The following is a 54758-nucleotide window of genomic DNA, read 5'->3' as shown; positions in this document are numbered from 1 at the left end:
TTCGGCGCGAGCCAGCTCCGCGATCCGATGTGCAGCATCGATGCTGCACGCGTGCGCGAGATAGAGGACGAGCTGCAGCGCCACCGCGAGGACGACACGGATCTGCACCGCGAGATTCATCGACTGCACGCTCAACGGCACACCGAATGTCAGCGCGCCGAGGAAAAGGGCTATGAGCGTGGTATGCGTGACGCTACCCAGCTGAAAGGGAGTGCATCGCCTGCTGCGCGCATTCCGAGCCGCGTTACGGAATGGCACGACCTAAAGGCTGACGCGTATGTTTTCGAGGAAGTCATCACCGGGCGCAAGGCAGCGGAAATTCGTTTCGATGATCGCGGATACCAGGTCGGCCACGTCCTGCACCTGCGAGAGACGCGACACACCGGCGCGGAAATGAAGGCCGGCGCACCACTCGAATACACCGGCCGCGAGGCAATCCGCGTGATTTCGCACATCCAGCGCGGCTACGGCCTGGGTGACGGCTGGGTATGCCTGTCGTTCGACGCCGCAATGAGCACCACGCCACCAGCAGCGGAAGATAGGAGAGCAGCATGACGTTTGTTGAACTGCAAGCCTATAGAGGCTACGGCACGCCGGTGCAGATCGTATGCGAGCGCATTCTGCTGATGCACCAGATTGACTACAACGGCAACTACGGCGTTGAAATCACGCTGGATACCGGCAGCACAGTTCGGGTCGAGGGATTCCTCAGTGACGTACGCAAGAAGATCGACGCCGCCATGAGCGCTAGCAAGGAGGGTGCGTGATGGTTGAAGGCAATAACACGAAGGCTTACCCGAGCGACATCGCAATCGAGTGCACGCGCACCCGCGCTTGCCGGTGGAAAGGCATGACATCCGACCTCCATGAGGTTCCCCACAAGACCATCAAGGGCGCGATGCAGAAGATCTGCCCTAAATGTGGCTGCTCCACGTATTACCGGCGGGAGGCCATCGACGTCGCTATGGCAACAGGCGGAAACGTTAAGGCCAAGTAAGCGAAACCGCCGCGAGGCGGTCTGCCAGGCGTGGTGGCCTGGCACTGATGAGTAGCCAAGAGGATGAACCATGGGTGATGTAACGATATCGATTCACGCCCTCGTGTGGGGTGCCATTGCGGTCGCGCTCGCCTCGGCGTACTGCGGCCTCCTAGTGTCCGCCCTCTGCAGGGGCTGGGCGGAAGAAAGCAAGCGCATCGAAGAACAAGAGGAGGGTTAAACAATGCGGGAACTGATGATAGCGGCCTCGTTGCTTGCATCCATGCTGGTGATCGCCGGCGTGGCGTACATCGGCCAGAAGCGTTTTGACGAGCGCAGCGATCGCGAAGAAAAGTAGCTGTTGCAGAACGAAATGCTAGAGACGTTGTCCATTCGCTAGCCACTCCAACACGCACCCACCGCCATGCTCGATCGCGCCATTCTCGCCAAGATCCACGTCGCCAAAAAACAATTGGCGATGGAGGAAGATGTGTATCGCGCGATGCTGCAGTCGGTAGCTGGCGTTAAGTCATCCAAAGACCTGACAGTCGCACAGGCCGAGAAGGTGCTGGCGCATCTGCAAAAATGCGGATTCAAGCCGCTGGCACCCAAGGCGCGCCGTGCGCCTCCCGAACGCGCCGCCCTGGTGCGCAAGCTCGGTGCTCAGTTGAAGGCCGCCGGCCGCGACTGGGCCTACCTAGAGCGTGCAGCCGAGGGACGCACCAGCATGGTCCGCAGAATCTGCGGCGTCGATTCGATTTCCTTCTGCAATCCGGCCATGCTGGGCAAGCTGATTGCAGCCTTGAGCTACGACGCGAACCGCCACGGGAGATAGGGATGGATCTGTCCGAAGTCAGTAACCTGCTGCCTACTCTCGTGCAGGAGATCGTGCGAAAGATCGGCGTGACGGCGGCGCTCAAGCTCGTCGATAGGCTTGGCGGATCGACCTTCCCGGTACCGATGCGCAAGAATGCGGCCGGCGAGGCACGCTTTCAGATCCTGGTCGAGTCTGTCGGCGAAGCCGCTGCGATGCAGCTTGTCGAAATGCTGGGTGGTCAGGAAGCCTATATTCCGCTCTGCTCGATAGCGCTGCGCGAACTGCGCGATCGCCAGATCCGCGCCGACTTCGACGGCATCACGCGCGAACACAGCGCCTTGCATGCCGTGGCCACGTTGGCGGTGCGTTACCGCATGTCGGACCGCCAGGTCTGGCGCATCCTGAATCAGACCGATCGGGATGGACCGCCGAAGGAAACTCAGGCTACACTGTTCTGATAGTCGCAAACGATCGTTAAGCCCCGCCGCGTGCGGGGCTTCGTCTTTTCTGCCTCCTGACATGGATTGAGGTACTCGCTTCGCGAGCGCACCAGCAGACTGGCACCTACATCAAGAGTCACATGTAGGGGCAAACGTGCAACCACGCGGCATCCGCAATAACAATCCGGGTAACATCCGCTGGGGCGATGGCTGGCAGGGCTTAATCGCGCCCAACATGCGCACCGACAAGGACTTCTGCCAGTTCACCGAACCTTGCTTCGGCATTCGTGCTATCTGCAAGATCCTGCTGAACTACGGCAGCAAGGCCGGCCGGCCTGGCGTCGGCGACAAGGGCATCGACACCGTCCGCGAGATCATCTCCCGCTGGGCTCCCGAGAGCGAGAATGACACTGCGGCCTACATTGCCAGTGTCGCGCGCGCGGTGGACGCTCACCCCGATGCACACATCGATGTCACCAACCCGCGCACCATGCGCGGCCTGGTGGTGGCCATCATCCAGCACGAGAACGGCCAGCAGCCCTACAGCCCAGCCCTGATCGACAACGCCATGCGGATGGCCGGCATCGTATGAAGCGCCTGGCTGAACTCATCACCGACGCGAACACGGGCCGGCTGTCGCACACCAAGCTGTGGCCGAACGTGGCCAACCTCGTGGCTACCATCCTGTTCCTGCGTGCTGGCTGGCTTAACCAGCTCACCACCGACGTGTGGTGGGCTTACCTGGGATGCGTTGGCGGTTATACCGCCATCATGCGCTTCGCCCAGGTCGCCCGCGAAAGGAAGGCCAATGATCCAGCTTAACCGCCTGGAAGCACTCGCCCTGGCGGTGCTGGCACTGCTAGCCGGAGCCGCGCTTGGCGCTACCGGCGGCCTCTGGTACGGCGCGAGCCGCGCCACCGCCATCGGTGATGCCCACCTGGCGCAGCTGCGCCAGCAGACTGCTGAGGCGTCGGCTAAAGCCGTTAAGGACGCCGCCGATCGCCTGGCCACCGAAACCGCACGCGGCGATCGCCTCAGTGCCCGGCTATCCGAAGCCGAGGGCCAGATCGACACGCTTTCCCAGCAACTCCATACGAGGGTCGACCGTGTCACATCCGTCTATCGCGAAGCGCCTGGCGCTGCGCTCAAGCCTCTTCCTCAGTGCGTCTTTACTCGCGGCTGGCTGCGGGACTACAACGCCGCCATCGGTGCTCAAGTGCCCGCCGTCTCCCAAGCCGCCGGCGCACCTGCTCAAACGCCCGCCGCCGGTTTCGCCTCTGCTGGAGAAGACGAGCTCGTCGCTGCGGGGATCGATCCGCGGTCAATCCTGACCCATCACATCGATTACGGCGCGCGAGCCCGCAAGCTGGAAGAGCAGATTAACAGCCTGATCGACTACTACGAGGGCAAGGATGTTAAGTAATCGCGCCCTCGATCAGGCGGCCGCCCTCGAACAGGCCGATCGCGATAACGCCATCAGCGACGTGCGCGCGCGGCTCGGTACCGGCCCTTCGGCGGAGGTCTGCCAGGACGCTGCCTGCGGCGAGCCGATCCCCGAGGCGCGCCGCCTGGCGGTGCCGGGCTGCCGCTTCTGTATCGACTGCCAGGTCCGCCTGGAACAACACTTCGCTCCCCGGAGAACTTGATGAACGACAAGGAACAGACGCAGACCCTCGGCCGCATCGAAGGCAAGCTGGACATGATGCTGGTCAACCAGGCGCGACAGGACACCAAGCTGGAAGAAATGGATGGCCGCCTGCGCGCCGTCGAGGTCAAGGCGGCCACCACCGGCGCCGTGGCCGGCGCGCTGGCATCGGTCTTCACGTCGGTGGGTGTGGCTGTCGCCAAAGTTAAGCTGGGGCTGTAAGAGGCAATGGCCCACGACAAGGCAACTCGCGACAAGGTGCGCGGCGCGTACGTATTCGATCGACTCACCCTGGAGGTGGCGGCGATGAAGGCGGGCGTGTCTTACGGTACCGCCCGCCGGTGGAAATCGGATGCGCGCGTGGCCGGCGACGATTGGGACAAGGCCCAGGCCGCCCAGCTCATGGCCGGCGGCACCATCGAAGACATCGCCCGCCAGATGCTGGCCGGGCTGGTGACGCAGTACCAGGCATCCATGGATGCCATCACCACCGACGCGGAGATCAAGCCGGCCGCGAAGGTGCAAATGCTGTCCAGTCTCGCCGACGCGTACAACAAGACCATCTCGGCCAGCAAACGGATCCTGCCCGAGACGTCCGAGCTGGCCACTGCCATGGACGTGCTGCAGCGCCTGGCATCGTTCGTTAAGGACCGGCACCCGCAGCACATCAAAGCCTTCGCGGAGATCCTGGAGCCCTTCGGCGCCGAACTGAGCAAAGCGTATGGCTGAGATCCTGACCGATCGCGAATTCAAAAGGGAGCTTTCGGAACTGTCCGCAAAGCTCCTTCGTGATATTGAGGCCCACCAGTCCGGCCTGGACGCCAGTCCGGAAGCGATCGCCGCGCGGCGCCGCCGCGTGCTGAAGGATGGCGACTTCCAGTTCTTCGCCTACACCTACTTCCCGCACCACATCCGCGGCACGCCGTCGAGCTTCCAGGGGCACTTCTGCCAACGCTTCCCCCAGCTACTTGAGCAGCCCCGCGGCGCGCTCGAATGGTGGGTGGCGCCCCGCGGCGAAGCCAAGTCGTCGCTGGCCACCAAGATCGGCCCGGCCTGGTGCGTCGTGCGCGGGTTGTTGCAGCGTCCTGAGGTGCAGAAGGAAATCGGCTGGGAAGGCGCGCTGCCGCCCTTCATCGACTATGTCATCCTGCTGGGCGCCGAAACGAAGCTGCCGGCCAAGCTGATCGAGGTGGTTAAGACCGAGCTCACGGCGAACGCCATGCTGCTGTTGGACTTCCCGGACGCCTGCGGCAGCACCAGCCTCTGGCGAATCGGCGAAGCGGTCTTCAGCACAAACGTTAAGCTGGAGTCGTTCGGCGCCGACCAGGCCATCCGCGGCACCTTTCACGGCGCCAGCCGGCCCAAGCTGCTGATGGGCGATGACCTCATCACCGATGCCGAGGCCAAGAGCCCCACGGAGCGCCAGAACCGCTGGAACTGGCTGACCAAGGCGATCGACTACCTCGGTCCGCCGGACGGCAGCGTTAAGTATGCCGGCGTTGGTACTGTCCTGGACAAGGACGATCCGATATCGCGCGCCAAGAAGACCATCGGCCACGTGGTCCACCATTTCCGCGCGATCGAGCAGATGCCGGCCAATATGGACCTGTGGGCGCAGTGCGAGGAGCTCATGCGCAACCAAGACCGTGTGGTGGTCGAGGAGGCATCGAAGGCCGGCAACGTCATCCCGGAGGAAGAACTCCCCTCGTACCGCTTCTACATAGAGCACCGCGCCGAGATGGATGCCGGCGCGAGGATTTCCTGGCCGTCGGTCCGCTCCCTGTTCTGGCTGATGCGTCAGCGCGCGAAGGCGCTGAGGGCGTTTAACACAGAGCTCCAGGGCGATCCCCGCACCGACGAGGACAAGGTCTTCGGCAACATCACCTTCTGGGTGCAGCGCCTGCAGCATTGGATCATGTTCGGCGCCTGCGACCCATCCATGGGAGCCAATGAGAAGTCCGACCCATCCTCGCTCCTGGTCGGCGGCTTTGATACATGGAACAGCAAACTGCACGTGGTGCATGCCGAGATCAAGCGTCGCGTGCCGTCCAAGCTCGAGGCCGACCTGGTTGGCATGCAACGGGAGTTCAAGTGCCGCGCGATCGGCTTCGAGAACAACAATGCCTACGAGCATTCGCGCCAGACGTTTATCAAGGCCGGCATGGCTGCCGGTGTGCCGCTGCCCCTGGTCGGCGTTACCGCGACGGTGCCAGCCGAGGTACGCATCGACTCCCTCGAGCCGTTCATCACCGACCGGCTGGCCGCCAGCATCTTGCTGCATCCTGATCTACGCCAGTTGCTCGACGAACTCGACACCTGGCCGGAGAAGCAGTCCCACCACCACTATGACGGCCTGACCGGGCTGCAGATCCTGTGGATGATCGCGTCGACGCGCGCCCACGGGCTATACGAATACACCTCTGTGCCAAAGCATGCGCAAGACGACGGGCGCGCGGATGACGATGGCATGATTTCGGGCGCCGGCGGCGCCTGGTAGGAACCACCATGGCAAAGATCGTTGACCAGTTCGGACGTCCCATCGAGCAGGCAGTCCTGTCCGAATCCCAGTCCGCGCGCCTGCAGGCCCTGCATCATGACTACGCCGGCCACCCCTCGCGCGGCCTTACGCCGGCCCGTCTGGCACGCATCCTGGAGCTGGCGGAGATCGGCGACCTGATCGCTCAGTCCGACCTGTTCCAGGACATGGAAGAGAAGGACGGGCATATTTTCGCCGAGATGAGCAAGCGCAAGCGCGCGCTGCTGACACTCGACTGGTCCATCAACCCGCCAGCGGGCGCGTCGGCACAGGAAAAACGCCAGGCGCAGCTGATCGACCAGTGGTTCCGGGATTTGCCGGACTTCGAAGACGTCCTGCTCGACCTCCTGGATGCAGTCGGCCACGGGTTCTCCGCGCTCGAAATCAGCTGGGATCGCGTGGACGGTGTCTGGCTGCCAGCCAAACTCGAACACCGCCCCCAACGCTGGTTTATGACGCCATTCGGGGAGCCGGACGAGCTGCGCCTGCGCGGCTACCAGGCCCGCGGCGAGGAGCTCTGGCCGTTCGGCTGGGCAGTGCACCGCCACAAGGCCAAATCCGGCTACGTGGCGCGGGGCGGGCTGCACCGCGTGCTGGCCTGGCCGTACCTGTTCAAGAACTTCTCGGTGCGGGATCTGGCCGAGTTCCTGGAGATCTATGGCCTGCCGCTGCGGGTGGGCACCTATGGCACCGGCGCCAGCAAGGACGAAAAGCTGGCGCTACTGCGTGCCGTCTCGGAGATCGGCCACAACGCCGCGGGGATCATCCCGGAAGGAATGGCCATCGACTTCAAGGAAGCCGCCAAGGGTACAGAGGAGCCTTTCGAAGCGATGATCGGCTGGTGCGAGCGCACCCAGTCCAAGGTAATCCTCGGCGGCACCCTGACCAGCCAGGCCGACGGGAAGTCATCGACCAACGCCCTGGGCAATGTGCACAACGAGGTCCGGCACGACTTGATGGTCTCGGATGCACGCCAGCTCGCGGGCACCATCAAGCGCGACATCATCTACGCCATCTGTGCGCTGAACTTCGACCAGGTCGACCGCCGGCGCATGCCGGAGTTCGTCTTCGACACGCGGGCGCCGGAAGACATGAAGCTCTACGCCGACGCGCTGCCCAAGCTGGTCGGCCTGGGCGTTAAGGTGCCGCGCGCCTGGGCGCACGAGAAGCTCGCCATACCGGAGCCCAAGGAAGGTGAGGACGTGCTGCAGATCGCCCGGCCGGAAATGATCGTGCCGCCTGAGATGCGGGCGAAGGAAGTGCCGGCCAGGACAGCCGCGACGACTTACCGTGCTGTGCTGACCAACGATCAGGGCGAGATCGTCTACCCGGACCAGCACACCCTGGATCTCGCCGCCGGCAACCTGCCAGCGGAGGCGTTAAGTGCCGAGATGGCCAAGCTGCTCGCACCAGCCATTCAGGCCGTCCAAGCCGGGGAGAACCCCGACCAGGCGATCGAGGCGCTGGTGGCCGCGTACCCAAATCTCGATGAGGCGGCGGTGGCCGAGCTGCTGGCGCGAGCCATCTTCGTGGCCGACGTGTGGGGGCGTCTGAATGGCAACGCCTGACCTGGCGTACGCCATCGGCCTCCAGCCCGAACAGGCCATCGAGTACTTCCAGAGCAAGGGCTACGCCATCGGCTTCAAATGGGAGGACGTCTGGCAGGAATCCCATGCGCGCGCATTCACCGCCGCCGGTGTGATGAAGGTCGACGTGCTCCAGGACATTCGCGGCGCCCTGGACAAGGCGTTAAGCGACGGCAAGACCTTCGCCGAGTTCAAGAAGGACCTGATGCCCACCCTGGAGCGCAAGGGCTGGCTGGGCAAGGGCTACCTGGTCGACGAGCAGACTGGCGAGATTCAGGGCAAGCGCCTGACGCCGCGGCGGCTGGACACCATCTTCCGCACCAACATGCAGTCGGCCTATATGGCCGGCCGGTTCGCAACCCAGCTTGAAAACGTCGACGAGCGCCCGTACTGGGAATACGTGGCAGTGATGGACAATCGAACGCGCCCGGCGCACCGCGTGCTTAACGGGCGGGTCTACCGCTACGATGATCCGTTCTGGAAGACCTTCTACCCGCCCAATGGCTACCGGTGCCGTTGCCGGGTCCGCACGCGCAGCCGCGGCGACGTGGATCGCCTCGACCTGGCGCCATCCTCCAGCGAGGGCCAGCTCACCGAGGTCGACCAGGTCATCAATCGGGGCGGAGAGACCCGGCCCACGGTCGCCTACAAGGATCCGATCACCGGCAAGAACTTCATGGCCGATCCTGGCTTTGGCTTTAACGCCGGCCAGGCATGGGCCGCGCCACTCACGCCGCCCCCGCGTGCCGACCTGGTCCGCAGCATCCCCCACGGCGCCCCCACGCCGGTGGCGCCGCCGGCTCCCACGCCGATTGGCGCCGATCGTCTGCTCGCCCCCGGCCAGCCGGCAGAGCGCTACAGCGCGGCATTCCTGGAACGCTTCGGCGTGACGCCTGGCGCATCGACCGCATTCGAGGATGTCACCGGTGCCAGGCTGGCCATCTCCGACGCGCTCTTTACGCCAGCGCCGCCAGAATGGAATTGGGGCCAGCGCTATGCCGGCCTGCTGGCCGATGCCGTGCGCGCGCCTGATGAGGTCTGGCTATCCTGGGAGCAGGTCGACGGCGCCTGGCGGCTCACGCGCCGCTACGTTAAGACGTACCTGGCCGACAGCGGCGAATGGATCGCGGCCGGTTTCGAGTACAGCAAGGACGGATGGAGCTACCGTGTGGCCAATGCACGCGCGCCGTCCGACGATGATCGGCTGCGCGCGGTCGACGTCATGCGCGGTACATTCCTCCAATATAGGAAGCAGCAGCCATGATCGAGATCTCCATCGATTTCAAGAACGTCGACCAGGCGCTGGGGCGTCTGGCTGGATTCTCGCGCAGCAAGCGTCCGCTGATGCGGTCAATCGCCGGCATCATGGCCGACGCCGTCGAGGAGAACTTCGCCCAGGAGGGGCGCCCCAAGTGGCTTGGCCTGGCGCCAGCCACGCGCAAGCACCGCGGGGACGGGAAGATCCTGCAGGACAAGGGCCGGTTGGCCGCCTCCATCGTCTCACGGGCCGACGGCGAGTCGGCGGCCGTCGGCACGAATGTTCGCTATGCGGCTATCCACCAGTTCGGCGGGGAGATTACCCGTGCTGCGCATTCCGGCTGGGTGCGGCTGCGTACCGATGCACGGGGCAACCTGATCCGCCAGGGTGCAGAAGGCCGAGCTGCCCGCTTGGCGGTATTCGCCAAGGACTCGCACAAGCGTGCCCGGACGGTCCGGTACACCTCAAGCGAAAGCAAGACCAAGATCCCCGCGCGTCCGTTCCTTGCGCTCACGCAGGTAGACGCCGACAATATCGAGCGTACAGTCTCCGAATACCTGGCCAACCTCCTGGGATAACCCCATCCGGAAAACGCGCCCGTGGCGCCTCTGAGGGCCTCTGGACCACCGTCGGTACACCCTAGGGGGCGTCACTAGCGTTAAGGGCATGTTAAAACCGCTCCCAGCGGCATCCGCGCCCGTCACGCTCCCGCGCAACACCCAATCCCTCCGGGTGACACGCTTCCACCTCACCCCATGACCGTCCCGTCGCCATCATGGCGACATGACGACCCGTGCCCTTATCGCCCGCCTCTCTGTCGAGATCTCGACCGGCTCCAGCGCTATCCAGCTGATGCCGGCCGGGGCCTTCCGCGCCCGTGATGGACGCCCGAAGGAGTGCGACGCCTGGCATATCGATGCGGCCACGGCAGCCAGCATTGTTGCCCAGGTCAACGCACGGGAGACGCCGTATGTAATCGACTACGAGCACCAGACCCTGACGGCCGCAACCAGTGGCCAGCCGGCGCCGGCGGCCGGCTGGTTCCACAAGGTCGAGTGGCGGGACGGCGAAGGCCTGTTCGCCATCGATGTCGAGTGGACCGACAAGGCCGGCGCCATGATCGCCGCCAAGGAATACCGCTTCATCAGCCCGGTCTTCAGCTACGACCCCAAGACCGGCGAGGTGGGCCAGCTGCTGCATGCAGCCCTCACGAACAACCCCGCGCTCGATGGCATGGACGAAGTGACCGTCGCGGCCGCCTCGCGCCTGCTCGCCGATTTAACCGCCCAGACGGGGGCACTGCCCGTCGTATCTTCCCCGGAGTCCAACATGGATGAACTGCTCGAGCAGCTGCGATGGCTGCTTAATATGCCCGTCGGCGCGACTGCCGACGACATCAAGGTGCAGCTGAAGAAGCTGATCGACCAGCTTTCGCCCAATGAGGGCACCGCAGCCGCCGCCGTCAACCTAGTGGAGCTGCTCTTGCAGCGCGACCAGCAAATCGTTGCGCTCAGCGCTAACCAGGTCGATCCGGCGTTGTTCGTGCCGATCGTCGTGGTCGACGGCCTGCGCGCCGATATCGCCGCGCTGACCGAGCAGCTGGCCACTCACAACATCCAGGCCGAGGTGGTCACCATCGACGGCCTGGTCACCGCCGCGCTGTCGGATGGCCGGCTGCATCCGACCATGGAAGGCTGGGCTCGCGATCTCGGCAAGTCGAACCTCGCCGCCCTCAAGTCCTATGTCGACAAGGCCAAGCCGATCGCCGCCCTGCGCGGAACGCAGACCGGCGGTGCCGCGCCGGCCGCCGGGAGGGCTGGCGCCCAAGATCACGAGGCGGCCAGCGAAATGGAGCTCGCCATCTGTGCCTCGCTGGGCGTCGATCCCGCCGCCTACGCCAAGGTGAACAATCCCAAGGCTTAAGCCTTCGAGCAGCCTTAACCGTCTGGAGACCCACATGCCTGCGCTCACCGCCGATCGCAACACCACCTTCCGCGCCGGGATCGATTTCGAGTTCCCCGTCGCGGCCAACACCAAGATCTACGCCGGTTCGATCGTGGCGATCGACACCGCCACCAGCACCGCCACCAAGGGCGCGACGGCCACCACGCTGAAGACCGTGGGCATTGCCCAGGCAATCGCCGATAACACCGGCGGCGCCGCCGGCGACATCCGTGTCCGCGTCCGCCGCGGCCTCTGGCACGTCGCAAACTCGGCCGCGGCCGACCAGATCACGCTGGCCGACGTCGGCGAGGATTGCTACCTGGTCGACGACCAAACCGTGGCCAAAACCAGCGGCACCAACACGCGCTCGCTGGCCGGCAAGATCCGCGACGTCGACGCCACCGGCGTCTGGGTCGAGTTTTAACCCCAGCGTTTAACCATCCACTTCCGGAGATATCAATGAAACGCACCCGACTCCAATGGGTATTCGCCGTCGCCGCGACGGTGATGGTCGGCCTGGCGGTCTGCCTGGCCCGCACGGCCGGCGTCGACGTCCAGCACGCCGATTTGATGCCGCTGGCGCAGCTGCCACTGGGGCACGTTGACGACCGCATGCTCGGCTTCGCCGCGGCCGGCATCGTCATCAACCGCGCCAGCCTGAACGCACTGTTCCAGGGCTACAAGGTGCTCTTCCAGCAGGCCTTCGACGGCGTGCCGGCGGACTGGGACAAGATCGCGATGCGCGTGCCATCGCAGACCTCCAAGGAAGTCTATCCGTGGCTCGGTCAGACCACGCGCTTCCGAGAATGGATCGGCGATCGCGTGCTGCAGAACCTGATGCTGCACGACTTCACCATCAAGAACAAGCCGTGGGAAAACACCGTCACCATCGATCGCGACGAGATTGAAGACGACTCGTACAACGTGTACGGCCCGATGATCTCCCAGCTCGGCCTGGACGCGAAACAGCACCCCGACGAGCTGGTGTTCGCCCAGCTGGCCTCCGGCTTCGCGCAGGCAGCATACGACGGTCAGTACTTCTTCGATACCGATCACCCGGTCCTGCAGGCGGACGGCACCACGGGCTCCGTGTCGAACTTCCAAGGCGGTGCCGGTACCGCCTGGTATCTGCTGGACGTCTCGAAGATGGTCAAGCCGATCATCTACCAGGTGCGCAAGGACTACAAGTTCGTCGCCATGGACCAGGAGACTGACGAACAGGTCTTCACCAGCAAGAAGTTCCGCTACGGCGTCGACGCGCGCTCCAACGTCGGCTTCGGCCTCTGGCAGCTGGCCTATGCGTCCAAGCAGGATCTGACCGCCGACAACTACGGCGCCGCCCGCGCAGCCCTGATGTCGATGAAGGGCGACAACGGCCGCCCGCTGGGCGTGCGCCCCTCGCTTCTGGTCGTGCCGCCCTCGCTGGAAGGCAAGGCGCTGCAGGTCCTGCAGGCGGAAAAGAACGCCGCCGGCGCGACCAACATCTACTACAACACGGCCAAGCTGCTCACCACGCCCTGGCTGAGCTGACGGGACACCTCCCGCCCCGGCACTGCCGCGCGACGCCGTAAGCGCGGAGGAGGAAAGTCCGGAACCCTCGGCAGCAGTGCGGGGTTCCGGCGGGTTTAAACCGCTCTGATGGAGAGCCATGATGGCCACCAAGAAAGTGAAAGTGCTTCGCGTCGTCAGCCGGAAGGACAAGTTTCGCCGCGCTGGACACGAATTCGGCTCCGAGCCGAAAAATATCCCGCTGGACACGCTTCATCAAGACCATGTTGCCGCGATCAAGGGCGACCCGAATCTGGTCGTCGTTGAGGCAGAGGTGGTGATCAACGAAAACGGCCACGTGGTCGAGGCACCGCAGGAGGTACTGGTCGACGCTGAACAGCGCCTGCGAGAGTGGGCCACCGAGCTGAACGAGCTGGCCAACTCGCTGACTGTCCGGGAAGACCAGGTCAAGGTCCGCGAAGAAGCTGTGGTCGCCGCCGAGGCAGCCCTGGTCGAGCGCGAGGCCGGTCTGGCCGCGCGTGAGGCCCAGGCTAGCCAAGCTGCAGCAAAGACCACCACCGCCAAGAAGTAAGCCATGGCCTACGCAACGCAGAACGACATGGCGGCCCGGTTCGGCGAGGATGAGCTCGTCGAGCTGACCGATCGCGATCGCACCGGCGCCGTCGATGCAGCCGTCCTGGCGGGCGCGCTGGACGATGCCAGCGCCGAGATCGACAGCTACCTGGCTGGCCGCTATGCCGTTCCGCTCGCGCAGGCCCCGCGCTTCCTGTCTGGTCTCTGCTGCGATATCGCCCGCTACAGGCTCTGCGGCAGCGGCACACGCCTAACCGAAGTCATCAACGAGCGGTACCGCAACGCTACCCGCTTCCTGGAGAAGGTCAGTTCCGGCGCAGTCTCGATCGGCCCGGTCGGGGACACCGGCACGGTGCCGGCCGCCGACAACCCGGTGATCTTCAACAGCGGCGGTAAGGCCTTCGCCCGCGGTCGGGGCGCGCTGTGAGCACGCCGATCATCACCGCCGTCGAGCTGGCCATGGTGGCGAGGCTCCGCCTCGGCCTCGGCAGGATGGTTAAGTCCGTCGAAACGTACGGCGGCGAGCTCGACGACGACTCCGACGAGGTGATCCGCCGCTTCCCTGCGGCCTGGGTCACCTTCGGCGGTGTGCGTGAGAGCCAGCCGGCGGCCACTAGCCGCGAAAAGTGGAAGGCCGAAGCCCTGTTCGCGGTGATGGTGGGTGCGCGCAGCGTGCGCAACGAGCAGGCCGCGCGGCACGGCGGCCCGGCCCTGCATGAGGTCGGCAGCAACACGCTGATCTACGCCGTGCGCCGGCTGCTGTCCCAGCAGGATCTCGGCTTGCCCGTGCGCCACCTGGCGCCGGGGCGGATCCGTACCCTGCGGCACGTGCTGCTCAATCGGGAAGCGTTTTCCTGCTACGCGCTGGAGTTCCATACGGCCTGGGTCGAGGATGTCCTGCCGAACGGGATGTTCCCGCTGCCGGTCGACGACGGCAATCCGGACGACGTCTTTGGCCGCTACGACGCGCAGCTGGGCACGCCAGATCCGGACTGGCTGCGCACTGGCCTCAATTACTACCTGCAGCCTGACGACGGCAAGGCCGACGCGCAGGACGTCATCACCAACGGGAGCAACCCATGAAAGTTAAGGCCGCGCCCGGCTTGTCGGTTCCGAAGGAACACAGCCCGCGGGAATACATCACCGAGGATCAGGACGTCCCGGTCGAGCGCACCGCCTATTACATGCGGCGCCTGGCGGAAGGCGACCTGATCGAAGTCAACGATACCCCTGCCCGTAAGCGGGTCAGCAATGGAGATGCCTGATGCCCAGCCCAAACATCAGTTTCGATTCGATCCCGTCTTCCATCCGCAAGCCCGGGAAGTACTTCGAGTTCAACACCAAGCTCGCAGTGCGCACGCTGCCGGGCAACCTGCTGAAGGTGCTCTTCGTGGCCCAGCGGCTGGCCGGAGCCGCGCAGGCGGCTCTCGCGCCGGCCGACGTATTCTCGGATGAACAAGCGGCGCTGCTATTCGGCCGCGGCTCGATTGCCCACCTGATGGCGCGGGCGGCAATCAAGGCCAACCCGTACCTGCAGCTCACCGTGATCGGTATCGATGACGCTGGCGCCGGCGTGGCGGCTAACGGCACGGTAACGCTGACCGGTCCAGCCACCGCACCTGGTGCACTGTCCCTGCTGATCGCTGGCGTGTCCGTCGATATCGCTGTATCCACGGCGGACACCGAAACGGCTCTGGCCGCCAAGCTGGCCGCCCAGATTGCCAACCAGCCCGACCTGCCGGTAACGGCCTCGGCCGCCCTCGGCGTCGTCACGCTGACCGCCAAGAACAAGGGCGACCACGGCAATGCCATCAAGTTGAAGGCGACGAGCAAGGCGACTGGCGTTTCGGCGGTCGCCACGGCCATGACTGGCGGTCTGAACGACCCCGACATCGCGCCCGCACTTGCCGCGGTGTTCGCTGCTGGTCACAACATCATCGGCTGCCCGTTTCCCACACAAACGGCACTGACCGCTTTGCGCACCCACCTTGATGCCGTGTCCGGCCCAATGGAGCAGCGCGGTGCACGCGGCATCGCCGGCTTCTCCGGCACCCTGGCCGCTGGCACCACGCTGACCGCATCGATCAATGCCGGCCGAATCTCGGTAGGCTGGCACCGCAACTCGGCGAAGCTGCCTGCCGAGATCGCCGCGGCCTATGCGGCCGTCACCGCCAGCGAAGAAGATCCGGCTCGTCCGCTTAACACCCTCGCTCTGACCGGCCTGGATGTCACCGACCTGGTCGACCGTCCGTCCCGAACCGAGCAGGAGAACGTCCTGCACAACGGCCTGACGCCATTCGAGATCGGTCCGGGCGACGTGGTGCAGATCGTGCGCGCGATCACCACCTACACAAAAGACGCACAGGGCATCGACGATGTGTCGCTCCTGGACGTGACGACGATCGCCACGCTGGACTATGTCCGCAAGGCCTGCCGCGAGCGGATCGCATTGCGCTTCCCGCGGGATAAGCTGTCCTCGCGCACCCCCGGCAAGGTCCGGTCGGAGCTGCTCGACGTCCTGGTCAAGCTCGAGGAGCTGGAGATCGTCGAGAACGTGGAAGCCAACAAGGACGCCCTGATCGTGGAGCGCGACAGCCAGGACAGCAACCGGCTCAACGCCAAGATCCCGAGCGACGTGGTCAACGGCCTGCATGTGTTCGCCGGCCGCATCGACCTGATCCTGTGATTTAACACACCCCGGAGGCCAACATGGCATTGGAAGAATTCGCCGGCGCCATCGTCCTGGAATGGGATGGCGAAGAGATTGAGGTCGTGGAGTACAGCGTCACCTCGCGCACCGGCACGAAGCCCGTCAAGACGATGAATCGCGATCGCCGCGTCAAGGGCTTCGCCCGCGGCATCGAGGAGCATGAGATCTCGGCGACGGTCGTGATTCCCCTGTCCGGGGACAAGGACTGGCTGTCGATGGCTGGCGCCAAGCTGACCATCTATCCCGCGAGCCCGGGGGGCAAGCGCGAGAGCTACCTGGATTGCTACACCACCGAAGTCTCGGACAAGTACTCCGTCGAGAACGAGGCGCGTCGTGACATCCGCATCTTCGCCGCACGCAAGGTGAACGAATGAAGACCACCGGCTCCCTCCTGTATGGCGTCGAGTTTGGCGGCGAGGTTCACTACGACTTCGCGCTGCGCTTGCCGACGGTGGCGGACAACATCGCCGCCGTTGAGGAAACGGAAGGGCCCGCTTCGGGGCTGCGTATCGAGGTCTATATGTACTCGCGCGCCCTGGAGTCCCTGGGCACCATTCCGCGCGAGGCCATCACGTATGAGCTGCTTGCGGAGCAGATGATGCCGGAAGATCTGGACATCCTCGGCGCCCACGTGGCAGAGGTTAAAAAAAAGCGGCTGCGGCCGAGGAGCGGCTCCGCCCCTTCCGGCTCGCCATCGTCGCCCTCGGCCGAATCGGGATCCCAGAGTCCACCGTCCGCAACATGACGGAAGCCGAGTTCGAGGGGTACATGGCCGCACTGCTGCGGCCATCCTCGTCTCGGGGCGGCCGGACAACTCAGGAGGCCAGCAAGCGCGTCGTCAGCCAGCGTAAGCGCAAACCAAGGAACGCGTGATGTCAGACCTTAACGTTGCCCTTCGTCTCACGACCCGCGACCAGATGTCGCGGCCGGCCACGCAGGCGCTGCAGGGAGTCCGCAGCGAGGGCCAGCGACTATTTCAAGCGCGGGAGTCCCTGGGTATTCGTTCCGAACAGCGCATCCAGCGTGAGATCCGCCAGACCGAGCTGGCCTACCAGCGCCTGGCAGCCTCCGGCACTGCCTCGGCACGCGAGCAAGCGCGCGCGTTCGATGCGATGCGCGCCAAGGTCGCTGAGCTGCGCCGTGAGATGGGCCAGGTATCAGCCCTGCAACGCGGCATGAGCATGGCAGGCGGAGCGGTGCGCCGTATGCAGACCGCGGCTGGGATCGGTATGGGCGTGGCCGCTGGCGCCTACGTGCTCAGCCGTCCTGCTGGTGCGCAGATGAGCTATGACCGGCGTCTGGCGATGATGTCGAACACCGCCTATGCGGACCGCGGCGTCGAGGGGCGTATCGCCGGCATGCGTACGCTGGAGGAGGCGGTTAAGTCTGCGGTCCGCTTCGGTGGAGGCTCCAAGGACCAGGCAGCGGAGACGCTCGACCAGCTGATCGCTTCAGGCGCTTTCAGCGTCGACTCCTCCGTGCGCATGCTACCGACACTGCAAAAGTTCGCTACCGGATCGGGCGCCGATCCCACCCAGCTTAGTCAGATCGCCCTGCGCGCAATGCAGACGTTCAAGATCAAAGAGGCTGACCTGCCCAAGATCCTGGACATGGCACTCGTTGCCGGCCAGGAAGGCGGCTTCGAGCTCAAGGACATGGCGAAGTGGCTGCCTCAGCAGATGGCGGCCGCGCGCAACTCCGGGCTCTCTGGAGTGGGCGGCTTCGCGAAACTGCTGGCAGCCAACCAAGCCGCCGTCATCACGGCAGGGACGAAAGATGAAGCCGGAAACAACCTGGTCAACCTCCTGGGGAAGATCAACAGCGCCGACACGGCAAAGGACGCGCAGAAGCTGGGCATCAACCTGTCGGGAAACCTGGCGCGCGCCCGCTCGCTTGGTGTCGACTCCCTGGACGCATTCGTCAACCTGGTCGACAACGTCGTCGGCAAGGACAAGCAGTATGCGGCGCTGAAAGCGAAGATCGGCACCGAGAAGGGTGAGCAGAAGAAGGCCACCATGGAGAGCATGACCGACATTCTGCAGGGCTCGGCAATCGGCAAGCTGATCCAGGACCGCCAGGCGATGATGGCGCTGGTTGCGCTGATGGGCAACCGTGCCTACGTTAAAGACGTCCAGACGAAGGCGATGGGTGCGGAGGGCGCCAATGAAAAGAACTTCTCCGTCATCGCCCAGACTCCATCGTTCAAGGTCGAGCAGGCCAAGAACGAGGCGGACTTCGCGCAGAACAGTGCTTTCGCAGGGTTCAACCGTGTCATCGGCGACACCGCCGAGAAGCTCACGGCATACGCTCGGGAATACCCCGGCCTGACCGCTGCGCTCGCCGGCGCCACGACCGGCCTTGTTGCCTTGACTGCAGCCACCGCAGGGGCAGGTTTGGGCTCCGTACTGACCGGCGGTGCCGGCGGTGCGGCAGGTGGCGCTGCGCGGGGCGCCGCCGGTACGGCATTGCGCGCTGTCGGCCGCTATGCGGTGTTGCCCGCCGCTGCCGGTGCGGCCGGCTACGCCTTCGGCACGTGGGTGAATGGTGGCATCAACAACCTGGTCGAGCGTTCGACGGGCGAAAGAGGTGCCACGCTCGGCAGCAAGATCTACGACTGGACGCATCCATCCGACCCGCCCGCGGGGGGGGCAACGCCACTGCTAGACAAGCTCGATCGGCAGACCGCAGCTATTGAAGCGCTGTCCAAGGCGCCGCAGCCTATCACGATGCCCGTCACAGTGATGCTCGATGGCGCCGTGATCGCCGAGTACACCAACAACCTTAACGCGCGCGAATCACGGAGGCACTGATGGGCTGGAAGGATGAACTACTGGAGGCCTCGTTTCGGAGCGTTAGGTTCGACTGCGTACGCACCGACGACAATGCAGATGTCGACCTGGCCAGGAACGCCTACCCCTATGTCGACGGCGAAGACATCGAGGACCTGGGGCAAGGCGCCAGGCAGATTCGCGTAGGTGCTGTCTTCTTCGGCGATGACTACAAAGCTCGTCTCGAGGCGCTGCTCGCCGCGCTGGCCGTTCGCGGTGCGGGAGAGCTGGTTCACCCTGTCTTTGGTAGCATCAAGAACGCTCAGGTGGCCACCTGGTCGGTGGGCCACGATGCTGAATCGCCGGACTCCTGCACGGTCGATATCCAGTTTTTCGAAGCCACCCCGGGCAATCCCTTCTTCGTCCAGCAGCTGCCAAACCAGAAGGCTGATGCAGCCGTGCTGGCTACCGAGTCGGCGAGCAGCCAGGGCACCGAACTGTTCGCCAAGGCCATGGATGGCCTGCGCACCATGAAGGGCCAGTATGGCCGCCTCAACGCGCTGCGGTCCATGATGAATGGCACCCTCGGGCCGCTCTACAACCTCGTGACCGGCTTTACGCGTACGACGCTGGATGTGTTGAACTTCCCCCGCGCGTTCACTTCCGACCTGATCGGCCTGCTGCGCGGCATGGGGGATCTGCGTTCGTTTGATACCAGCGTGCTGTTCTCCGACTGGAAGGGCTTGACGGGCCAGTATCATGACGTGGTGCAGTTGCCTGGGCAGGCCGGCTCTGGTCAATCGGACGGCCGAACGTCCGCCGTGGCGACGCCCTCCGACGTCGCCTTGGTGACCGGCGTTGTGCAGCTCGTCGTGGCGACTGAGCTGGCCGCGATCGCCGTCGACATCCTTGCCTCAGAGACTCAGACGCCGACGCTGTCACAGGCAGAGATCGAGCAGGTCGCCGACGACACCCGACAGGCGATCGCAGACGCCATCCAGAGCTACCGCGATCAGTACGCGCCCGACGCGGCGAGTTCCTCGACCGTCGATGCGGCGGGTGTCTACCATACGCAATACACGTTGGAAGTCGCCAGGCCGGTCATTGAGCAGCTCAAGGACATCGCGCTCGCGGTGCAGGCGGTGGCGCTTGAAGCCATGGAGGTGCGGCCTCCCGTCGAGCTGCGCACGGTCGAGCTGGGCGGAAACTTGGCACTGATAGCGCACCGATGGTACGGCGATCACGCAAGGTCCGCCGAACTCATGCGCCTTAACCCTGCCTTGCGCAATCCGAATTTCGTGGCTCGCGGGGAGGTGCTTCGTGCCTACGCCAGCTAAGGATCGTGTCAGCCTCCTGATCGGCGGACACGTGCATAGCGACTGGACGCGCTACCGTGTCGACTCCGATCTGCTCACGCCAGCCGACGCCTGGCAGGTAGATCTGGCCGCGCCGCGCATCGACCTGCCGACTAACGTCAAGGCTGGCGCACTTGCCGAAGTGCGCGTCGGTTCCGACATCGTCATGACGGGACGAATCGACGAGCTCGACCACCAGGTCGGAAAGACCCAGCACACGCTGACGCTGACGGGCCGTGATGGTGCGGCTGTCCTGGTCGATTGCTCGGCGCCTATCTTTTCGTCGAAGCAGATCTCGCTGGCAGAGGTCGTGGCGAACGTCGTTAAGCCCCTGGGCGTGACGCGCGTACGCATTGATGCCGTGCGGACCGCCACCTACGATAAGGTCCACGTCGACCCGTGCGACACGGCTTGGGATGTGCTCACAAACGCGGCCGAGGGTAGCGGCCTATGGCCCTGGTTCGAGCCGGATGGCACGCTGGTGATCGGCGGGCCGGACTACACGGCACCACCGGTGGCAAGTTTGATTCTGCGGCGCGACGGAAAGGGGAACAACGTCGTCTCGTTGGGTCGCAGTGAATCCATTGCCGAGCGCTATTCCGAAGTCACAGTCCTTGCGCAGGCGCACGGAACGATCCTGGAGAATGGCAAGAACGCGATGCGCGCGACGGTCCAGGACACTGGCGTCAACCTATACCGCCCGAAGATCATCGTCGACCACGATGCACCCACGCTGGCCTCGGTCCAGGCACGCGCACGGAAGGTGATATCCGATTCCCGGTTGCGCGGCATGGCACTGACGGCGGTCGTCAAGGGTCACAGGACATCCGACGGGGCTTTATGGAAGCCGGGCCAGCGTATCCACGTCTTGTCGGAGCCGCATGGATTGAATGGGGTGTACTTCCTCATGGGGCGGCGCTTCGAAGGGGGGCGCGGCCAAGTAAAGGGCCCAACGACAACCCTGACGCTGAAGGAAGACGGCGTCTGGGTGCTTGATGCCCACCCGCATACCAAGCGCAAGCGTCACCGCAAGACCATCGGACCGGGCGAGATCCTGCCGGACAACGTACTGCTAGGGGCGTCATGATCGAACAGATTGACAGGCGAATCGCCCGCGCGATGGCCGGCGTGCGCCAGGCATTCCGCGCGGTTATCACTCGTGTAGGGAGCAGCAGCAACGTCCAGCTGGGCCAGCTCGACGCGCTTTCCGGCGAGCCAGTGCAGGATGTCGAGTTCTTCCAGCACTACGGATACACGTCGAATCCGCCGCGCGGAACGATGGCCATCGTAGTGCCGGTGGGCGGCAAGACGAGCCATGGCATCGTGATCGCCACCGAGCACGGCAGCTATCGTCTGAAGGCCTTGGCCGAAGGCGAGGTGGCTCTATACTCCGACGAGGGGGATGCGGTCCACCTCAAGCGCGGGCGTGTCATTGAAGTCACCACGAAGGTATTTCGTGTCATCGCGGAAGAGAAGGTCGAGTTTGTCACGCCGCTTGTCGAGGCCAGCGAGGCGGTCACGGCACAAGGCCTTCTCAGCGGCAATGGCGGGATGGCGATCAAGGGCGGCGAGGGTGACGCCACCGCTAGGATTGAAGGTAAGCTCATTGCGACTGTAGACGTGATCGCGGACGGAAAGAGCGTAGCGCACCACCGCCATCCGGAGACTGGCGGCACCACCGACGAGCCTGTCTGAGGTAGCATTACAGCTCGGGTCGCCGTTCTGGTCGACCCAGTCTCCCCTGACATCCTTCCACCTCATGTAGCCGCATCCATGCCCCGAGAATCGGGGCATGGATGCTCTCCTTGACCCCTCTACCGGCGACTATACCGGTGAACGCACAGAGACGCTGGCCAACGCGGTCTATCTGCGCCTGGCCACGCCGCTTGGTTCGTACTGGGGCAATCCGACGCTCGGTTCTCGCCTTCACGAGCTCGCCCGCGAGAAAGACCTCTCCCGCGTTGCGGTGCTGGCAAAGCAGTACTCCGAGCAAGCTCTCGCGCCCATTATTCAGGACGGTCGCGCCCGATCGATTGAGGTCAGCACCGAACGCGCTGGTACTGGCCGGCTAAACCTGCTGATCGAGGTCGTCGACGCGACCGGTCGTCTGCAGCGCTTCTCCCACCCCGTTAAGGTTGCCTGATGCCAGTCGCTATCAAGACACTCGCGCAGGTTCGGGATGAGATCCTGCGCGATATCAAGAACCTGTTGCCTGAGGCGGATACCACGGTCGACAGCGACTACTGGATCCGTGCCACCTCTGTCGCAAGCGCGGTCGAGGGCTTGTATGAGTATCAGGCCTGGCAGACTCGACAAATCTTCCCGGATACGGCGGATACTGAGTTCCTAAGGCGCCACGCAGCACTGCGCCGGATGTACCCAAAGCCCGCCGTTCCGGCACAAGGTACGGTTCGCCTTGCTGGAGTCGCCGGGTCCAACGCCGACGCCGGCCAGCAGATCGTCGTAGGTGATCAACGCTACCAGACTACGGCGCCAGGCACGATTGGCGGGGACGGAACTGCCATCGTCACCGCCGTCGCGCTCTCAACGGGAGCGGCGGGAAATCTGGCCGACAACGCACCCGGCCAGCTCGCCGCCGCCCCTCCAGGGGTCGCCAGCCAGGTCACGATGATCTCGATCCGCGGCGGCCTGGATGAGGAGACGGATGCGCAGCTGCTCTCTCGACTGCTGGACCGACTCCGCCATCCCCCCGCCGGTGGCAACCTGGCTGACTACCGTGCCTGGGCACTGGAAATCCCTGGTATCACGGACGCCTATGTTTTCCCGCACCGGGGAGCCGTCGGCCGTGTTGACGTGGCTGTAATCAGTGGCAACACGCCGGCGAATGATGCCGAGATTGCCGCGGCCCAGCTCAATATCGACAAGCAGCGCCCAGCAGGATGCCGCGGCTCGACTGTGTTCGCGCCGACCCTCAAGCTGATCAACTATCACATCGGTGTCAATCTCTCCGGGATCGATGGCGATTCCTTGCTGGCCGCTTTGTATCGGGATCTCGGTGCGTACTACGACACACTCGTGCCAGGCGCAACGGTGGTTAAGTCTAAGGCCGACGGCATCATTTCTAACAGTAGTGGCGTGGTCGATTCCGTCGTCGACGTACCCTCGGCCAACGTGATTGCGACGGTCGACGCTACCGTCGTCGAGTGGGCCCGCCTGGGCACGATCACTCTCTATACGCTCCCATGACGCACGCCGAACTTCTGGCTCTGTTGTTGCCGCCGGTCAGCTATCGATATACGCCAGTAGGAACACCGCTCGCTGCCGGTCTAGTTGCCGAGGGCAACGCCCTGGACAAGACCATGGCGGATGGTCTTACCACGCTCGACGGGGTGACGCCGTTCGGGCGCGCCGATTTGCTGGCTGACTGGGAGCGAGTGTATGGGCTGGCCGAAGCAGCTCGACAGCGCACTATCCAGGAGCGCTTGGCGGTGCTCCTCCAGCGGATCAACGAGCTAGGAGGTCTATCTAGAGAGTACTTCATCTTCGTCGCGTTGAACCTCGGATACAGCATCTCGATCACTGAGTTCTCGCCCTTCAAGGTGGGCTCTCCGGTAGGCCAACCACTGTACGGCGACGATTGGGCCTTTGTGTGGCGAGTCAACGCACCACAAACCACTGTAGTGCCGTTCCGAGTGGATCGCAGCGCGGTGGGTGAGCCGCTGATGAAGTGGGGGAACGAGCTGCTTGAGGCAGCGCTAAGGGCGCTATCCCCTGCGCACACGGTTCTCCAGTTCGCCTATGGCGGTAACCCGGAACTCCTGCTCGACGAGGCGGGAGACGGCTTCCTGATGACGGAAGAGAACGATTACCTGGACTTTAGTTGATATGCCCACGAACAAGCTCTCTTTGATGGACCGTGTAGCCCGCTTCGTCGGGACCGAATTGTTTCCCGTAGCCAAGGATGGGAAGACCGTAGCCGGAACGGCACAGGCACTCGCCGAGTTTGTCGCGCCCATCGCCGCACAACTTGCGCCGGTATCCGAAGCCGCGGCAGCGAGTGCGGCCGCCGCGCTTGAGAAGGCTGGCGAAGCGGCGGCATCCGCGTCCGACTCTGCCGGCCATGCCGGCGTTTCGACGGCTCAGGCCGACATCGCAACGGTGAAGGCCTCGGCTGCCGCGGACAGCGCGGCCGTGGCACTCGTCGCGGAGAACGCTGCAATGGCAGCGGGCAGGCTTTATCAGACCATCGCACTCGGCCTCGCGGCAAGTGTAGAGGGGCAATCGTTTTCAGTGCCGGCACTCGATGGAAACTCGATCATCGCTTACCGTGTTCAGAACGGCGCTGCAAGTGCTCCGCTCGCGTCATTTCCGACGAAGGCGTACGTCGACTCGGGCATCGATTTCACCAGCTATGCCCGTAGCGGTTATGTCGGCGCGATCGTCGATTCGCTGAAGCGGATCGCGCTGGGTGTGCGCAAGACTGGGCAGATCGACATCGGAAACGTTCAGGACGTCGGTGGCAAGGTCTCGCTTAACACCAGTATCGCCACGGGGCCTGCCAGCGGAGCATCATCCGTCGTAGCCACCCCTAGCGGCTCTGCGAGGACGAACCCCAGACTTACGTCCGACGTCACCGCGCTCCAGGCTCTCCCGGCGAACGTCATGCTCGCGCAAGGCCGCTCGAACTACGCATGGCCCTGGACGGACAACCAGAACCGGGTCGCCGGCGGCTTGGACTACGCAGGCAATCTCTGGACGAAGGGCGTCAATGCAACGAGCGTCCTTGCCAGCATCAATGCTGCGGGCGTCTCGAACCTGGTGTCTGCCGCAACGCTCGCGAACATCCTTTACACCGCTACCGGCTACGCCCGGAGCGGGTATGCCTGGGCGCTTACCGACAGCGCAGGCAAGGTAGCCTTTGGCGTGGACCGTGCAGGGAATCTCATCAGCAAGGGGTTAAGCGTCAACGCTAGGATCTCGGCTCTGGAAGCCGAACAAGGCACTGCGCCGGCCTACGACAAGGCGATCAATGGGTACTCGACCTTTGTAGGCTGGGGGGATTCCTTAAGTGCCGGCGCCGGCGGGAATGGCACAACATACCTGACAGCCCTGGCAACGCTGAGCGGTCGAAGTTGCTACAACGGCGGGGTAGGCGGCCAGGCGTCCGCCGATATCGCTACACGCCAGGGCGGGTTCGTGACTCTCCTGACCGTCACAGGCAATACCATCCCGGCTTCCGGAGGTGTCGCGGTAACTGCAACCACGCGCACGCCGATTACTTCGCAGGGAGGCAACAACATCTCTGGGAGGCTGGCAGGGGTGCAGGGCACATTGTCTGCGACCTTCGACGGCAACGGCAGCCGCACATCCATGACTTTCACCCGGGCGACAGCTGGTACCGCTGTCGTCATCGATCCGGCGACACCGTTCATCCCCGACACGTTCGATCGCGACTATCAGATTCCGATCTTCTGGTATGGGCGGAACAACTTTCCCACCGGCGTGAGCGATTTCGTGACGGCAAAGCAGAACGTTAAGGATGCGCTCGCCGCTTCGATTGCCTTCCTGAAGCCGCTTAACAAGAAGTTCGTCGTGCTCGGCGTCATTAACCGAAACGTCGCTGCGGAATACATCGGGCAGCCGGTCTACCAGGCCATCGTCGATCTTAACGAGGAGCTAAAGGCGCTCTATCCGCGCAACTTCATCGACATCCGTCGCGTGCTGGTGCGTGCCTATGACCCGAACAGCGCCACTGACGTTACCGATTTCGGCAATGACATTCCGCCCACTTCACTCTCGTCGGATGGACTCCATCTCAACGCTGCCGGCTACACGCTGGTAGGCCAAACTGTCTACAACTTCGTCCAGCAAAAGGGTTGGTAACTATGAGTCTGATTCTGAAAATCTCCGATACCTCGTTCACCGATGCCACGCTGCCCCTCTTGCAACGTGACAGCGTCATCGACGCGGGATCGAAATTCGTCTTCGACTTCGCGGACCCGTACTGCTTCGCGAAGCAAGCCGCGCCCGTCAACAACGATCAATTCGTGAATCTGGTCGGTGGCGGGAACCCAGCGACGACTGTGCTCTCGGGATCCAACTCGCTGACGTTCGCGGGTGGCGGCATCGGTTTCGATATCGAGAACAACTCGGAGCAGATCAACTTGCCGGTAGCCGGCAATCTGCCAGCAAACAATCTGGGCTTCGTGTTCTGCACCTGGATCAAGCACCAAACGCAGGCCGATTCCAACTTCAATGCTGTCGCCGGGTACGCCAACCAGGTCGGAGCGAACTGCCAATATGGGATCGCGGCGCAAAACACCAGCAACACGTATCGGATGTATGCGCAGGGCAACTACGCGCCGATCGCGTTCCCGGCTGCCGGAGCCATCATGCAACTGGGTGTTGCGGTAGTGAAGGTCGGAGCCAACATGGTGTTGCGGGCCTACTCGGCCGGCGTGCAGGTCGGCAGCGACCTGGTGCTCGGGGCTGTGGCCGGATTCTCGCTTAACCAGGTGCCCTCCGCCAACATGGCAAGTGCGGCGCTCGGCTTTATGTCAGGTTTCAGTGGGACTTGGGTCGGCAGCATTTATCGCACCTGGCTGAACGACACTGGCACCACGGGCGTCGATCCGCTGACGCTGATCGCGAAGGACTGGGCAGACAACAGCGGACGCTTCAGCTGATAGTCCGTCCCATTAAACTATCTAGGACATGGCGAGATGCAACGCATTGACCATTCGACCGCTGTAGCGGTTAAGCAGGATCCCCTCGTTACAGGTACCCCCGGCTATTTCACCAGGGGTGACCCATTGACTAGTCAGGAGGCGACGTGGGTTACTTCCGACTGGGCGAACGATGTCCAGGAGAATATCTGCCAGGTCATCGAGGCGGCGGCCATCGCACTGGTTAAGGGGGATGGGACGCAACTGCTCAAGGCGGTCCGCGTGATCGCTGGACAAGTGGGCCTGCCGATCGGTGTGCCAATGCCCTGGATGGGCGCGACGTCGAGCATCCCGCCAAACTGCGTTGTGCTAATGGGACAGACCCTGGACAGGACGCTGTATCCCCAGGCCGCTGCGCATGCACTGGGCAGCGGCATCGTCGTCGCAGACGTTGACTGGCTTGCCCAGGCGATTCATCGGACCAAGTTCTCGACCGGTGACGGAATCTCGACCTTCCGGATTCCCGACCTGCGCGGCGAGTCCATCTACGGCGCAGACCTGGGTCGGGGAATCCGGTCCGCCGGCGTTGGCGACTGGCTCGCCGGCGAGCTGCTCGCGCACGTCCATGCGGCCTCTACAGACTCCCAAGGGGTGCACTCCCATACCGGAACGACCGACGCACAGGGCTACCATGCCCACGGTGGTAGCACAGTGGGTGTTGGCGACCATAATCACTCATACACCCGATCGCCTGCAGCATCGAATCCTGACGCCCAGGGTGCGGATGCCGGCGCCTCGATGCTGGATCTCACGCAGTTCGTAGGTGACAACACCGGGGCAGCTGGGGCGCACGCCCACGGCATCAATGGCGACGGAAGTCATGCTCACAACGTCACCACGGCCACCGCGGGGGCGCACGCGCACAACGTGACCGTCAACAGTGCCGGGGGCCTGGAGACGCGCCAGCGCGGCACCGGTTATCCCTTCATCATGCGTGTTAAGTAAAGGCGAAGCATGGACACGATCATCTATCACTTCGACCCTGCGACCGGCGAGCTGATCGGCAGCGGGCCGGTCTACATCGGGCCTGCCGGCGACGAGCAGATCCCGGCTTTCTCTACCGTGACTCCACCGCCTGACCTGGTCGACGGATATGTCGCCGTGGCGGCGCTGGCCAGCTTAACCGTCGAGCATGCTTGTTCTTGGTCCCTGGTGCGAGACTGGCGGCAGACTGCGCTCTATCGAACTGCTGATGGGGCTGCGGTGCAGGCCGGCGCCGCGGAGCTCAACGGCTGGTCTGGCCTGGGTGACCTCCCGGCTGGTATCACGGCCGCGCCGCCTCCGTCTTCGAACCACGTGTGGTCGGGCGACGCATGGGTATTTGACCTGGCGGCAGCGAAGAGGGTAAAGGTGGCTGCGATCGATGATCAGGTCGCTGTCGAGATGACTAAACCTTTCCAGGCCGGTGCCTATAGCTTCAGCGCCGATCCGGTATCGGCTGCGAGTATCCTGGCTGCCGGTCAAATCGGCGGGATCGCGAAATCGGCGGACCGCGAGTATTCGGCGTCGTTGACGGCCGCCGACGGCTCGGAGGTCGAGCTGGATGCCGACGGGCTGGTCGATGTCGCCTTGGCCCTCGGGGCGCACCAGGATGGCTGCAGGAAGACCGCGAAGCAGCTCAAGGACGCGGCACTAGCCGCCGAGACCGAGGAAGCCTTGGCGGCGATTGCTTGGCCGGCGTGAAGTGATGTACTACTATCATGCGAGCACAATCCATCAGAGGCTCGGCATGATAAAGGTCCATTCCCTAGGCGCCCTTTGCGGCGCCGTTTTGCTGTTCTGCGGGCCCGCCTGGGCCGAAACCGCCGAAAGCCTGGAAAAGCAGGCTATGGCGCGGGACTATCAGGCCCAGAGGAATCTGGCCTATGCCTACCAGATGGGGCGCCTTGGCCTTAACGTTGATTTTATGAAGGCTTGCATGTGGAGAACGGTCATAGTGTTGTCCGGCAACTCTCGGGTCGATGCTTCCGATGCGTCCAACGTTGACTTTGCGTGCGGTAGGCTCTCCCAAACAGAGCGCGTGGCTGCAGTTAGGCAAGGCGAGGTGCTCGCCGAGAAACTCTACACCAGGCGGCGGTAGCGGCAACGGCGTTAAGGGCGACTTTGGCTGGTGCCAAATCGTGCGCAAAATCGTGCCAGACCGCGCGCGACGTTACATTCGCGGTGGCCAACTTCCGCGAAACCGTGCTGGCCGGGATCAAGGCCGGCGATTGCGCCACGGTCTACTCGATGATCGACCGCAACCGCGCCATCCGCGGCACCGTGACAGGCATCGGCGCCGGCGTCGTCGACACCGACCGCGTCAACCTGCCGCGCTCGCTGCCCTACGTGCAGGCCTCGGTGAACTGGGTGCGCGTGGCGCAGCGCTTCCCGGTGCGCATCCGCCTGGAAGAAGCGCCCGAGGCGCTCGCCCGGGTCGGCGCGAGCGCCACCGTCGAGATCCGGCATGGCGCGGCCTGCCGCTGACGGCGCGCGGCTGCGCCCGGGCGACCTCGCCCGGCTGCTCGCGCCCGCGCCGGGACGCGCGCAGGCGGCCGCGCGCATCGCGCTGACCTGCACGCTGGTGGTGCTGGTGACGTGCATCTACCGCACGCCCGAGGCCGCGATCTCGGCCTATGTGGTGTTCTTCATCACCCGGCCCGACCGCGCCAGCAGCATCCTGATGAGCGTCGCCGCGCTGATGCTGCTCAGCTTCGTGATCGGGCTGGTGATGCTGGTCGCGGTCTTCAGCGTCGACAGCCCGGGGCTGCGGGTGGCCTGCATCGTGCTGCTGTCGGCCGGCCTGCTGTTCCTGACCTCGGCCAGCAAGCTGCGCCCGATCGGCGCCATCGTGGCCATGATCGTCGGCTTCGCGCTCGACGAGCTCGGCATCGTGCCCACCGGCGAGGCGGCCACGCGCGGCCTGCTCTACGCCTGGCTGATGGTGGCGATTCCCATCGGCGTCAACGTGGCGGTCAACCTGGTGCTGGGCCGCTCGCCGCGGCGCCTGGCCTGCGGCCGGCTGGCGCAGTGCCTGCGCGTGGCCGCGGGCAGCCTGCGCGCGCCGCGGGCCAGCCGCGACGCGCTCGACGCCTGCCTGCGCGAAGCGGTGCAGCCGGTGGCCGGCTGGCTCTCGCTGGCCAGGCTGGAAGGCACGCTGCCGCCCGCCGACCTGGCCGCGCTGCGCCACGCCGCGGCCTCCACCACCGCGATCCTGCTGGCGACCGATGCCGTCACCCGCGAGCCGTGCGAGCACCTGCCGGCATCGTTCGCGGCGCCGATTGCCGACACCCTGGACGAGATGGCGCGCCTGCTCGGGCAGGGCGGCTATCCGGTCGACATCGCACTGGCGCCGCCGCCGGCGGAAAGGCTCCCGGCCGCGGCGGAAACGGCGGCGGCGAACCTGGTGGCGGCCATCAATGGCTACGCCGAAACCCCGGCGCCGGACAGCGACGCGGCGGGCAAGGCCACGAACAAGGCAGCAGACCAGGCGCATGCGTCCGCCTTCTTCCTGCCCGACGCCTTCTCGAATCCCGACCACGTCCGCTACGCACTGAAGACCACGGCCGCCGCCACGTTCTGCTATCTGCTCTACATGCAGCTCGACTGGCCCGGCATCCACACCTGCTTCATCACCTGCTACCTGGTATCGCTGGGCACCGCCGCCGAGACCGTGGAGAAGCTCACGCTGCGGCTGGCCGGCTGCGCGGCCGGCGCGCTGCTCGGCACCGCCGCGCTGGTGTTCGCGGTCCCCGCGCTCACCTCGGTCGGCGCGCTGATGGCGCTGGTGTTCGCCGGCACGCTGGTGTCGGCGTGGATCGGGCAAGGCTCGCCGCGCATCGCCTACGCCGGCTTCCAGGTCGCCTTCGCGTTCTTCCTGTGCGTGCTGCAGGGCGCCGCGCCGGGCTTCGACCTGACCATCGCGCGCGACCGCATCATCGGCGTGATGCTGGGCAACCTCGTGGTCTACCTCGTCTTCACGCGGGTCTGGCCGATCAGCATCGCCGGCCGCATCGACGCCGCGCTGGCGGACCTCGCCGCGCTGTGGGAACAGCTGGCCGCGACCCGGCACGCCGACACGCGGCGCCGGCAGGCCGCGGCCGCGCTGGCGCTGCAAGGCACCATCCACGAAGACCTTTCCCTGGCCCGCTACGAGCCCGCGTCGATCGGCCCGGCGCCGGCGTGGCTCGAGCAGCGGCACCAGGTCCTCGACAGGTTCGGCGCGATGGCCGGCCCGCTGTTCGTGCTGGCGGAGACGTCGCCGGGCGATCCGGAGATCGCGCGCCGGCTGCGCCGCGCGAGCGGCGCCGCGGCCGGTGACGCCACCGCGGCGCCCGACGCACCCGATGCGCCCGACGCGCGCGCGGCCCTGCTCACGCTCATCGACAGGCGGCTGGCCGAAAGCGGCCGCGCCGCGCCGCGCGGCGCCGCCAAGGAATCCCCACGCCATGCACCCACCTAGCCCGCGGGCGGCCCTTTCCATGCTGGCCGCCGCGCTCGCGGCCGGCTGCGCCACCTCGTCCCTGGAGCTGGCGCCCGCGCGGCCGGACCGCCCGTGGCAACCGGAAACCACCGCCAGCGGGGAAATCGTGCCGGCCCCGCCGCGGCAGGCCGCCGCGCCGCCCGTCTATGTCCTGCCCGCCAACAGCGCGCTGGCGGCGCTGCCGCTGCCGCCGGACCTCGATGCCGCGCACGCCTACACGCTCGCCGAGCTGATCGACATGGCGGAATCCGCCAACCCGCTCACCCGCATCGCCTGGAACGACGCGCGCAACGCGGCGCTGGCGACCGGCATTGCCAGGAGCGCCTATCTCCCGCAGATTTCCGCCACCGCGATGGGCGGCTACCAGAGCGGCCACGGCTCCACCTCGACGCTGCTCGGGCAGGCCTCGGCCGACGCCTCGGCGCACGGCACGATCTCGGCGCTGTCGCTGCAATGGCTGCTGTTCGATTTCGGCGAGCGCGCCAGCCTGGTCGAAGCGGTGGAGCAGACCTCGGTGGCGGCGAACATCGCCTTCTCCGCGGTCCACCAGCAGGTGATCCACGACGTCAGCGTGGCCTTCTACCTGTACCAGGCCGCCCGCTCGCGCGCCGGCACGGCGCAGCAGGCGCAGGATAACGCGGATGCCGTCCTCGCGGCCGCGCAGGCGCGCCGCCAGCAGGGCATCGGCACCGTGGTCGAAGTGGCCCAGGCCACCCAGAACCGCGCCCAGGCCAGGCTGGCCCTGGTGCAGGCGCAGGGTGCGCAAAGCAACGCCTACCTGGGCCTGGTCTCGGCCATCGGCATCTCGCCGCTGGCCAGGCCGCGGATCGCCGAGCTGCCGGTGCGGCCGCTGTCGCCCGCGCTGCGCCGCTCGGTCGAGGAGATCGTCGACACCGCCATCGCCAGCCGGCCCGACATCCTCGGCGCCTACGCCGCGGAAAAGGCCAACCAGGCCAAGGTCCGCGCGGCCGAGGCGGAGTTCCTGCCCAAGGTCTTCGTCTCCGCCGTCACCTCCTACGCGTCCGGCGGGACCGCGATCAGCGCCCTGCCCGCGGTCGGCCAGCAGGCGCCGACCGTGAACCTCAACGGCAGCCGCTACGGCGGCAGCGTCTTCCTCGGCATCACCATCCCGCTCTACGACGGCGGGCTGCGCTCCGCCGTGCTGGCGCAGGCGCGCAACAACGCCGAGAACGCCTCGACCAGGCTGACACGCGCGAAGGAAGACGCGGTCCGGCAGATCGTCATGAGCCAGAACGCGCTGGAGACCAGCCTCGCCGCGCACGAAGCGGCCAGCGCGCTGGCCGCGGCCGCGCAGACCACCTACGACGCGGCTTTCGCCGCCTACCGCAAGGGCGTGGGCACGATCACCGACGCCACGCTGGCGCAGAACCAGTTGCTGCTGGCCCGCAATGCCGCCGTCGACAGCTACAGCGGCGCCTTGTCCGCGGCGGCCACGCTGGCACTGGCCACGGGCGCCATCGGCGCCCTGCGCGACGAGTCCGGCGCGGACGGCCGCCTCGTGTTCCCGCCCTCGCGCGGACGGCACGGCTGAGGCCGCGCCTGCCGCGCTTATGGCAAGGGTTGCACGATGGCGATGGCGGTGTTGCCGTTGCCGGCCGCAAACGGGCTGCCCGGCACCGCGGTCAGCGCGCCGGTGACCGCATCGATCCGGAAACCATAGACGGCGCCGTTGAATGCCGGCGTATAGAGAAATCGTCCGTTCGGATCGATGCGCAGCCGCTGCCCGTTGCTGCCGACCGGCGTGGTCCCCAGGGCCGCGACAGGCAGGCCGGTCACGCCGTCGAGGCGATAGGCCGCGATGCTGTTGCTGGCGCTGCCGAGGACGTAAGTGAATTCCCCCGAAGGCGTGAGCGCAATGTCGGTTGGCGATGCCTCCGTCGTAAAAATGCTCGTGAACAGCGGCGCGCCCGTGCCTGACGAAATGCTCGCGACGCCGACCAGGTTGCTCAAGGTGTAGGGCATGTACAGAAATGCGCCGTTGCCGGACAGCACGGCGCCATTGGGCTGCGAGCCGGCCGGTGCCGCTATCGAAAGACTTTCAAGCGAGCCGGTGCCCGCATTGACGCCGATCTGCCACACGCTGTCCTGCACGGCATTGATTGCGTACAGGGATATGCCATCCTGGGAGATCGCGAATCCGGTCGTCGCGCCTGGGGAAGTCGGTGCCGGGATGGCACTGATCATCGAAGGGACGAACGTCGCGGCGTCGATCGCGAAACTGCTCACCACGCCCGGCCCGCCGACATGAACCCACTTCCCGCTCGGATGGACGGCAATCGTCCCCGGCGCACCGAAGGGCACCGTTGCCGTCGCGCCCGGGATGACGGAAAGGGCGCCGCTCGCCGGGTCCAGCCGAAAGCCGACGACGGACGCGGTATCGGTGGCGATGGTGTATCCGACCAGCCCGGAAGGCAGGAACGCGATGTCGCGGACCTGCCCGGCCGCGGCAAAGGGACTGCCGGGCACCGCCGTGAGCGCCCCGCTCGCCGGCTCGGTCCGGTAGACCGACAGCGTGCTGTCATCGCGGTTGGCGACCACCACGAACTGGGCCTGCACGCAGGCGATCGCGATGCTGGTCACGTTGGCGCCCGCCATCGTGCCGGACCCGTTCGATACCGTGCAGGTCTGGCCGGCCGGCTGGCCGGACACGGTCACGGCGTAGGCCGATGCCGCCGTCCGCGGCGTCGGCAGCGAGAACGAACCGTTGGCATTGACGACCAGCGTATCGCCATTGCTGTCGGCCAGTTGCAGGCTCTTGCCCGCGGCCAGCCCGGCAAGCGTGCCACCCAGGGTATAGGTCGGCGGCGGCGGCGCGGCGGCGCGCGCCAGCGCCGCATTCGCGCACAGCCGGGCGCCGGCCGGCGCGTCCGCGCAAGCCGTCAGCGTGGCCGCGCCGGCGGCGACGGCCGATGCGGGGCTGGCCACCTGGGCGGCATGCCCGTCCGCGGCCGCCGTCACGACGAAGGTCGCGTCGTCGCTGGTCCACGACCAGTTGGCCAGGTCCGCCGCGCCGTCGACGCCATCGGAGCGCCGCACGGCGACAGCCACCGGCTGCGCGGCGCCGCCCGCCGTCACGGTCAGCAACGCCGGCGACAGCGTCAGCGTGTAGGACTTCGCCGCAGGCGGCTGCACCGTGAGGTGCGTGGTGCTGGTGGCCTGGCTGCCGTCGGGCAGCGTCGCCGTGGCGACGATGTCGACCTCGCCCGGCGCCAGCATGCGCACCGACGCATAGGCGCCGACCGGCTGCATCATGCTGGCCGCCGCCGGCGCCTGATCGGAGGCCGAGACCACCACCGCGACCGCTTCGCTGGAAGACGACCACGCGAACCTGGCGCCCTTGACCTCGAGCCCGTCGGCGCCGAGCAGCGTGGCCTTCAGGGTCAGCGTGCCGCCCTGCGCGGGCGCGGCCGTGCCGGTGTCGACGATGAGGCGGCTGGCGGGCGCCTGCGCGGCGGGGGGAGAAGATGGCGCATCGTCGCTGCCGCAGGCGGACAGCAAACCCGCGGCGAAGACAAGCGAGAGCAGACCGGCCGCGCGAGACCGCGCGCCGGCATGAAGACCGTGGAACATGTGACCTGACCCGTTTTATTTGTTGGCAAGCGCACGCCGCCGGCGTGCCAGGGTCTGGTTCGGACTGCGGATGCGGCCCGGGCGCGAAGGGTATGCGCGGGCGACTGTAGCAGCGGGCTCCCGCCCTGCTCAATACCCCTTCGGAGCTATCAAGTTCCGCGATGTCCGGTCTGGGCACGCGCTATGTGGTGAATGTGCGGTGAATATGCGGTAAAGCGCCACGCCCGCCGGCATCGTCCATGCCCATCCGCGATCGATGGCCGGCGAAGCCGCGGCCTTTTGACCCAGGCCAAGCCGCTCGATTGCATTTCAGGCGGAAAGCAGTATTCTTGCGATTGCCATTCACCTGAAAAGCGCCTTTTGCATTCCTCGGCCCGCCGGCATCCACTCTTCGCCGGCTTCCTGCTCGTCGTCTTCCTGACAGTCCAACTGGCAGCGGCGGCTTACGCCTGTGCCGGCAGCCGCTATCAGGTGACGGGCGGCAACGCCGAGGCGGCCCTGACGGAATCCTGCGCCGAGATGGCCGGGATGGACCAGATGGCCCGGATGTCCGCCAGCGCGGACGGCGAGCAGGCAGGCGATCAGAGCGCGCTCTGTCTGGCGCACTGCCAGGCCGATTCCAAATCCGCCGACCACGTGTCGCCCCAGCTTCCGGTCTTCCTGCCGGTTCTGCTCAACGTCATCGTGCCGACACCCGTGATGGTGGCGGACTCCCGCGTCGTGCTTCATGCCGACGCGGCGGCGCGCGCCCCGCCGCCCGCGCTCAACATTCTCCACTGCAGCTCCCAGACCTAGCCTCCTGAACGACGCCGATTCGTTGCTATCCCCTTTGCAGGGGTAGCTGTCGTCGCTTCCGGAGGCTATATGCTTTTTCCTCGTCGTCAGACGCTGGCGCTGCTCTGCGCGTCCGCGTTCATGGCGGTGTCGCATGCCGCGGCTCCGCAATCCCCTCCCCCGCTGTCCCTGGCGGAAACCGTCGCGCTCGCCACCGCGCGCGCCGGCGATGCCGAATCCTCGCGCGGCGCCGTCGAGGCGGCCATTCAGATGGCGGTCGCCGCCGGCCAGCTGCCCGACCCGGTGCTCAAGCTCGGGCTCGACAACGTTCCCGTCAGCGGCCCCGACAAATTCTCGCTGAGCCGGGACTTCATGACCCAGCGGTCCATCGGCGTGGCGCAGGAATTCACGCGCGCGGACAAGCGCCGCGCCAGGGCCGCGCGCTTCGAGGCGGAGGCGTCCTCCGCCGAGGCGCAGCGCGCGGTCAGCCTGGCCAACGTGCAGCGCAATGCGGTGTCCGCGTGGCTGGACCGCTGGTACGCCGAGCAGACCGGCGTGCTGCTCGGCCATCACGGCCATCCGCTCGGACTGGCGCGCGAGGCCGCCGCCGCGGCCTATCGCAGCGGACGCGGCACGCGCGCGGACGTGCTGACGGCGGAGCTGGAGATCCAGAAACTGCAGGACCGGCTGGACGAAAACCAGGCTGCCGTGGCCACCAGCACGCAGGCCCTGGAGCGCTGGATCGGGCCGCAGGCCAGCCGGCCGCTCGCCGGGCGGCCGCGCCTGGACGTGCCGCAGCCGGTGCGGCAGCTCGCGCAAGGCGAGTTCGACGCCGTGCCGGAGGTGGAGGCCGCCCGGCGCGACATTGCCCTGGCGGAGACCGAGATCCGGACCGCCACGCAAGCCAGCAAGCCCGACATCACCGTCGAGCTGACCTACAGCCAGCGCGGCTCCGCCTTTTCCAACATGGCCTCGCTCAACGTCAGCTTCCCGATGCCGTGGGACCAGGGCAACCGCCAGGACCGCGAAATCGCCGCCCGGCTGGCGCAGGCGACGGACGCGCGCGCCAGGTCGGAAGTCGTCCGGCGCAATCTCCAGGCGCTGGTCGGCGCCAGGCTCGCCGAGTTGCAGCGCAATCTCGGCCGGCTCGAGCGCTACGACGAGAGCCTGCTGCCGCTGGCGCAAGCCCAGGCGGACGCGGCCCTGACCGCCTACCGGGCCGGCACCGGAACGCTGCTGGCGGTGGCCGAGGCGAACCACCGCGCCATCGACGCGACGCTGGAGCGGCTGGCGCTCGAAGCCAGGACGGCGAAGCTGTGGGCCGACCTGGCCTTCCTCGTTCCCCTGCCCACCGCGCAAACCGAACCCGCCACGAAGGACGTCAAATGAACAGCAAGCGTATTGCAGCAGCGGCCTGCCTGGTTCTCGCCGGCACCGCGGTCTATGGCGCCTATCGCCTCGGCGTCACGCGGGGCGCGCAACTGGCGCAGGCGTCCGCCCCGGCCGGCGCGGCGGGCGGCACCGACCCGAAGACCGGCAAGCAGGTCCTGTACTGGCACGATCCGATGGTGCCGGGCCAGCGTTTCGACAAGCCGGGCAAGTCGCCCTTCATGGACATGCCGCTGGTCCCCGTCTACGCCGACGGAAATGGCGGCGGTGACGGCGGCGGTGGCGGCGGCGTGACGGTGGATGGCCGGGTCGCCCAGAACCTGGGCATCCGCACGGCCGAGGTCAGGGCCCGCCGCCTGGGCGCGGTGCTCGAGGCGCCCGGCAACATCGCCGTCGACGAGCGCAGCATCCAGGTGGTCCAGGCGCGCACGGCCGCCTTTGTCCAGCATGTCGCGGTGCGCGCGGCATTCGATCCCGTCCGGCGTGGCCAGGCGCTGGTCACGCTGTACTCGCCGGACTGGGTGGCCGCCCAGGAAGAGTTTCTCGCGGTGTCCCGCGCGGCGGCGGCCGGCCAGCCCGACCTGCGCGGCGCGGCCAGGGCGCGCATGCGCCAGGCTGGCATGACGGCGAGCCAGATCGCCGCCGTCGAAGCGTCCGGCAAGGTCCAGCCCGACCTCGGCATCGCCAGTCCGGTCGATGGCCTCGTGACCGAGGTCGCCGTCCGCGACGGCATGACCGTTGCGCCCGGCATGACGCTGTTCCGCCTGGCCGACCTTGGCCAAGTCTGGGTGATCGCCGAGGTGCCGGAAGCGCAAGCGCGCAGCATTGCCGCGGGGCAGGCCGTCCAGGTGCACGCCGCCGGGGAGGCCGGGCCGCTCGCCGGCAAGGTCGATGCCATGCTGCCCGACGTCGATCAGGCAACACGGACCATCAAGGTCCGCATCATCCTGCCCAACAAGGGCCGGCGCCTGCTGCCGGGCATGTTCGCGAACGTCCGCTTCGACGGCGGCCAGGACCAGGACGCGCTGCTGATCCCCGCCGAATCCGTCATCCGCACCGGCCAGCGCGCCATCGTCATGGTGGATGCCGGCAGCGGCGGTTTCGTGGCTGCCGACATCAGGACCGGACGCGAGTCCGCGGGCATGGTGGAGGTGCTGGACGGTCTCAAAGCCGGCCAGAAAATCGTCACGTCCGGGCAGTTCCTCATCGATTCGGAGGCCAGCCTGCGCGGCACCACCGGGCGCATGAGCGCGGCCCCGGCCCCAACTCCGGCCACTGCCCCGGCCGCGCCGGCGGCCGAGCACGAGGGAGCGGGACGCATCGAGGCCGTGAACGGCGGCGACAGCCTGACCATCTCGCACGGCGCCATTCCATCGGCGCAGTGGGGCGCCATGACGATGGATTTTGCCGCGCCGCCCGCCGGCCTGCCCAAGGGGCTCAAGCCGGGCGATCGCGTGCGCTTCCGCTTCCACCTGAATGACGACGGCGAAGCGGTCCTGTCGTCGGTCGAGCCGGCCGCCGCCGCGCGGGGAGCCAAGCCATGATCGCCCGCCTCATCCTGGCATCCATCCGCAACCGCTTCCTGGTCCTGCTGGCGACGGCCATGCTGAGCGCATGGGGGCTGTGGGCGGTGCGCAGCACGCCGCTCGACGCCTTGCCGGACCTGTCGGACGTGCAGGTCATCATCCGCACACCGTTTCCCGGGCAGGCGCCGCAGATCGTGGAGAACCAGGTCACCTACGCGCTGACCACCACCATGCTGTCGGTGCCGGGCGCCAAGACCGTGCGCGGCTACTCGTTCTTCGGCGACTCCTTCGTCTACGTGCTGTTCGAGGACGGCACCGACCTGTACTGGGCGCGGTCCCGCGTGCTGGAATACCTGAACCAGGTGCAGGCGCGCCTGCCGGCCGCGGCCAGGCCGGCGCTGGGCCCGGACGCCACCGGCGTCGGCTGGATCTACGAGTACGCGCTGGTGGACAAGACCGGCAGGCACGACCTGGGCCAGCTGCGCGCGCTGCAGGACTGGTTCCTGCGCTTCGAGCTGAAATCGCTGCCGAATGTCGCCGAGGTCGCCTCCCTCGGCGGGATGGTCAGGCAGTTCCAGGTCGTGCCGATGCCAGACCGCCTGCGCGCCTACAACCTGCCGCTGTCCAGGGTGCTGGCGGCGCTCAAGGGCGCCAACCAGGAGAGCGGGGGCTCGGTGCTGGAACTGGGCGAGGCGGAATACATGGTGCGGGCCACCGGCTACCTGAAGACGCTCGACGATTTCCGGCAGATACCGCTTGCGACGAGCGCCGCCGGCATCCCGGTGCGGCTGGGAGATGTCGCCACCGTCCAGCTCGGCCCCGAGATGCGGCGCGGCATCGCCGAACTGGACGGCCAGGGCGAGGTGGCCGGCGGCGTGATCGTGATGCGCTCGGGCAAGAACGCGCTGGAAACCATCGAGGCGGTAAAGGCGAAGCTCGCCACACTGCAAAAGAGCCTGCCGGCGGGCGTCGAAATCGTGCCCACCTACGACCGCTCGGCCCTCATCAACCGCGCGGTGGAGAACCTGACGCACAAGCTGATCGAGGAGTTCATCGTCGTCGCCATCGTCTGCCTGGCCTTCCTGTTCCACCTGCGCTCCGCGCTGGTGGCCATCGTGTCGCTGCCGCTGGGCGTGCTGGCCGCATTCCTGGTGATGCGCTACCAGGGGGTCAACGCCAACATCATGTCCCTGGGCGGCATCGCCATCGCGGTGGGCGCCATGATCGATGCCGCCGTCGTCATGATCGAGAACGCGCACAAGCATCTGGAGCACTGGCACGCGAAGCATCCCGGGGGCAGCCTGGCCGGGCAGGAACGCTGGAACGTGATCGGCGAGTCGGCCGCCGAGGTGGGGCCGGCACTGTTCTTCTCGCTGCTCATCATCACGCTGTCGTTCATTCCGGTCTTCACGCTGGAGGCGCAGGAGGGCCGGCTGTTCTCGCCGCTGGCCTTCACCAAGACCTACGCAATGGCCGCGGCGGCGGGGCTGTCCGTGACGCTGGTGCCGGTCCTGATGGGCTACCTGATCCGCGGCAGGATTCCGTCGGAACAAGCCAACCCGCTGAGCCGGTGGCTGATCCGCGCGTACCGGCCCGTGCTGGCGAGGGTGCTGGCCCGTCCCTGGACCACCGTGGCGATCGCCGCGCTGCTGCTGGCCGCCACCGCCTGGCCGGTCATGCGCATCGGCGGCGAATTCATGCCGCCGCTCGACGAAGGCGACCTGCTGTACATGCCCTCGGCCCTGCCCGGGCTGTCCGCCGGCAAGGCGGCGCAGCTGCTGCAACAGACCGACCGGCTCATCAAGACCGTGCCGGAAGTGGCCACCGTGTTCGGCAAGGCCGGGCGCGCCGATACGGCGACCGACCCGGCGCCGATCGAGATGTTCGAGACCACCATCCGGTTCCGGCCCCGCGACCAGTGGCGCCCCGGCATGACCATCGACAAGATCGTGGAGGAACTCGACCGCATCGTCAAAGTGCCGGGCCTGTCCAACATCTGGGTGCCGCCGATCCGCAACCGGATCGACATGCTCGCCACGGGCATCAAGAGTCCGGTCGGCATCAAGGTGGCGGGCACCGACCTGAAGGAAATCGACCGGCTCGCCTCGCGGATCGAAGCGGCCGTCAAGACGGTGCCGGGCGTCACTTCCGCGCTGGCCGAACGGCTCGCCGGCGGCCGCTACGTCGACGTGGATATCGACCGCGTGGCCGCCGCGCGCTACGGGCTCAACATCGAGGATGTGCAGAGCATCGTGTCGTCGGGGGTCGGCGGCGACAACGTGGGCGAAGTGGTCGATGGGCTGGCGCGCTTTCCCATCAGCGTGCGCTACCCGCGGGACTACCGCGACTCGGTGGAACAGTTGCGCGGCCTGCCCATCGTCACCGACCGGGGCCAGCAGATCACGCTGTCCGACGTGGCGCGCATCCAGGTCGTGCAGGGGCCGCCCATGCTGCGCAGCGAGAATGCCCGCCTGTCCGGCTGGGTGTACGTGGACATCCGCGGGCGCGACCTGCGCTCGGCCGTGCGCGACATGCAGACGGCGGTGGCCAAGGCGGTGCCGATGCCGGCGGGCTATTCCGTCAGCTGGTCGGGACAGTTCGAGTACCTGGAGCGCGCCACCGCGAAGCTGAAGGTGGTGGTGCCCTTCACGCTGCTCATCATCTTCGTGCTGCTCTACCTGGTGTTCGGCCGGCTGGACGAGGCCCTGCTCATCATGGGCACGCTGCCGCTGGCGCTCATCGGCGGCTTCTGGCTGCTCTACCTGCTGGGCTACAACCTGTCGGTGGCCGGGGTCGTCGGCTTCATCGCGCTGGCCGGCGTCGCGGCCGAGTTCGGCGTCATCATGCTGCTCTACCTGAAGCAGGCCTGGGCCGGGCGCATGGACCAGGGCGAGGCAAGCCTGCCCGCGCTGCTCGATGCCATCCAGGAAGGCGCCGTGCTGCGGGTCCGCCCCAAGGCGATGACCGTCGCGGTCATCCTCGCCGGCCTGATTCCGATCATGTGGTCGCACGGCACCGGATCGGAAGTCATGCAGCGCATCGCCGCGCCGATGGTCGGCGGCATGGTCACCGCCCCGCTGCTCTCCCTGTTCGTCGTGCCGGCCTTGTACCTGCTGATCCGCAGGCGCCAGGCAGCGGCTGCGCCCACATCGTCCGCATCGTCCCTATCGTCCGCGCCACGCCCCACCCACCCTTCACCTCAAGAGGAAACGTCATGAAGCACGTCAGGATTGTCCCGCTCGTTGCGCTCGTTGTTGCGCTCGCCACCGCGCCCGCCGCGTTCGCCGCGGCATCGATGGATGGCATGGCCATGAAGCCATCTTCCCCTTCTTCCCCCGCCGCGGCGGCTGCCGGGCCGCGGCAGGCGCCGCGCCCGGTGGCGGCGGAAATCAGGAAGATCGATCTGCAGTCAGGCAAGGTCACGCTCAAGCACGGCCCCATCGAGAACCTCGGCATGCCCGCCATGACGATGGCATTCCCGGCCAGGGACCGCGCCGCGCTGAAAGACTTCAAGGAGGGCGATGCGGTCGCGGTCGTCTTCGACAAGGTCGACGGCAGGCCGACCGTCGTGGACATGCAGCGGAAGTAGGCGCGCCGGATCGCATGCCGCCCGGGGCGGCATGCGTATGCCGGCGAAAGTGACGCTGCTCATCATCGCGCCGGCAGCGGCCCCGGCTAGGCAGGGGACGTCTTCTTCTGCGCGGACTTCGCGCGGGCGGGACCGCACCCCGCGGCCGTGAGCCCGCAATCCTCCGGATGCCCCTCGCAGCAGTGCTCGACCAGGAAGCCGATCAGCTCGTTCATCTGGTCGAATTGCGCGCGGTAGATGACGAACCGGCCGTCCTGGGTGCTCTTGATCAGTCCGGCATGGACCAGTTCCTTCAGGTGGAAGGACAACGTCGCCGGCGGCACACCCAGTTCCTGGCCGATCCGGCCGGCATTGACGCCGTCGTGGCCGGCCTGCACGAGCAGGCGGAAGATCTTGAGGCGGGAATCCTGGGCCAGCGCGGCCAGCGCGGCTACGGCGGTTTCTATCTTCATCATTCCTGGAACCGTGGAGGCTTTGGATACAAGGAGGTACCGGTCGCATCATACCGATAAGCGCATTTCGCGCCCGTCCCGTGCCTTGCCGCGCATCTTCGCGATGTCCGTTGCTAAATTTCCATGTTTCGAATATATTCGAAACATGGAATCGACTCATGCCCTCGAAGCGCTTGGCGCGCTCGCCCACGCAATCCGCCTGTCCGTGTTCCGCCTGCTGGTCCAGGCGGGGCACGAAGGGCTCGCGGCGGGCCGTATTGCCGAACTGATGGAGATACCCGCCTCCTCGCTGTCCTTTCATCTCAAGGAACTGCACCGGGCGGGCCTCCTGTCCAGCCGGCAGGACGGACGCTCCATCATCTACATGGCTCGCTTCGAGACCATGAACGCCTTGCTTGGCTATCTCACGGAAAACTGCTGCGGCGGCAATCCGTGCTCCCCCTTGTCCAACTGTGCCGTTGCCCCGGAGTTGCAATCATGAAGCGCTTTCACGTCCACGTCAGCGTGGCAGACCTGCCCGCCAGCATCCGCTACTACTCGGCGCTGTTCGCGGCGGAACCCAGCGTGGTGAAGGACGACTACGCGAAATGGATGCTCGAGGACCCGCGCGTGAACTTCGCGATCTCGGCGCGGGGCGCCAAGCCCGGGCTGGACCATCTCGGCTTCCAGACCGACGACGCGGGCGAACTGGCGGCACTGAAGAAGCAGGCCGAGGCCGCCGACATGGCGCTGCTCGACGAAGGCGAGACCACCTGCTGCTACGCGCGCAGCGAGAAGTACTGGGTCACGGACCCGCAAGGCATCGCCTGGGAGCATTTCCACACGCTCGGCGACGTGCCGGTCTACGGCGAGTCCCGCCCGAAGGAACAGGGCCGGGAACAGGGCCGGGAAAATTCGTCGTGCTGCGCGCCGCGCGCGCCCGGAGGCAAGCCTGTCGGCATTGCCGTCGCCGCCGGCAATCGGTCCTGCTGTTAGGGGCCTGCCATCAACGATGCGGCCATCGCGCTCGAGCGCCGCATCGAACTGTTCCTGTCCCCTCCGATTCCGCAGCTCGCTGCGGGCGCGCCGCGGAAGGCCGCACGCGACATCGGCAAAAGCTGACCGCCGCCGGCCGCACCGCGCTCACTCTCGCCCCTGCCATGACCACAAACGTCCTGATTCTCTGTACCCACAATTCCGCCCGCAGCGTTCTGAGCGAAGGCATGCTCAATCACCTGGCAAGGCAGTTCGGCCGGGACGTGCATGCCTACAGCGCCGGCAGCTCGCCCGGCGGCCGCATCAACCCGTTCGCGATCGAGGTGATGCGCAATGCCGGCGTCGACACGGGCAACTTCCGCAGCAAGAACTGGGACGAGTTCGTCGCGGCAGACGCGCCCCGGATGCGCATCGTCATCACGGTCTGCGACAGCGCGGCCGAGGAGGCGTGCCCGTACTGGCCGGGCAGCCCGGTCAAGGTGCACTGGGGCTACCCCGATCCGTCGAACACCGAAGGCGGAGACGACAAGAAGCGGCTCGCCTTCGAGCTGACCCGGCAGGCCATCGCCTACCGGATGCTGCAGTTGCTGCTGCTGCCGATCGACGAAATGAGCGATGCCGAACTGCAGGAGACCCTGCAGCGTCTCGCGGGGAGCTGAACCATGAGCAGTCCGCACGTCGCCGCCACCGGGCCGGTTTCGGCCAAACCGGCCATCGGCTTCTTCGAGCGCTACCTGACCATCTGGGTTGCGCTTTGCATCGTCGTCGGCATCGCGCTGGGGCAGGCCCTGCCGGAGGCCTTCCATGCCATCGGGCGCATGGAGTACGCGCAGGTCAACCTTCCCGTGGGATTCCTGATCTGGGTCATGATCGTTCCCATGCTGCTGAAGATCGATTTCGGCGCGCTCGGCCAGGTCAGGTCGCACTGGCGGGGCATCGGCGTGACCTTGTTCATCAACTGGGCGGTCAAGCCGTTCTCGATGGCCCTGCTGGGCTGGATCTTCGTCCGCCACCTGTTCGCGCCGCTGCTTGCGGCCGACCAGCTCGACAGCTACGTGGCCGGCCTCATTCTGCTGGCGGCCGCGCCTTGCACGGCGATGGTCTTCGTCTGGAGCCAGTTGTGCAAGGGCGACCCCTATTTCACGCTGTCGCAGGTGGCCTTGAACGATGCCATCATGGTCGTCGCGTTCGCCCCGGTGGTCGCGCTGCTGCTCGGCCTGTCGTCGATCACGGTGCCGTGGGACACGCTGCTGACCTCGGTCGGGCTGTACATCGTCGTGCCGGTCGTCATCTCGCAACTGCTGCGCAAGGCGCTGCTGGCCCGCGACGCGGCGCATTTCCAGCGGGTCGCGCAGCGCCTGGGGCCCTACTCCATTGCCGCGCTGCTGCTGACGCTGGTGCTGCTGTTCGCATTCCAGGGCCGCGCAATCATCGAGCAGCCGCTCGTGATCGCGCTGCTGGCGGTACCCATCCTCATCCAGGTCTTCTTCAACTCGGGGCTGGCCTACCTGCTGAACCGCAAGCTCGGCGTCGCGCATTGCGTGGCGGGCCCGTCCAGCCTGATCGGCGCGAGCAACTTCTTCGAGCTCGCCGTGGCCACCGCGATCAGCCTCTTCGGCTTCCAGTCGGGCGCCGCGCTGGCGACCGTGGTCGGCGTGCTGATCGAGGTGCCCGTGATGCTGCTCGTCGTCGGCATCGTCAACCGCTCGCAGGCATGGTACGAGGCCCGGGCCAACTGAAAGAACATCATGTCCGTCACGATCCGCCGAAGCGGCGCCGGCACTCGCCGCGGCGGCCATGCGCCATGAGCAGGACGCCCGCGTCGGCGACACCGACAGCGGCGAAGTCGAATCATCATCCAAGGAACGGTATGGCCAGGGAGCCGGGTGGCGGCATGATCGCCAGGCTGGGAATTGCACAGACGCTGGCGTGGGGGTCGACGTACTATCTGCCGGCCATGCTCGCCACGCCGATGGCGCACGATCTCGGCGTGTCGACGCCGACGATCTTCGCCGCGTTCAGCGCGGCGCTCATTGTCTCGGCGCTGCTCGGGCCGTCCGCCGGCAGGATGATCGACCGCGCGGGCGGGCGGCCGGTGCTGGCGGCCACCAGCATCGTGTTCGCCATCGGGCTGGCCGGACTGGGCCTCACCCACGGGGCAACCGGGCTGTTCGCGGCGTGGCTGGTGCTCGGCATCGGCATGGGCGCCGGCCTGTACGAGGCGGCATTCGCCACGCTGGTCGCCGTCTACGGCAATCGCTCGCGCAATGCCATCACCGGCGTGACGCTGATCGCCGGGTTCGCCAGCACGGTCGGCTGGCCGCTGTCGACGTTCATGGAGTCGCACATCGGCTGGCGCGGCGCCTGCTTCGCCTGGGCGGCCCTTCACCTGACGCTGGGGCTGGCCCTGAACCTGAGCCTGCCGCGCGGCATGGCCGCCGGCGCCGCCGCGGCGCCGGGCAATGCCGGCGCCAGCGCGCCCCCGGCGCCCCGCGAGACGCCCGCGCAGCGGCTGGCCTCCATGTCGCTGGCCTTCGTGTTCGCCGCGACGTGGTTCACCAGCACGGCGATGGCGGCCCACCTGCCGCGCGTGCTGCAGACCGGCGGCGCGACGCTGGCCACCGCCGTCATGGTCGGCGCGCTGATCGGCCCGGCGCAGGTGGCGGCGCGGCTGCTGGAGTTCGGCCTGCTGCGCAAGGTCCATCCGCTGCTCTCCGCGCGCATCGCCGCCGCGCTCCACCCCGTCGGCGCGCTCGCGTTCGGCGTGATCGGCGCCCCGGCGGCGGCGCTGTTCGGCGTACTGCATGGCGCGGGCAACGGCATCCTGACGATCGCCAAGGGCACGCTGCCGCTGGTGATCTTCGGCCCCGGCGGGTATGGATACCGGCAAGGCGTCCTGATGGTGCCGGCCCGCGTCGCGCAGGCGCTCGCGCCGTGGCTGTTCGGCATGTGCCTGGATACGTTCGGCGTCAATGCGCTGTGGCTGACGTCGGGCCTCGGCGTCGCGGCGATCGCCATGCTGATGGCCATCCGGCAGGTCGAAGTGCCCGCCGCCGACGCGGTGCCGCTGTCGTCCGCGCACGCCCGCCGACATCGTCCAGGCCGGCCGGGATCAGTCGATGGAAAGCCGCTGGACCAGCCAGCCGCGCAGGGCATAGGTGAGGAAGCAATAGCCGCAGAGGATCGGCACCAGCAGCCCCCAGAACACGCCCGGCGGCGGCACCAGTCCCAGTGACGGCGCCAGCGGCGAATAGGGCAGCCAGACGCCGGCCACGCAGATGGCGAGCGTGGTGGCGATCAGCGCGGGGCTGCCCCGGCTTTGCAGGAAGGGAATCCGCCGCGTGCGGATGACGTGGACGATCAGGGTCTGGGACAGCAGCGACTCCAGGAACCAGCCGGTCTGGAACAGGTTCTGCTGCGCGGGCGTGCTGGCTCCCAGCACCCAGTAGAGCGCGGCGAAGGTGATGTAGTCGAACAGCGAGCTGATCGGGCCGATGCAGAGGATATAGCGGCCCAGCTTGCCGATCTCCCAGCGGCGCGGACGGCTGATGGCGGCCTCGTCGACGTTGTCGGTGGGCAGCGCGGTCTGCGAGAAGTCGTAGAGCAGGTTGTTGGTCAGGACCTGGATCGGCGCCATCGGCAGGAATGGCAGCCACGCGCTCGCGCCGAGCACGCTGAACATGTTGCCGAAGTTGGAGCTCGCGCCCATGCGCAGGTACTTGAGCAGGTTGACGAAGACCTTGCGGCCCTCGATGACGCCGTCGTGCAGCACCATCAGGCTCTTTTCCAGCAGGATGATGCTGGCCGACTCCTTGGCGATGTCCGCGCCGGTGTCCACCGAGATGCCGACGTCCGCGGCCTTCAGCGCCGGGGCGTCGTTGATGCCGTCGCCAAGCACGCCGACCACCCGGCCGCGCGCCCGCAGGGCCTTGACGACGGCCGCCTTGTGGGCCGGCGTCAGCTTGGCGAACAGCACCGTGCGCTCGGCCAGCTCGCCGAGCGCCTGCGGCGACATGCCGTCGAGTTCGGCGCCGAGCACCGGCCGCCCGACGTCGAGGCCCACCTCGCGGCAGATCTTGCACGCGATCACCGGACTGTCGCCGGTCAGGACCTTGACCTCGACGCCGCCACGGCGCAGCGCTTCCAGCGCGGGCGCCGCGCTTTCCTTCGGCGGATCGATGAACGCGATGTAGCCGAGCAGGATCAGCCCGGCTTCGTCCGCCACCGAGTACGGATGCGTGTCCGGCGCCGGCGGCAAGGCCTTGTAGGCGATCGCGATGACGCGGAAGCCGTCGGCATTGAGCGCGTTGCACACCGCCATCAGCGCGTGGCGGTGCGAGTCGTCCAGCGCCACCGCCTCGCCCGCGAGCTCGGCGCTGGCGCAGGCGGCGTAGACCTCCTCCACCGCGCCCTTGCACACCAGCAGCCTGCCCTGCGGCCCCTCCACCACGACCGACATGCGGCGCCGCTCGAAATCGAACGGCACCTCGTCGATCTTGCGGTACTCGCCGGCCTTGCGCAGCGCCTCCCCCACCTCCTCGTGGAGCAGGACCGCCTTGTCCAGCAGGTTGTGCAGGCCGGACTGGTGGAAGCTGTTCAGGTAGGCGAACTCGAGCACGCGCGCGGTTTCCTGGCCGGCCAGGTCCACGTGCTTCTTCAGGATGATGCGGTCCTGCGTCAAGGTGCCGGTCTTGTCGGTGCACAGCACGTCCATCGCGCCCAGGTTCTGGATCGCGCTCAAGTGTTTCACGATCACCTTGCGCCCGGACATGACCAGCGCGCCCTTGGCCAGGTTGACGGTCACCAGCATCGGCAGCATCTCCGGGGTCAGCCCCACGGCCACCGCCACCGCGAACAGCAGCGCCTCCAGCCAGTCGCCCTTGGTCAGCCCGTTGATCAGGAACACCAGCGGCGCCAGTATCGCGATGAGAACGATCATCATCCGCGCAAAGCGCTGCAGGCCCTGCTCGAACACCGTGGCCGGCGCCTCCTCGGCAAGCGAGCGGGCGATGCCGCCGAACATGGCACGCGGCCCCGTGCACACCACCACCACGCTCGCGCTGCCGCTGACCACCGCCGTGCCCATCAGCACGATGTTCTCCAGCGCGCACGGGTCGGTGCCGCTGGCGCCGTCGCGGGCGAATTTCTCCACCGGCAGCGACTCCCCGGTCAGGGGCGCCTGGTTGACGAAGAGGTCCTTCGACGCCAGCACCCTGGCATCCGCGGGCACGAGGTCGCCCGCGGCCAGGTGGACGATGTCGCCCGGCACCAGCTCGCCGATCGGCAATTCGCGCGTGGCGGGAGGATCGGCCGGGGTTGCCCGGCGCTGCGTCGCCGCGGTGGTATGCACCATCGCGCGCAGCGCCGCCGCGGCGCGCCCGGAACGGCGCTCCTGGACGGTGGCCAGGCCCACGCTCAGCAGCACCATCACGGCAATCACCGCCGAGGCGTCGTAGTTGCGGATGCTGGCCGATACCACCGCCAGCGTCAGCAGCAGCACGTTGAGCGGATTGAACAACTTGAGCAGAAGATCGACCGCCGCCGGGCGGGAGCGCTCGCGCTCGGCCTGGTTGGGGCCGCAGCGCTGCAGGCGCTGCGCGGCCTCGGCCTCGCTCAGCCCGTCCGGGCTGGCGGCCAGTTGCCGCAGCAGCTCGGCAAGCGGCGTGCGGGCCGCGCGCAGCAGCGCCTCGTGCATGCCGCCGGAGGTGGCCGCCCCCGGCGGGCCCGGCGGCCTCGCGCCGCGCGGCTCGTGCGCGCCCGGCTTGCGGGGCAGCAGGCGAAGCCGCCGGCCAAGACGTTCGATTGTCCGCGCCATCATGCTCATGACCCCTTTCACCGTTCCCGCTGCCGCTCACGCCTGAGCGCACAGGTATTGCCCGCGTGGCGCATCCGGCAAGCGCATTCCGGGCCGGCGCCTGCGATGCCTGGGCGCCACGCATGCCGGCGTCTCGCCAAGCGACGTGGCCATGCAAGAACCAGCCCGCAGTCCTTACCAGCCAATGGCCGTCTCGCCACTATGCACGGGCAACAAGATCATCCCATGACAACCTTGATGACGCCTGCACGAACCGCAGATAGCAAAAAGCCCACTCCGTGGAGTGGGCTACCCATGCTGGTATCTCATCCCTTGTGCCGGCACTTGCTACCGCGCTTCGGTGTCCATGGGGCGCGGTCTTTCTTATGGGCCTCTACGGACCAACTGAGGTCTACAACATTCCGCTCCGGCCTCATCAAGACGGGGGAACTAGTGCTGAAGATTCAGCCCTGAAACCCGCGCCACGCCTAGGGGGAGATTTCTTGCACCGGCGCAACCGTGGCGCCTGGAACACAGCCGATATGCATACTCCTTTGCTGACTCCTACAATTGCCTCCATCCTAACTGGCGACGGAGCAATGCAATGGGATGGTCGATCAAGTTTGCCGATATTGCAATCATCTTTGCGACTTTTGCTGGTCCTGTCTTTGCCGTTCAATTGCAGAAATGGATAGAGCGCCGAGGGGCCAAACGGGGTAAGCAAGAGCAGACCTCATGGCAACACGAGCCGTCCCCACCTCTCCGGGGCATGTGGAGGCTCTAAACGCTATCCCGATAGTCTTCTACGAACGCGGCGTCCGCAGGGAGTCCAGCGAGGGCCTCGCCTTGGAGACCATCAACGCGCATTGGCGACGGCTACTGCATCATTTCAACTCAGGGCAAAACGAACATACCGAGGAACAAGGCCGACAATGGGAGCGCGACCGCAGGGGATATGAGGTCGCCCTGTTAAAGGATATGGGAGACTACCTCGGGTATAGCTTCCAAGAACTGGACATTGAGCACCACCACTATTTCCCAGTGGACCAAGGGCTTCTGCTGGACGACCAACAGATTATTCGCCGTGGCATGGCAACCATCCTAAGTGGCAAGGCTGGATTCCCAATCTACGTTACGGGTGTCGCGCCGCTGCCCCAAGCAAACCAAGCCAACCCGGTTCCCACAGAAGTCGCATCACCACGCGATAACCTCGCCTGACCAAGACTGCGGAGGCATAGCGAGATCATGAAAGAGGCAACAGTCCACTCCCTAGTAATCGCCCGCACCTTACTCGAACAAGCCAATCCTCTATGTAGAGCAGAGGACCGGTACATCGCATCGGCGGGACTGGTGATTCTTCAGGATGCTCTAGAGGTCGTCCTCTACGCCTTACTACTGGAGCTTGGTGTGGACGAAAGGAAGAACCTGGAGTCAAAGCCCTTTGACGAATTGGTGGCTGAACTGAAAGCGGCGGGAGTGACTGTCCCCAAATCCGGTACGCTCAAAGCCCTGAATAAGCAACGCGTGCTGACCAAACACTACGCGCAGGTAGCCGAACCCGTTACCGTCCGCAACTACTACGACACAGCATCCGCCGCAATCGATGCGATGACAACAGCCGTGGTCGGCAAGAGTGTTCAACAACTTTTCATAGCCGATATTTTGGGGGACAGCGAAGCAAAGGAGTACCTCAAAGCCGCCGAAACGGCGCTTAATAGACGCCGCTATCTCGACGCCCTCTCCGAGATCAGGAAAGCCATCTACGTCGAGTTCGAAGAGTCGTACAACGTGTATGGTTGGCGCGAATATGACGGGACGTATCCGGTGAGCGCCCTCGCCAGTATGGGTAATGGCGGATGGAATGCACCCAGCTGGACGAAGAATAAGAAATGGATAGGCGAGAACGTAAAGTCGCCAACTGATTTCATTCAGGTTGACTATCAGCATCTCCGACTACAAGCGATGGAGTTGGGTATCCACACTGTGGAACTAGAGAACCTGCGTCGCATGACTCCGGAAGTCTTTCGAATCGACCGCAAGAGCAATTGGTCAATAAAGTATGCGGCCGAATTCGAGGCAAATAATGCGACAGAAGAGAACACCCGATACTGCCTCGACCGAGCAATTTCGATTCTGCTGAAAAAGCAGTTGCACAAGAGCGCTGCACGAAGGCCGCGAAACGAGGCGCCGTTCGAGCCACCAGACGTCTACGTAGGCAACAAGATTTTCAAGCACCCCAGCGAAACATCGGAGGTCGTACATGTCGTCGCAGAGGGGGACCTTTACACCATCAAGGCAGTTCTACACGACATACGTGGTCGGAATAGATTTTATGAGGTAGTCGCGGAATCGAAAAGCGATGATCCGAACACCAAGGGCACCAGTCTATTATCGATGGGTAAGAGTATTCATCACGGGTATTTGCTCAAGGTCCCCGAATTGCCTGAGTTACCCATGCCACAAGCGAACGAGGATAACTCGGCACCTTCAGAGGGCACTGGGCAAGACGATGCCCCTCCGGAAGATGCGGGGGCACGCACCGTTGGCAACCAACCTGCCGCCTGACAAGAACAACACGGGTCACTATGATTGAAGATTCCGAAGACAAGCTACGGCGCAATCTGGTCGTATTCACTGCCGCCATTCTCGGCATGGTTTTCTTGCAACCGAAGCTGACGCACAACGGCCAACTTCTAGGGTTCATTGGTGCTAAGGACGTGGACCCATTGCGCATGTGGGGAGTGATTACGGCAATTCTGCTGTACTTGGCGTACCGGTATTGGTGTTCCCGCGCACGTCAAACGGCTTGGAAGGAATGGCGCAGTGACGCATATGAACTGGCAGTAGGCGTCTTTTTGGGATGTCGATGGTCCGGGCACTGATTAGAACCGGCGCTGCGGCGGAACTGTGCTTACCTTTCGTGTTGGCGCTCGCTGCTGGTGGCGTCTGTGCCGTCGAACTGTGGCGCCGCTGGCCTTGAGATTCGTGCAACCCGTGCTTCCTACCTAAATCCTAACGACACATCATGACCACCAAGAGCCATTTGACGCCTACTGCCGCCCTTACCCAATTCCGGGCGCCAATCAACGCGGCATCCCTTCTGGCGCTCGCTGAGGTCGCCGGCTTGGTGACCGATGCCGAATACTTGTCCTCCAGTGGCTCAGGGGAAATCAAGACGTGCCGCAAGCTGACCGACGAGGGCCTACGGTACGGGATCAACCTGGAGGGCTTCCGGTCAGCAGCGACAGACATCCGCCTCTACCCTGAATCGTTCCGCGAGTTCTACGCCCGCTGCATAGCCGTCGCCGGCCTTCCGGAGTAAATCACCAGTTAGGTGATAAGGGATAGAGAGCGGTTCTTGCGCCGCTCGTCTTGAGTTTGCGAGTCTAAGCCCCGAACGTCGCCACGCGGGACACATGCGCTGGTCAAAGCTTCACGTCCCCTAGCCTAGCAACAAATGCGCTGTAGTCCAGCGCCAAGCATCGGCTCGGGTCTACGATCTGTGTGAAACGACTTCTACTGCGCTTATCCTCTGAGACGAACCAGTCCGCGTGCCAACTAGATGCATCAGCAACAAATGCGTCGCCCATCTTGTTGGATTCTCCCTTGTGCAGATAGAAGACATCGCCTCTCCCAAGGCTGTCTCCCGCACGCATTAGCCCTACGCGACCGACCGTGTTTCCAACGTGCCGAACGGGAAGAATTGTCGGCAAACCGGCTGGCCGCTTATGAAGTTCCTGTGCCACCTCACGCGGCATGATGACCTCGACGTACCCCTCTTTGATTGCGTGCCGCAGGCGGTCAGCGGTCTCCGCATCCTGCTCCAGCTTGTCGTAGATATTCGAATCCAGAACGACTGCGATCATGGGTGCACGCAACCTGTTGTCAGCACGCGTGCATTCTATCCCTGTCGCCTGAGTAGGTGCCCACAAGGGAGTCCCCGTCGACTTACCGATTGACTACGTACAAGGTAGGCGACCCTATGTGTCACGCATTCGGATAAAAGGCCGCTGGATGATGGGTCCCTATGTCCCGACGAGTAAAAGGCTGCTGGATGAAGGGCTGGACGGGATTCACGGAGCCCCCACAGCGGGGGTCCCCACAGTGCTCCAAGCCGTCATGCGCTACAAAGAGAAAAGCCCCGGAACCCTTATGGCGCCGAGGCTTGAAGCTGGTGGGTCGTGCGTGACTCGAACACGCGACCAACGGATTAAAAGTCCGCTGCTCTACCGACTGAGCTAACGACCCGGAAAAACAGAAGCCGCGATTATAGGGAGATCATGGCTTCAATGTCAACCTTCGGGCGCCCGGCGGCTGTGCTAGGCCATGCGCTCAAGGCGCCATATCTGGTAGCGGAAACCCAGCACGGCGCCGGCCAGGATGCCGGCCAGCGCGATGAACGAGCCGATCGCCAGCGTCGACACGCCCGACAGACCCTGCCCGATGGTGCAGCCCAGCGCGGTCACGCCGCCGGCGCCCATCAGGATGCCGCCCACCATGTGGTTGCCGACGTCCTCGGCATTGCCGAAGCCTTCCCAGCGGAACGTGCGCGTGGCCAGCGCGCAGGCGGCGGCCCCGGCCACCACGCCGAACACGCTGACGATGCCGATGGTCAGCACCTTGCTCTTGTCGCTGAACATCATCAGCCAGTCGAGCGTGTAGGCGTATGGCGCGACGAAGCTCAGGCTTTCCATGCGGCCGCTGTTGGTGCCGACGAACAGTTCTTCGAGCGTGTTGGGGTCTTCGGCGACGTAGCCGAGGTGGCCCGACACGTACCACATCGCCACGATGACGAGGCCCACGGCGAAGCCGCCGAGCAGGTTGTCGAAGGTGCGAAAGCCGCGCCCGGCCAGCGCCCAGGCCACCAGCGCGCCGCCCAGCACCAGCGCCAGGCCGAGCTGCAGCGCGGGCCGCGCGATGCCGCTGGCATGCGCGAGCACGGACGGCAGGTCCTGCGTGGTGGGCAGCGTGAGCGCTACCGTGTCGACGGTGTTGACGCGGATCACGCCGAACAGGCCGCGCAGCGTCATGTAGGCCGACAGGCCGAGGAACACGAACACCACCAGCGATTTCAGGTTGCCCGCGCCGATGCGCACCAGCGTCTTGCTGCCGCAGCCCGAGGCCAGCACCATGCCGAAGCCGAACATCAGCCCGCCGACCAGCGCGGAGAGCCAGCCCAGCTTGCTGGCGGCGTAGATGGTCTTGGTGGGATCGATGAGGCCGGCGGCGGCCAGCGCGGCGGTGCCGATCATGGCCACGCCGATGGCCAGCCCCCACATGCGCATGCGGTTCCAGTCGCCCATGTTGACGACGTCGGACACCGCGCCCATCGTGCAGAAGTGCGTGCGCTGCAGTACCGCGCCGAACAGGAAGGTCAGGAGGAAGGTGCTGGCCAGCACGATG

General features: G+C 65.9%; 55 protein-coding genes, 1 tRNA gene, 1 other RNA gene and 2 pseudogenes (2 of these 59 cut by a window edge). 53 read left to right on the top strand and 6 right to left on the bottom strand.

Annotated elements, in window-relative coordinates:
• The 40 genes and pseudogenes from AC3WXD_RS07425 to AC3WXD_RS07230 all read left to right on the top strand — a co-directional run.
• A protein-coding gene (locus AC3WXD_RS07425) for a DUF3850 domain-containing protein (RefSeq protein ID WP_492323439.1) crosses the window boundary here: on the top strand, positions 1-555 show its 3' portion. It extends 213 nt beyond the left edge of the window; only the last 555 of its 768 coding nucleotides appear in the window; its start codon lies beyond the left edge, outside the window; the stop codon is at positions 553-555.
• Positions 552-767 carry a hypothetical protein gene (locus tag AC3WXD_RS07420; protein WP_492323438.1) on the top strand — a complete coding sequence of 72 codons (216 nt, stop codon included), beginning with the start codon at positions 552-554 and terminating at the stop codon, positions 765-767. The genes AC3WXD_RS07425 and AC3WXD_RS07420 overlap by 4 nt, the downstream gene beginning before the upstream one ends.
• Before the next feature lie 228 nt (positions 768-995).
• An RNA gene (locus AC3WXD_RS07415) (hammerhead ribozyme type II) lies at positions 996-1058 on the top strand.
• A gap of 342 nt (positions 1059-1400) precedes the next feature.
• Positions 1401-1811 carry a gp16 family protein gene (locus AC3WXD_RS07410; RefSeq protein ID WP_492323437.1) on the top strand — a complete coding sequence of 137 codons (411 nt, stop codon included), beginning with the start codon at positions 1401-1403 and terminating at the stop codon, positions 1809-1811.
• A gap of 2 nt (positions 1812-1813) precedes the next feature.
• Positions 1814-2251 carry a Mor transcription activator family protein gene (locus AC3WXD_RS07405; RefSeq protein WP_492323436.1) on the top strand — a complete coding sequence of 146 codons (438 nt, stop codon included), beginning with the start codon at positions 1814-1816 and terminating at the stop codon, positions 2249-2251.
• A 136-nt stretch (positions 2252-2387) separates the two neighbouring features.
• Positions 2388-2825, top strand: a complete 438-nt coding sequence (locus AC3WXD_RS07400; RefSeq protein ID WP_492323435.1) for a structural protein P5 — start codon at positions 2388-2390, stop codon at positions 2823-2825.
• Entirely contained in the window at positions 2822-3055 is a 234-nt protein-coding gene (locus tag AC3WXD_RS07395; RefSeq protein WP_492323434.1) for a DUF2644 domain-containing protein, read from the top strand. The genes AC3WXD_RS07400 and AC3WXD_RS07395 overlap by 4 nt, the downstream gene beginning before the upstream one ends.
• Positions 3042-3656: a hypothetical protein gene (locus AC3WXD_RS07390; RefSeq protein WP_492323433.1), complete on the top strand. Its 615-nt coding sequence runs from the start codon at positions 3042-3044 to the stop codon at positions 3654-3656. Before AC3WXD_RS07395 ends, AC3WXD_RS07390 begins: the two co-directional genes overlap by 14 nt.
• A complete protein-coding gene (locus AC3WXD_RS07385) occupies positions 3646-3879 on the top strand; it encodes a TraR/DksA C4-type zinc finger protein (protein WP_492323432.1) in 234 nt (77 codons plus the stop codon). The genes AC3WXD_RS07390 and AC3WXD_RS07385 overlap by 11 nt, the downstream gene beginning before the upstream one ends.
• Positions 3879-4100 (top strand): hypothetical protein, encoded by a 222-nt coding sequence (locus AC3WXD_RS07380; RefSeq protein ID WP_492323431.1) that lies wholly within the window; start codon positions 3879-3881, stop codon positions 4098-4100. Before AC3WXD_RS07385 ends, AC3WXD_RS07380 begins: the two co-directional genes overlap by 1 nt.
• Positions 4101-4106: 6 nt before the next feature.
• Positions 4107-4607, top strand: a complete 501-nt coding sequence (locus AC3WXD_RS07375) for a DUF1804 family protein (protein WP_492323430.1) — start codon at positions 4107-4109, stop codon at positions 4605-4607.
• Entirely contained in the window at positions 4600-6375 is a 1776-nt protein-coding gene (locus AC3WXD_RS07370; protein WP_492323429.1) for a hypothetical protein, read from the top strand. The genes AC3WXD_RS07375 and AC3WXD_RS07370 overlap by 8 nt, the downstream gene beginning before the upstream one ends.
• Positions 6376-6383: 8 nt before the next feature.
• On the top strand, positions 6384-7982 hold the full coding sequence (locus AC3WXD_RS07365) for a DUF935 domain-containing protein (RefSeq protein ID WP_492323428.1): 1599 nt from the start codon (positions 6384-6386) through the stop codon (positions 7980-7982).
• Entirely contained in the window at positions 7969-9264 is a 1296-nt protein-coding gene (locus AC3WXD_RS07360; protein WP_492323427.1) for a phage minor head protein, read from the top strand. The genes AC3WXD_RS07365 and AC3WXD_RS07360 overlap by 14 nt, the downstream gene beginning before the upstream one ends.
• Positions 9261-9836, top strand: a complete 576-nt coding sequence (locus tag AC3WXD_RS07355) for a phage virion morphogenesis protein (RefSeq protein ID WP_492323426.1) — start codon at positions 9261-9263, stop codon at positions 9834-9836. The genes AC3WXD_RS07360 and AC3WXD_RS07355 overlap by 4 nt, the downstream gene beginning before the upstream one ends.
• A gap of 205 nt (positions 9837-10041) precedes the next feature.
• The gene (locus tag AC3WXD_RS07350) at positions 10042-11181 is read left to right on the top strand and encodes a phage protease (protein ID WP_492323425.1); all 1140 of its coding nucleotides are present in this window, start codon (positions 10042-10044) and stop codon (positions 11179-11181) included.
• Positions 11182-11215: 34 nt separating this feature from the next.
• Positions 11216-11626 carry a hypothetical protein gene (locus tag AC3WXD_RS07345; RefSeq protein WP_492323424.1) on the top strand — a complete coding sequence of 137 codons (411 nt, stop codon included), beginning with the start codon at positions 11216-11218 and terminating at the stop codon, positions 11624-11626.
• Positions 11627-11661: 35 nt separating this feature from the next.
• Positions 11662-12732 carry a Mu-like prophage major head subunit gpT family protein gene (locus tag AC3WXD_RS07340; RefSeq protein ID WP_492323423.1) on the top strand — a complete coding sequence of 357 codons (1071 nt, stop codon included), beginning with the start codon at positions 11662-11664 and terminating at the stop codon, positions 12730-12732.
• A 118-nt stretch (positions 12733-12850) separates the two neighbouring features.
• On the top strand, positions 12851-13282 hold the full coding sequence (locus AC3WXD_RS07335; protein ID WP_492323422.1) for an HI1506-related protein: 432 nt from the start codon (positions 12851-12853) through the stop codon (positions 13280-13282).
• A gap of 3 nt (positions 13283-13285) precedes the next feature.
• Positions 13286-13711 carry a gp436 family protein gene (locus AC3WXD_RS07330; protein ID WP_492323421.1) on the top strand — a complete coding sequence of 142 codons (426 nt, stop codon included), beginning with the start codon at positions 13286-13288 and terminating at the stop codon, positions 13709-13711.
• Positions 13708-14367: a DUF1834 family protein gene (locus AC3WXD_RS07325; protein WP_492323420.1), complete on the top strand. Its 660-nt coding sequence runs from the start codon at positions 13708-13710 to the stop codon at positions 14365-14367. The genes AC3WXD_RS07330 and AC3WXD_RS07325 overlap by 4 nt, the downstream gene beginning before the upstream one ends.
• Complete coding sequence (locus AC3WXD_RS07320; protein ID WP_492323419.1) at positions 14364-14549, top strand: DUF2635 domain-containing protein; 186 nt, start codon at positions 14364-14366, stop codon at positions 14547-14549. Before AC3WXD_RS07325 ends, AC3WXD_RS07320 begins: the two co-directional genes overlap by 4 nt.
• A complete protein-coding gene (locus AC3WXD_RS07315; protein WP_492323418.1) occupies positions 14549-15970 on the top strand; it encodes a phage tail sheath subtilisin-like domain-containing protein in 1422 nt (473 codons plus the stop codon). Before AC3WXD_RS07320 ends, AC3WXD_RS07315 begins: the two co-directional genes overlap by 1 nt.
• A gap of 23 nt (positions 15971-15993) precedes the next feature.
• Positions 15994-16368, top strand: coding sequence for a phage tail protein (locus tag AC3WXD_RS07310; protein WP_492323417.1), 375 nt, complete (start codon positions 15994-15996; stop codon positions 16366-16368).
• Positions 16365-16739: a hypothetical protein gene (locus AC3WXD_RS07305; RefSeq protein WP_492323416.1), complete on the top strand. Its 375-nt coding sequence runs from the start codon at positions 16365-16367 to the stop codon at positions 16737-16739. The genes AC3WXD_RS07310 and AC3WXD_RS07305 overlap by 4 nt, the downstream gene beginning before the upstream one ends.
• A 127-nt stretch (positions 16740-16866) precedes the next feature.
• Positions 16867-18804 carry a phage tail tape measure protein gene (locus tag AC3WXD_RS07300; protein ID WP_492323415.1) on the top strand — a complete coding sequence of 646 codons (1938 nt, stop codon included), beginning with the start codon at positions 16867-16869 and terminating at the stop codon, positions 18802-18804.
• On the top strand, positions 18804-20099 hold the full coding sequence (locus AC3WXD_RS07295) for a DNA circularization protein (protein WP_492323414.1): 1296 nt from the start codon (positions 18804-18806) through the stop codon (positions 20097-20099). Before AC3WXD_RS07300 ends, AC3WXD_RS07295 begins: the two co-directional genes overlap by 1 nt.
• Positions 20083-21204, top strand: a complete 1122-nt coding sequence (locus tag AC3WXD_RS07290; RefSeq protein WP_492323413.1) for a phage baseplate assembly protein — start codon at positions 20083-20085, stop codon at positions 21202-21204. The genes AC3WXD_RS07295 and AC3WXD_RS07290 overlap by 17 nt, the downstream gene beginning before the upstream one ends.
• Positions 21201-21812, top strand: coding sequence for a phage baseplate assembly protein V (locus AC3WXD_RS07285; protein WP_492323412.1), 612 nt, complete (start codon positions 21201-21203; stop codon positions 21810-21812). The genes AC3WXD_RS07290 and AC3WXD_RS07285 overlap by 4 nt, the downstream gene beginning before the upstream one ends.
• Positions 21813-21909: 97 nt before the next feature.
• Positions 21910-22260 (top strand): phage GP46 family protein, encoded by a 351-nt coding sequence (locus AC3WXD_RS07280; protein WP_492323411.1) that lies wholly within the window; start codon positions 21910-21912, stop codon positions 22258-22260.
• Positions 22260-23324, top strand: a complete 1065-nt coding sequence (locus tag AC3WXD_RS07275; RefSeq protein ID WP_492323410.1) for a baseplate J/gp47 family protein — start codon at positions 22260-22262, stop codon at positions 23322-23324. Before AC3WXD_RS07280 ends, AC3WXD_RS07275 begins: the two co-directional genes overlap by 1 nt.
• Positions 23321-23962, top strand: coding sequence for a YmfQ family protein (locus tag AC3WXD_RS07270; RefSeq protein WP_492323409.1), 642 nt, complete (start codon positions 23321-23323; stop codon positions 23960-23962). The genes AC3WXD_RS07275 and AC3WXD_RS07270 overlap by 4 nt, the downstream gene beginning before the upstream one ends.
• 1 nt (position 23963) lies before the next feature.
• Positions 23964-25961, top strand: a complete 1998-nt coding sequence (locus AC3WXD_RS07265; protein ID WP_492323408.1) for an autotransporter outer membrane beta-barrel domain-containing protein — start codon at positions 23964-23966, stop codon at positions 25959-25961.
• A gap of 2 nt (positions 25962-25963) precedes the next feature.
• Complete coding sequence (locus AC3WXD_RS07260; RefSeq protein WP_492323407.1) at positions 25964-26764, top strand: hypothetical protein; 801 nt, start codon at positions 25964-25966, stop codon at positions 26762-26764.
• Positions 26765-26800: 36 nt separating this feature from the next.
• Complete coding sequence (locus tag AC3WXD_RS07255; RefSeq protein ID WP_492323406.1) at positions 26801-27748, top strand: phage tail protein; 948 nt, start codon at positions 26801-26803, stop codon at positions 27746-27748.
• 9 nt (positions 27749-27757) lie between these two features.
• On the top strand, positions 27758-28486 hold the full coding sequence (locus AC3WXD_RS07250; protein WP_492323405.1) for a DUF4376 domain-containing protein: 729 nt from the start codon (positions 27758-27760) through the stop codon (positions 28484-28486).
• Positions 28487-28490: 4 nt separating this feature from the next.
• Positions 28491-28883, top strand: coding sequence for a hypothetical protein (locus AC3WXD_RS07245; protein ID WP_492323404.1), 393 nt, complete (start codon positions 28491-28493; stop codon positions 28881-28883).
• Between the two features lie 77 nt (positions 28884-28960).
• A pseudogene (locus tag AC3WXD_RS07240) lies at positions 28961-29269 on the top strand (multidrug transporter subunit MdtN); the annotation flags it as partial.
• Positions 29250-31244 carry an FUSC family protein gene (locus AC3WXD_RS07235; RefSeq protein ID WP_492323403.1) on the top strand — a complete coding sequence of 665 codons (1995 nt, stop codon included), beginning with the start codon at positions 29250-29252 and terminating at the stop codon, positions 31242-31244. The pseudogene AC3WXD_RS07240 and the gene AC3WXD_RS07235, both read left to right, overlap by 20 nt.
• Complete coding sequence (locus AC3WXD_RS07230) at positions 31231-32817, top strand: TolC family protein (protein WP_492323402.1); 1587 nt, start codon at positions 31231-31233, stop codon at positions 32815-32817. Before AC3WXD_RS07235 ends, AC3WXD_RS07230 begins: the two co-directional genes overlap by 14 nt.
• 17 nt (positions 32818-32834) lie before the next feature.
• Here AC3WXD_RS07230 and AC3WXD_RS07225 read toward each other — a convergent pair whose 3' ends face one another.
• Positions 32835-34856: a lactonase family protein gene (locus AC3WXD_RS07225; protein WP_492323401.1), complete on the bottom strand. Its 2022-nt coding sequence runs from the start codon at positions 34854-34856 to the stop codon at positions 32835-32837.
• 360 nt (positions 34857-35216) lie between these two features.
• Here AC3WXD_RS07225 and AC3WXD_RS07220 point away from each other — a divergent pair, with 360 nt between their 5' ends.
• The 5 genes from AC3WXD_RS07220 (at position 35217) to AC3WXD_RS07200 (ending at position 42134) form a co-directional block, all read left to right on the top strand.
• Positions 35217-35651 carry a hypothetical protein gene (locus tag AC3WXD_RS07220; protein ID WP_059411266.1) on the top strand — a complete coding sequence of 145 codons (435 nt, stop codon included), beginning with the start codon at positions 35217-35219 and terminating at the stop codon, positions 35649-35651.
• 69 nt (positions 35652-35720) lie between these two features.
• Positions 35721-37019 carry a TolC family protein gene (locus AC3WXD_RS07215; protein WP_454732040.1) on the top strand — a complete coding sequence of 433 codons (1299 nt, stop codon included), beginning with the start codon at positions 35721-35723 and terminating at the stop codon, positions 37017-37019.
• A complete protein-coding gene (locus tag AC3WXD_RS07210) occupies positions 37016-38563 on the top strand; it encodes an efflux RND transporter periplasmic adaptor subunit (RefSeq protein WP_492323400.1) in 1548 nt (515 codons plus the stop codon). Before AC3WXD_RS07215 ends, AC3WXD_RS07210 begins: the two co-directional genes overlap by 4 nt.
• On the top strand, positions 38560-41763 hold the full coding sequence (locus AC3WXD_RS07205) for an efflux RND transporter permease subunit (protein ID WP_492323399.1): 3204 nt from the start codon (positions 38560-38562) through the stop codon (positions 41761-41763). Before AC3WXD_RS07210 ends, AC3WXD_RS07205 begins: the two co-directional genes overlap by 4 nt.
• Complete coding sequence (locus AC3WXD_RS07200) at positions 41760-42134, top strand: copper-binding protein (RefSeq protein ID WP_020206784.1); 375 nt, start codon at positions 41760-41762, stop codon at positions 42132-42134. Before AC3WXD_RS07205 ends, AC3WXD_RS07200 begins: the two co-directional genes overlap by 4 nt.
• Positions 42135-42220: 86 nt before the next feature.
• Here the strand turns inward: AC3WXD_RS07200 and AC3WXD_RS07195 are convergent, their stop codons facing one another.
• Positions 42221-42586: an ArsR/SmtB family transcription factor gene (locus AC3WXD_RS07195; RefSeq protein WP_492323586.1), complete on the bottom strand. Its 366-nt coding sequence runs from the start codon at positions 42584-42586 to the stop codon at positions 42221-42223.
• 145 nt (positions 42587-42731) lie between these two features.
• Between AC3WXD_RS07195 and AC3WXD_RS07190 the strand changes: the two genes are divergently transcribed.
• The 5 genes from AC3WXD_RS07190 to AC3WXD_RS07170 all read left to right on the top strand — a co-directional run bounded on the left by AC3WXD_RS07190 (position 42732) and on the right by AC3WXD_RS07170 (position 46796).
• Positions 42732-43067, top strand: coding sequence for an ArsR/SmtB family transcription factor (locus AC3WXD_RS07190; protein WP_020206786.1), 336 nt, complete (start codon positions 42732-42734; stop codon positions 43065-43067).
• Positions 43064-43561 (top strand): ArsI/CadI family heavy metal resistance metalloenzyme, encoded by a 498-nt coding sequence (locus AC3WXD_RS07185; RefSeq protein ID WP_492323398.1) that lies wholly within the window; start codon positions 43064-43066, stop codon positions 43559-43561. Before AC3WXD_RS07190 ends, AC3WXD_RS07185 begins: the two co-directional genes overlap by 4 nt.
• Before the next feature lie 164 nt (positions 43562-43725).
• Positions 43726-44220, top strand: coding sequence for an arsenate reductase ArsC (locus AC3WXD_RS07180; RefSeq protein WP_492323397.1), 495 nt, complete (start codon positions 43726-43728; stop codon positions 44218-44220).
• A 3-nt stretch (positions 44221-44223) separates the two neighbouring features.
• Complete coding sequence (gene arsB / locus AC3WXD_RS07175; RefSeq protein ID WP_492323396.1) at positions 44224-45300, top strand: ACR3 family arsenite efflux transporter; 1077 nt, start codon at positions 44224-44226, stop codon at positions 45298-45300.
• A 131-nt stretch (positions 45301-45431) separates the two neighbouring features.
• Positions 45432-46796 carry an MFS transporter gene (locus AC3WXD_RS07170; protein ID WP_492323395.1) on the top strand — a complete coding sequence of 455 codons (1365 nt, stop codon included), beginning with the start codon at positions 45432-45434 and terminating at the stop codon, positions 46794-46796.
• Here the strand turns inward: AC3WXD_RS07170 and mgtA are convergent.
• A pseudogene (gene mgtA / locus AC3WXD_RS07165) lies at positions 46749-49256 on the bottom strand (magnesium-translocating P-type ATPase); the annotation flags it as partial. The gene AC3WXD_RS07170 and the pseudogene mgtA sit on opposite strands and share 48 nt — an antisense overlap.
• An 834-nt stretch (positions 49257-50090) precedes the next feature.
• Between mgtA and AC3WXD_RS07160 the strand changes: the two are divergent.
• The 3 genes from AC3WXD_RS07160 (at position 50091) to AC3WXD_RS07150 (ending at position 52677) form a co-directional block, all read left to right on the top strand.
• The gene (locus AC3WXD_RS07160; RefSeq protein WP_492323394.1) at positions 50091-50573 is read left to right on the top strand and encodes a DUF6680 family protein; all 483 of its coding nucleotides are present in this window, start codon (positions 50091-50093) and stop codon (positions 50571-50573) included.
• A gap of 27 nt (positions 50574-50600) precedes the next feature.
• Positions 50601-51920 carry a hypothetical protein gene (locus AC3WXD_RS07155; protein WP_492323393.1) on the top strand — a complete coding sequence of 440 codons (1320 nt, stop codon included), beginning with the start codon at positions 50601-50603 and terminating at the stop codon, positions 51918-51920.
• Between the two features lie 460 nt (positions 51921-52380).
• Entirely contained in the window at positions 52381-52677 is a 297-nt protein-coding gene (locus AC3WXD_RS07150) for a hypothetical protein (RefSeq protein WP_492323392.1), read from the top strand.
• Between the two features lie 103 nt (positions 52678-52780).
• Here the strand turns inward: AC3WXD_RS07150 and AC3WXD_RS07145 are convergent, their stop codons facing one another.
• The 3 genes from AC3WXD_RS07145 to AC3WXD_RS07135 all read right to left on the bottom strand — a co-directional run.
• The gene (locus AC3WXD_RS07145) at positions 52781-53221 is read right to left on the bottom strand and encodes a hypothetical protein (protein WP_492323391.1); all 441 of its coding nucleotides are present in this window, start codon (positions 53219-53221) and stop codon (positions 52781-52783) included.
• Between the two features lie 306 nt (positions 53222-53527).
• Positions 53528-53603: transfer RNA gene (locus AC3WXD_RS07140), tRNA-Lys, on the bottom strand.
• A 71-nt stretch (positions 53604-53674) separates the two neighbouring features.
• Positions 53675-54758: the 3' portion of a YeeE/YedE family protein gene (locus AC3WXD_RS07135; protein ID WP_020205606.1), read on the bottom strand. The gene runs 32 nt beyond the window's last position; the window shows 1084 of its 1116 coding nt (coding positions 33-1116); its start codon lies off the right edge, out of view; the stop codon is at positions 53675-53677.

The organism is Cupriavidus sp. FW216-B1, from assembly GCF_058789195.1.
This window is presented reverse-complemented; position numbering and strand designations above follow the sequence as displayed.

What these genes read in the sequence shown, in the direction of transcription:
- AC3WXD_RS07365 (WP_492323428.1), top strand. Translation starts at nt 6,384, where the DNA reads ATGGCAAAGATCGTTGACCAGTTCGGACGTCCCATCGAGCAGGCAGTC.
- AC3WXD_RS07210 (WP_492323400.1), top strand. Translation starts at nt 37,016, where the DNA reads ATGAACAGCAAGCGTATTGCAGCAGCGGCCTGCCTGGTTCTCGCCGGC.
- AC3WXD_RS07375 (WP_492323430.1), top strand. Translation starts at nt 4,107, where the DNA reads ATGGCCCACGACAAGGCAACTCGCGACAAGGTGCGCGGCGCGTACGTA.
- AC3WXD_RS07350 (WP_492323425.1), top strand. Translation starts at nt 10,042, where the DNA reads ATGACGACCCGTGCCCTTATCGCCCGCCTCTCTGTCGAGATCTCGACC.
- AC3WXD_RS07225 (WP_492323401.1), bottom strand. Translation starts at nt 34,856, where the DNA reads ATGTTCCACGGTCTTCATGCCGGCGCGCGGTCTCGCGCGGCCGGTCTG.
- AC3WXD_RS07145 (WP_492323391.1), bottom strand. Translation starts at nt 53,221, where the DNA reads ATGATCGCAGTCGTTCTGGATTCGAATATCTACGACAAGCTGGAGCAG.
- AC3WXD_RS07355 (WP_492323426.1), top strand. Translation starts at nt 9,261, where the DNA reads ATGATCGAGATCTCCATCGATTTCAAGAACGTCGACCAGGCGCTGGGG.
- AC3WXD_RS07190 (WP_020206786.1), top strand. Translation starts at nt 42,732, where the DNA reads ATGGAATCGACTCATGCCCTCGAAGCGCTTGGCGCGCTCGCCCACGCA.
- AC3WXD_RS07180 (WP_492323397.1), top strand. Translation starts at nt 43,726, where the DNA reads ATGACCACAAACGTCCTGATTCTCTGTACCCACAATTCCGCCCGCAGC.
- AC3WXD_RS07205 (WP_492323399.1), top strand. Translation starts at nt 38,560, where the DNA reads ATGATCGCCCGCCTCATCCTGGCATCCATCCGCAACCGCTTCCTGGTC.
- AC3WXD_RS07320 (WP_492323419.1), top strand. Translation starts at nt 14,364, where the DNA reads ATGAAAGTTAAGGCCGCGCCCGGCTTGTCGGTTCCGAAGGAACACAGC.
- AC3WXD_RS07360 (WP_492323427.1), top strand. Translation starts at nt 7,969, where the DNA reads ATGGCAACGCCTGACCTGGCGTACGCCATCGGCCTCCAGCCCGAACAG.
- AC3WXD_RS07380 (WP_492323431.1), top strand. Translation starts at nt 3,879, where the DNA reads ATGAACGACAAGGAACAGACGCAGACCCTCGGCCGCATCGAAGGCAAG.
- AC3WXD_RS07200 (WP_020206784.1), top strand. Translation starts at nt 41,760, where the DNA reads ATGAAGCACGTCAGGATTGTCCCGCTCGTTGCGCTCGTTGTTGCGCTC.
- AC3WXD_RS07405 (WP_492323436.1), top strand. Translation starts at nt 1,814, where the DNA reads ATGGATCTGTCCGAAGTCAGTAACCTGCTGCCTACTCTCGTGCAGGAG.
- AC3WXD_RS07265 (WP_492323408.1), top strand. Translation starts at nt 23,964, where the DNA reads ATGCCCACGAACAAGCTCTCTTTGATGGACCGTGTAGCCCGCTTCGTC.
- AC3WXD_RS07275 (WP_492323410.1), top strand. Translation starts at nt 22,260, where the DNA reads ATGCCAGTCGCTATCAAGACACTCGCGCAGGTTCGGGATGAGATCCTG.
- AC3WXD_RS07315 (WP_492323418.1), top strand. Translation starts at nt 14,549, where the DNA reads ATGCCCAGCCCAAACATCAGTTTCGATTCGATCCCGTCTTCCATCCGC.
- AC3WXD_RS07420 (WP_492323438.1), top strand. Translation starts at nt 552, where the DNA reads ATGACGTTTGTTGAACTGCAAGCCTATAGAGGCTACGGCACGCCGGTG.
- AC3WXD_RS07370 (WP_492323429.1), top strand. Translation starts at nt 4,600, where the DNA reads ATGGCTGAGATCCTGACCGATCGCGAATTCAAAAGGGAGCTTTCGGAA.
- AC3WXD_RS07395 (WP_492323434.1), top strand. Translation starts at nt 2,822, where the DNA reads ATGAAGCGCCTGGCTGAACTCATCACCGACGCGAACACGGGCCGGCTG.
- AC3WXD_RS07160 (WP_492323394.1), top strand. Translation starts at nt 50,091, where the DNA reads ATGGCAACACGAGCCGTCCCCACCTCTCCGGGGCATGTGGAGGCTCTA.
- AC3WXD_RS07390 (WP_492323433.1), top strand. Translation starts at nt 3,042, where the DNA reads ATGATCCAGCTTAACCGCCTGGAAGCACTCGCCCTGGCGGTGCTGGCA.
- AC3WXD_RS07345 (WP_492323424.1), top strand. Translation starts at nt 11,216, where the DNA reads ATGCCTGCGCTCACCGCCGATCGCAACACCACCTTCCGCGCCGGGATC.
- AC3WXD_RS07155 (WP_492323393.1), top strand. Translation starts at nt 50,601, where the DNA reads ATGAAAGAGGCAACAGTCCACTCCCTAGTAATCGCCCGCACCTTACTC.
- AC3WXD_RS07255 (WP_492323406.1), top strand. Translation starts at nt 26,801, where the DNA reads ATGCAACGCATTGACCATTCGACCGCTGTAGCGGTTAAGCAGGATCCC.
- AC3WXD_RS07410 (WP_492323437.1), top strand. Translation starts at nt 1,401, where the DNA reads ATGCTCGATCGCGCCATTCTCGCCAAGATCCACGTCGCCAAAAAACAA.
- AC3WXD_RS07330 (WP_492323421.1), top strand. Translation starts at nt 13,286, where the DNA reads ATGGCCTACGCAACGCAGAACGACATGGCGGCCCGGTTCGGCGAGGAT.
- AC3WXD_RS07385 (WP_492323432.1), top strand. Translation starts at nt 3,646, where the DNA reads ATGTTAAGTAATCGCGCCCTCGATCAGGCGGCCGCCCTCGAACAGGCC.
- AC3WXD_RS07270 (WP_492323409.1), top strand. Translation starts at nt 23,321, where the DNA reads ATGACGCACGCCGAACTTCTGGCTCTGTTGTTGCCGCCGGTCAGCTAT.
- AC3WXD_RS07285 (WP_492323412.1), top strand. Translation starts at nt 21,201, where the DNA reads ATGATCGAACAGATTGACAGGCGAATCGCCCGCGCGATGGCCGGCGTG.
- AC3WXD_RS07300 (WP_492323415.1), top strand. Translation starts at nt 16,867, where the DNA reads ATGTCAGACCTTAACGTTGCCCTTCGTCTCACGACCCGCGACCAGATG.
- AC3WXD_RS07150 (WP_492323392.1), top strand. Translation starts at nt 52,381, where the DNA reads ATGACCACCAAGAGCCATTTGACGCCTACTGCCGCCCTTACCCAATTC.
- AC3WXD_RS07295 (WP_492323414.1), top strand. Translation starts at nt 18,804, where the DNA reads ATGGGCTGGAAGGATGAACTACTGGAGGCCTCGTTTCGGAGCGTTAGG.
- AC3WXD_RS07340 (WP_492323423.1), top strand. Translation starts at nt 11,662, where the DNA reads ATGAAACGCACCCGACTCCAATGGGTATTCGCCGTCGCCGCGACGGTG.
- AC3WXD_RS07260 (WP_492323407.1), top strand. Translation starts at nt 25,964, where the DNA reads ATGAGTCTGATTCTGAAAATCTCCGATACCTCGTTCACCGATGCCACG.
- AC3WXD_RS07235 (WP_492323403.1), top strand. Translation starts at nt 29,250, where the DNA reads ATGGCGCGGCCTGCCGCTGACGGCGCGCGGCTGCGCCCGGGCGACCTC.
- AC3WXD_RS07195 (WP_492323586.1), bottom strand. Translation starts at nt 42,586, where the DNA reads ATGAAGATAGAAACCGCCGTAGCCGCGCTGGCCGCGCTGGCCCAGGAT.
- AC3WXD_RS07185 (WP_492323398.1), top strand. Translation starts at nt 43,064, where the DNA reads ATGAAGCGCTTTCACGTCCACGTCAGCGTGGCAGACCTGCCCGCCAGC.
- AC3WXD_RS07305 (WP_492323416.1), top strand. Translation starts at nt 16,365, where the DNA reads ATGAAGACCACCGGCTCCCTCCTGTATGGCGTCGAGTTTGGCGGCGAG.
- AC3WXD_RS07280 (WP_492323411.1), top strand. Translation starts at nt 21,910, where the DNA reads ATGGATGCTCTCCTTGACCCCTCTACCGGCGACTATACCGGTGAACGC.
- AC3WXD_RS07245 (WP_492323404.1), top strand. Translation starts at nt 28,491, where the DNA reads ATGTACTACTATCATGCGAGCACAATCCATCAGAGGCTCGGCATGATA.
- AC3WXD_RS07335 (WP_492323422.1), top strand. Translation starts at nt 12,851, where the DNA reads ATGATGGCCACCAAGAAAGTGAAAGTGCTTCGCGTCGTCAGCCGGAAG.
- AC3WXD_RS07215 (WP_454732040.1), top strand. Translation starts at nt 35,721, where the DNA reads ATGCTTTTTCCTCGTCGTCAGACGCTGGCGCTGCTCTGCGCGTCCGCG.
- AC3WXD_RS07230 (WP_492323402.1), top strand. Translation starts at nt 31,231, where the DNA reads ATGCACCCACCTAGCCCGCGGGCGGCCCTTTCCATGCTGGCCGCCGCG.
- AC3WXD_RS07250 (WP_492323405.1), top strand. Translation starts at nt 27,758, where the DNA reads ATGGACACGATCATCTATCACTTCGACCCTGCGACCGGCGAGCTGATC.
- AC3WXD_RS07170 (WP_492323395.1), top strand. Translation starts at nt 45,432, where the DNA reads ATGGCCAGGGAGCCGGGTGGCGGCATGATCGCCAGGCTGGGAATTGCA.
- AC3WXD_RS07310 (WP_492323417.1), top strand. Translation starts at nt 15,994, where the DNA reads ATGGCATTGGAAGAATTCGCCGGCGCCATCGTCCTGGAATGGGATGGC.
- arsB (WP_492323396.1), top strand. Translation starts at nt 44,224, where the DNA reads ATGAGCAGTCCGCACGTCGCCGCCACCGGGCCGGTTTCGGCCAAACCG.